The organism is Novosphingobium sp. FG90, from assembly GCF_057808725.1.
On the sequence record NZ_JBMDIO010000013.1, the window covers coordinates 1 to 57,671 of the forward strand.

Genomic DNA, 57,671 nt, shown 5'->3' on the forward strand with positions numbered 1-57,671 from the left:
CCCCCCCCCCCCCCCCCCCCCCCCCCCCCCCCCCACTTTCATTTTCGGCGTGCCGGTATTTTCAGGCGCGATATCTCACGCCGCGATCGCCTTGCGGCCGACTGCGATGGTCAGTGCGCCAAGCAGGATGCCGGCGGCGAGATGGCCGGCGAAGTCCATCGCCGACATTGCGACGGGGTGGCAGAACGCCAGCAGTCCGAACGACAGGAATGCCGTTCCCGCTCCGGCGAGCGTCAGGGAGCGGATCGGGTGGAGCGACCGCGTGCGCCGCAGTGCGAGCACGGTGACCGCGATCATGGGGGCTCCGGCGACCAGCACGAACGTGAAGCAGTAGCTGCCGTGGCCCAACTGCCCGACGGGATGGCGGGCTATGCCGATGCTGTAGGCCGCCAGTGCCAGCCAGATGGTCAGGCAGGTCACGATCCAGCCGTTTACCCGCGCGACCCGGCCCGGCACGCTAATCGACAGGGCGGCCGTGAGCGCGGCGATCCCCAGGCCAAGCGAAAGCAGGATGTTCGCGGCCGCGACCCCGGCGAGGGGGCCGCTCCAGTCCGTCCCGGCGCGATGGAGCAGCTGCGTCATGAGCCAGCCGAAGCCCAGTGCAACCGGGGTCCAGCCGAGCGCCCGGCGCCAGGCCGGAGCCACGCGCCGTACCGGCGCTGCCTCGTCGCAAAGCGTGTCGATAAGGGTGTCATGGTCAACCATGTGTCTGCTTTCCATGTTCGCGCAGTCTGGTGATCGCGCGGTGCAGCAAGGATTTTACGGCGGAGACGGAGAGGCGGCTTTCCTGCGCGGCGGCATCGAGCGTCATCTCCTGCAGCTTCACCAGTTCTATCATCTGGCGCTGGCGTTCGGGCAGGATGTCGAGCATCCCCGCCAGTTCCCGTTCGGCGTCGATGGCGTCGAAAGCCGCCGCAGCGCCGGGATCGACGGTGCCGGACAGGGTTTCGTCCCGGTTGATCTCCCTGCCGCGCGACCGACCCTGCCGCCGCAGCGCATCTACCGCCCTTGCCGAGACGATGGCCGAGACCCACGGCAGCAGCGGCAGCGCCGGATCATAGGTATGGCGCAGGCGATGCAGGGTCATCAGCACGTCCTGCACGACATCCTCGGCCAGCGCTTCGTCGAAGATGCGGCGGCGCACCCTGACCCGGACGACCGGCACTAGCGCGCGCAGGACCAGCCGGTAGGCGCGCTGGTCGCCGTCCTGCGCCCGCCGCATGAGGGTGGGCCATGCATCCTGTGGCGCGGCATTCTCCGGCGCCACATTTTCCGACGACAGTGTATCGTTCACTCGGGGGCCACGCGGCTTCCGGGATGAACGGGCGGGATCGTATGCATCGTCTCGTCAAACCTTCTTGCCGGACGCGGCCTGCAGTGCATCGAGCGTGGTCTTCGTGTCCAGCACTTGCGGCAATATTACCGGATCGCCGCCCCTGGCCGGATAGACAAGGTAGAGCGGCAGCCCTGAGCGGCCCAGTCCCATCATAGCCTGCTCGATCCGCGCATCATAGTTGGTGGAGTCCGCCACCATGTAGGTGGTGCCGGTGCGCGCGATGCCGTCCTTGAAAGCGGCGGTGGAGAGCACGGCCTTTTCGTTGACCTTGCAGGTCAGGCACCATTCGGCCGAGAAATCGACGAAGACCGGGTGACCGGCTGCCCGCGCCTTCGCGACCGCTTCGGGCGACCAGGACACCGGCGCGATGTCGGTCCGTTCGCTGCGGGCGGATGCCTGCATCTGCGCGGCCGGGGGGGAGGCTCGCAGCGCATTGCCCGGCATGGCGCAGAGCACCGCGATCGTCGCCGCGCCCGCGATCGTGACACCGTGCAGGACAGCGGCGGGGCGACCGACCATCGCGCGCCTTTGCGCCATGCCGTAGATCCAGCATGTAAAGGCCAGCAGCAGGGCGCAACCCAGCATCAGCGCCAGGCCCGCGCTTCCGGTCTGCTGTGCCAGCACCCATAACAGCCATGCGGCGGCGGCCAGCATTGGGAAGGCCAGCGCATGCTTGAGCGTCGTCATCCATGCTCCGGGTCGCGGCAGGCGCCTCGCCAGCGCCGGGCTGAAGGACAGCGCCGTGAAGGGCGCGGCCACGCCCAGACCCAGCGCCGCGAAGATGGCGAGCGCGGCCAGCGGCGGCTGGACGAGCGCGAAGCCGATGGCCCCTGCCATGAACGGTCCGGCGCAGGGCGTCGCCACGACCACGGCCAGCGCGCCGGTGAGCGCCGCACCCAGCAGCCCGTCCTTCCCGTCCAGAGTCTGCCCCATGCGCTGCAGGCCCAGGCCGAACTCGAAGAGACCGGCAAGGTTGAGCGCCGAACCCAGCAGTACCAGCACCAGCACGGCGACCACGAGCGGGGACTGGAGCTGGAAGCCCCAGCCCACCGCCTGCCCGCCGGCACGCAGGGCGATCAGCGTGCCGGCGAGGGCCAGCATCGCCAGCACGGTTCCGCCGAGGAATGCCAGCCCCTCATGCCGCATCCGCTGCGGATCGCCACCCTGGCGGGCCAGCCCGAACGCTTTCAGCGAGATGATCGGAAAGACGCAGGGCATCAGGTTGAGGATCAGCCCGCCGAGGAAGGCGGACAACAGGGCAACTGGCATGACGGGGCCTCTTGGCGACGGGAAGGATCGATCGTGGCGGAAAAGGTCAGCCGTGCCTGGCTTTCCATGCGCGCACTGCGGCCATCGTCTTCTCGATGTGGGCCTGCGGGTTCATGTCGGTGTAGCTGAGCAGGATCGTGCCGTTGGGCGCGATCACGAACGAGGTCCGGTTGGAAATCGTCTGCTTGCCCCCCTGCATCGTCGCGTCGAACTTCGCGGCGACCTTGGCGTTCGGGTCGGCGGCGACGGCGAACTGGTTGCGGCATTCCGACTTCGAGAATTCGGCGACACGCTCGACATTGCCCGCGGTCACGCCGATCACGCTGGCGCCCAGCTTCTTGAAATCGCCGGTGGCTTCGGCGAAGAGGTGCGCCTCGACCGTGCAGCCGGACGTGAAGGCGGCGGGGAAGAAGTAAAGCACGACCGGCCCCTTCTTCAGCGCCTTGGCCAGCGAGAGGTCGAAGGGCTTGCCGCCCAGCGCGGCGTGCAAGGTGAAGTCGGGGGCCTTCGCGCCTTGCGGCAGGGCGGCGAAGCTCTGGCTCGGCATGGCGGCCATGAATAGACCAACGGCCAGCGACAAGGCGAAATTCTTCCGGATTTTCATCGGCTCTGCTCCAACAGGGGGCTCCAGGAGGATATGGTGAAGGCGCTTTGATCGGCGCCTGCCCATCGCTGTTCGCTGGCGGGCGGCAAAAAGTTGCGGTGCGAAAATTTTCCCGCCGCATTTTTTTGAAACGGCGAGGTTCTGGGCGCTATTCTCTCTCCGAACGACGCCGCTCGTCCCGGATCGGATGCGGGCGGGCGCAATTCGTCGCAATATTCATTCCGTCATGCATCCGCGGGCGGCACCGGTCGTTAAAGCGGCATGGCCACCACGACCGACCGTTCGCCCCTGGTGGCTTCCGCCTCATGTCAGGCGACCCGTTTCACCAAAGTCCGCAGTCTCACCGAGGCGCTTGTCGCCCCGCTGTCCGATGCCGACGCCACCATCCAGTCCATGCCGGACGCCTCCCCGGCGAAGTGGCATCTGGCGCATACGACGTGGTTCTTCGAAACTTTCGTGCTGCGCGACCACCTGCCCGGCTACAGGCTGTTCGACGAGGCCTGGCCGTTCCTGTTCAATTCCTATTATGAGGCGGAAGGGCCGCGCCACGCGCGCCCGCAGCGCGGGATGCTCTCGCGCCCCGCGCTGGACGAAGTGCTGGCCTACCGCGCCCATGTCGACGCGCATGTGGAACTGCTTCTGGATCGCGCCGACCTTGCCGGACTGATCGCGCTGGGGCTCAACCACGAGCAGCAGCACCAGGAACTGCTGCTAACCGACCTGAAGCACGCGCTTTCGCTGAACCCCCTGGCGCCTGCCTATGCCCGTCCGCTCGCATCGGAGTGCGGGGCGGCGTCCGTCGGACCGATGGGCTGGCATTGGTACGAAGGCGGTCGCCATCGTATCGGACATGGCGGCGGGGAACGCGACTTCGCGTTCGACAACGAAGGCCCGGAACACGAGGTGCTGCTCGAACCTTTCGCCCTCGCCCGTCGTCTCGTGACGAACCGCGAATGGGCGGAGTTCGTCGCCGACGGCGGCTATCGCAACCCGGCGCTGTGGCTGTCGGACGGGTGGGCCTGGATCAATGCAGAGGGGCTGACGGCGCCGCTCTACTGGCGCGATGACATGGCCTTCACGCTGTCCGGTCTCCAGCCGATCCTGCCCGATGCGCCGGTTGCGCATGTCTCGTTCTACGAAGCCGACGCCTTCGCCACCTGGGCGGGGCACCGCCTCCCGACCGAGTTCGAATGGGAAGTCGCGGCGGCGGGGCATGATCCGGCGGGCGGCATACAGCTTGACGAAGCTGTCGGTGCCCACCCCCAGGGGTCGTCCGACCTGTTCGGGGACTGCTGGCAATGGACCCGTTCCGCCTACCTGCCCTATCCGCGCTTCCGCCCGGCGGCAGGTGCGGTGGGTGAATACAACGGCAAGTTCATGTCCGGGCAGTGCGTGCTCAAGGGCGCCAGCTGCGCGACGCCGCGCGGGCACTCGCGCGGCACGTATCGCAACTTCTTTCCCCCCGACAAGCGCTGGCAGTTCACCGGCGTGCGCCTCGCTAAGGACTTGTAGACCATGGCCACCGCCGTCCGCGAACTGATCGATACCTCCCGCGATGCGCTGCGCGCGCAGTTCCGCCGCGACGTGCTGACCGGCCTCTCGCAGCCGCGCAAGGCGATTCCGGCGCGCTGGTTCTACGACCATCGCGGCAGCCAGCTGTTCGAAGAGATCACCCGGCTGCCCGAATACTATCCCACTCGCGTCGAGACCGGTATCCTCATGGCCCACGCCACGCGGATCGGGCGCATGGTCGGATCGCGGCATCACGTCGTCGTGGAGTTCGGCGCGGGCAGCGCGACCAAGACGCCGCTGCTGCTCGATGCGATCTGGACCGCCGCTTACGTGCCGATCGACATTTCGGGCGCATTCCTTTCCGAATCCTGCGAGGCGCTGGCGGCGCGCTATCCCGAACTGCCGATCCACCCGGTCGAGGCGGACTTCAGCATGCCCACCGCGCTGCCCGCCGAAGTGGGCGATCATCCGCGTCTGGGCTTCTTTCCCGGCTCCACGATCGGCAACATGGAGCCGCTGGCGGCCGCCGACCTGCTGCGTTCGATGCGCGAGACGCTGGGCGCGGGCAGCCTGCTGCTGATCGGCTTCGACCGCATCAAGGCGGAGGTGGAACTCGTCCGCGCCTACGACGATGCGCAAGGCGTGACGGCGGCGTTCAACCTCAATCTGGCGGATCGCATCAACCAAGAGCTTGGCGGCACGATTCCGCGTGACGGGGTTGCGCACCGCGCGGTCTGGAACGACGATCGCGCCCGGATCGAGATGCACATCGCAGCGACGCGCGACATCGATTTCGAGGTCTGCGGCCGCTGTTTCACGATGGCGGCGGGCGAGACGATCCACACCGAAAACAGCCACAAGTACGATCCGCGCAGCGCCGACACGCTGCTGCTGGCGGGGGGCTGGGAACCGCTGCAGGGCTTCGGCGATGCGGATGACAAGTTCATGGTCATCCTGGCGCGCGCGATCGGCGATGAATTGACCGCCTGAAAAAGGTTACCGCCCGGCCAGCACCATGATCGTGCGTGCCATGACATAGAGCGAGGACGGCAATGAGCCGAGGTCCGCGGTTTCCTCGCCGAACGTGTGGCCATGCGAACCGCCGATGCCGAAGCTTTCGACCACGCCCGCCTTGCCCGAAGCCGCCGCATAGGCCGCGTCGCTGCCGCCGCCGAATGGCCGGTCCAGAATGGTGATCGGATATCCGAAATCGCGCGCGGCCTCGGCGGCGACACTGGCCATGTTGCGCGCGGTGTCGGTGGGGATCATCGGCGGGCGGTTGCGGTTCAGGGTGAAGCTTACCCGCGTGCCCGGCACTGCCGGCGTGGAGGCCAGTTGCCGCAGGTGGGCCATCGTCGCGGTGACGTCTGCCTCGTCAACGTAGCGGATGTCGGCCGTCACTTCGGCGAGGTCGGGGATAATGTTGTGCTTCGCCCCTGAACTGGCAATCGTCCAGTTGAACTTGAACCCTCTTGCCGGGTCGGAGAGCGCGGCGGTGCGGACGATCATGTCGGCGGCCTCCACCAGCGCGTTGCGTCCGTCCTGCGGGGCGACACCGGCGTGGGCGGCCTTGCCCTCGACCTTCATCGACAGCGTGGCGATGCCGCTGGTCGCGAGGATACGTTGCCCGCCGCCCGGCTCGCAGGACAGCACATAGTCGTGGCGCGCGCCCAGTTGCTCGATCAGGCGGCGCGAGCCGGGGGAGCCGATCTCCTCGTCCGGATTGAATGCCACGGTGATCGTGTCATAGTCGTCGAAGCCCAGTTCCCGGAGCATTTCCAGGGTGCCGAGGATCACGGCGATGCCGCCCTTGTCATCGCTGACGCCGGGGCCGGTGGCCTGGTCGCCGGCGACCCTGAACGGCCACCGCGCGGCAGCGCCGGGCTGGTAGACCGTGTCAATGTGGGCAAGCAGAAGGAAGCGGCGGCCATCCTTTCCCGCGCTTTTCCCGTGCAGCGTGGCGACCAGCATGTCACCGGCGGCGGGTGGCACCGCCTTGCGCTCCACGGTTGCGCCGAGCCCGTTCAGGCGAGCCGCGAGATAGTCCGCCATCGCCTTGAGGCCGGGGGCGTCGGATGAGCCGGAATCGATCGAGACCATCTCCCCAAGTTGCCGGATCGAGGCTGGAACCTGGTGCTCGACCGCCCCCCTGAGGGCCGCTTCGGAAGGCTGCGCGACAGCGGCACTCAACGGCACACAAAGCGTGCACAGCGATACCAGCAGTGCACTTCGCGTCCTCTTGCGATGGCTGCACGAGACGAACGGGGGCGAAGGCGGACGATGTGGCATGAAGCGCGATCCTGAGCATTGGAAGAGACGACCGGCGGGTACTGTGCCGGCTTTGGCCTATTCGATTTTCTGCCTTGTCGGGATTCGCATCCGGGCCTTGCGAGTGGAAAAGGGCGACGCCTTGCAGCGCCGCCCGTTCCCGTTCGCCATGCGGTCGGAGCGGCGGCTTACCAGTTGAAGGTCAGCGACGCGCCGAAGGTCCGGGGCGCCTGGTACTGGTAGCGGTACGACTGGTAGGTCGCGCTCGTCGGCAGGGCGCCGTTGGCGAGGATCAGGCGATCCTCGATGTTGCGCACGTAAGCGGTCAGCGTCCAGTTCGCCGCGCCCGGGGTGTAGGTCACCATCAGGTCGGAGCGGGTATAGCCCTTCTGCCTGTCGGTATCGAAGTTGTAGATCTGGAAGTAGCTCCTGGACTCGATATGCGTCTGCGCGCGCGGGGTCAGGGTGCCGCCAAGCACGTGGAAGTCGTGCTGGTAGCCCAGGTTGATCGACCAGTCGGGCGACTGCGGCGGGCGCTTGCCCGACAGCTGGTAGTTGTAGCCGACGACGGTGCTGCCGTCGCTGCCGTAGACCGGCACGGCGCGGCCGTCGGCCTGCGCGTAGCGCAGCAGCACGCCGCTGGTGCCGGTCGCGAAGTCCACGTAGCGGGCGTGGGAGTAGGCGATGTAGACCGAGAACTGGTCGTCCGGCGTCGGCTGCCAGATGGTGTCGAGTTCGATGCCCTTGTAGCGCGACTTGCCCGCGTTCAGGATCTGCACCGAGACACCGCCCGCCGAGTTGATGATCGACTGGCTGACCTGCTGGTCGGTGTAATTGTACAGGTAGGCCGAAAGGTTCACCTGCAGCGTATTGCCGAAGAAGCGGTTCTTCGCGCCGATCTCGTACGACTGCACGGTTTCGGGATCGTAGATGCCAAGGTCGGTGAAGCCGCCCGCCTTGTAGCCGGTGTCGAACTTGGCATAGACCATGTTCTGCGGCGTGATCTGGTAGTCCAGACCGGCGTGGAACGTCGTCTTGCTCGACTTGGCGACCTGGTAGCCGGTGGTCGTGGTGTAGGCGCAACTGTCCGTCAGGTCGCAGCGGGTGGCGATGTAGGTGTTGAAGTTGGTCGTCAGGATATTGGTGTGACGATCCTTCTTGTCCTTCGAATAGCGCGCGCCCAGCGATGCCGTCAGGCCAGGGACGATCTCATACGAGGCCTGCCCGAACAGCGCCTTGGCCTCTGCGGTGATATCCGGGTACGTGAAGCGCTGGATGAGGAAGTAATCCCCATGCATGTTGTCCTGATCCGGGTAATCGGTGAACAGGCCGACGAAGTCGTTGGTCTCGCGGAAGTAGTAGGCGCCGAACTGCCACTTGAGCGGGCCGGTGGAGTTCGATGACAGCCGTACTTCGTGGTTCCAGGTCCCTACGTCCTCGTACTGCTCGAACGACAGGGTCTGGCGGTTGGTGCCGGGATTTCCGCCGAATGCGTACTTGCGGCCATAGTCGAAGTGGCGATAGCCGCCCTGGTAGGTCAGCGTCGCGAAATCGAGGTCGTAGTCGATCTGCGAGCGCACGTTCCACACGGTGTAGCGCATGAAGCCGCCGTCCGGGCTGTAGAAGCTCTTGGCGCTGCCCTTGTCGGGAGCCTGCAGGATGATGTCGCCGACGTTGAAGCCGCTGGGCACGTTGGCGGCGGTATAGGTCTGCAGCGGGAAGCCGTTGATCACGGTGCCGACGCCGTTGTTGTGCGCGTATTCGCCGGTCAGCAGCACGTTGAGGCGCGAGGTCGGCTTCCACAGCACATGCAGGCGCGCGGCCTTGCTGTGCTCGTCATCGCCGTCCTTGCCCGGCGTGTTGCGATAGCCGTTGCGGTCGCGCGTCTGGAACGAGGCGCGGATGGCGAGGTCGTCGGTGACCGGCAGGTTCACCATGCCCTTGGTCGAGTAGAGATCGTAGTTGCCGATCTCGCCGCCGAGCTGTGCCTTGAAGCCGTCGAGCGAGGGCTTGGCGGTGATCACCTGGATCGCGCCGCCGGTGGCGTTGCGCCCCAGCAGGGTGCCCTGCGGCCCGCGCAGCACTTCGATGCGTTCAAGGTCGAAGAAACCCGCCTGCAGACTGGTCGCGCGCTGCAGGTTGAAGCCGTCGATGCTGATCGACACGGCGGGGTCGCCGATCTCGGTGACGTCACGGCTGGAGACGCCGCGCACGGCGATGATCGGCGCCGCGCCCGAATTGGTGATCGAGACCGAAGGCGCCACGCGGCTGATGTCATCGACATTGCCGACGCTGTTGCGCTGGAGCGTCTCGGCGCTCAGCACGGTGAGCGACAGCGGCGTCTTCTGCTCGGTGCTTGGACGCTTCTCTGCGGTGACGACGATCTCGCTGAGGCCGCCCTCGGTGCTGGCGGCATCCTGCGCGAAAGCAGGCAGGCTGATCGAACAGGCCGCCGCGCAGACCGCGAAGACGGATGTTCTCGACATAAAGGATCCCACGCTCATGTTCATTCCCCGATTGTCGCATCCCTCGCCTGTTCGATTGTCCGTCACCGATGGTGAGGCTGGTCGCGGGGGATGGATATTTTAAATATGAAGTTTCATGGTCTTCTGGCGCGGCGCCCGTTGCGGGCTGCCGGTTCGCTCCTGCCTGCTTGTCTTGTGTCTCCCTCGCCCTCTCGTTTCCTTGCCCGGTGCTCATGCGGCACCTTCGGGCATGTCCTGATCGCTACGGTTTCGCGCTCGCTGCCGAAATGATGGTGGCGAGATCGACCGTGAGGCCCCTGACGCTGGGTTCGAGCGCCACGTCGATCCACTCGTCGGGCGAATGTTCGGCGCCGCCGGTGCCGCCCGAGCCGATGGTTATGGCCGGGATGCCAAGGCTCATCGGGACGTTGGCGTCGGTCGAAACCTCGATGAAGCGGCCTTCGTATCCGAATGCCTCGGCGACGCGGAAGGCGATGGCGGCAAGCCCCTTCGTCTCGTCGGTGTGGCCCGCCGGGCGCTTGCCGATCACCTGGAAATCGACGCTGACCTTGCCGCGCGCGGTCGAGCGCGCGGCGTTCTCCTCATCCACGGCCTTCTGTGCGATGGCGTGGAGTTCGGCGTCCACCCGCGCGACTTCCTCAGGAGAAATCGACCGCATGTCGACGTCGAGGAAGACCTGCGGCGGGATCGTGTTGACCGAGGTGCCACCGCCCACCACGCTTGCCGAATAGGTGACCTTGGGTGCGGCAGGCAGCGCGATGTCGTAGAGCCCGGTCACCGTCTTCGCCAGCGGCACCATTGGATTGACGATGCCGAACTTGTCGTAGCTGTGGCCGCCGGGGCCGGAAAACACGATGTGATAGCGGTTCGACCCGACCCCGCGCGTGACGATGCCGCCGGAGCCCGAACTGTCGATGGAGATGAACCCGGCAGCCGCCCTGGCGCGCGGGTTGTTCTGGAACAGGTGGCGCATTCCGCGCAAGTCGCCCGGACCTTCCTCGCCGACGTTGCCTACGAACAGAATGTCGCGGTCGGTCTGCACGCCGGCCTTGTCCATGGCGCGGGCGATGGCGAGCAGTGTCGCAACGCCGCGGGAATCGTCTCCGATGCCGGGCGCCATCAGCTTCGTGCCGTCCCGCCGGACGGTGACGTCGGTGCCCTTCGGAAACACCGTGTCGAGATGCGCCGCGACGACGAGCGGGGGCAGTTTCGCATTGCGGCCGGGACGCAGGCCGATGACATTGCCGACCTCGTCGATGGTCACCGACCGGAGGCCGCTGTCACGCATCATCTGTGCGACCAGCTTGCCGCGGTCGGCTTCGCCGAAAGGCCAGGAAGCGGTCTGGGTGATCCTGATGATCTCTTCGACGAAGCGCTCGTGGCCAGCACGCAGCGCCTGCGCTGCCGACCTGAACGAACCCGTCGCGAGAACGCGCTCCACCACAGGCGGCTTGGCTGGCTTGACAGGGGCGGCCGAGACGGCGGCGGCAGCCAGAATGGCCAGGGCGAGGGGCATTTTCTGAATTCTCCTGATGAGCAATCAGGTCTCACTGCTTTATCGGGATCATGAGGGTTTTGCGGTCGCCTGAACCATGATCTTCCATGATTCGGTTCGTTTTCTCATGCGATTTTGCTGTGTGACAATTTTTTGTATCTCGTGCTGGATATCATTTCAAGCCAAAAGTGAATTCACAAAATACGATCCGGATTTATGGGGGATGCGGCCGGAATCACGAGGGGGTTCCGACCGCAGCATCGCCACATGCGGATCGCGCCGGGCCGTGGGCGATCAGCGGGCGACGTATTTCTCGACGTATCCGATCGCGCGGCGAAGCTCGTTTTCAGACGAGCCGCCGGCATACTCGTATTCGAGGATGAGGGGGATGTTCCACCGGTTCTCGGTGATCGTGCGCACGACGCCCGCGATGGGCGTGTCGCCTTCGCCGAAGGGCATGTTCATGCCGAAGTCCGCCTTGCGGTCCTTCAGGTGGACGCTGCAGACCTTGTCATGATGCTTGTGGAGGAAGCCCAGGGTGTCGAACCCGGCAGCGGCGAAATGGCCGATGTCGAAGTTCAGGCGATACCAGGGTGACATCGCCAGTCCCTGCTCGAAGCTGCCGGGCGTGGCGAGCTGGTTGGGATCGCGCAAGTTGGAATGGCCGTGCAGGCCCAGCATCGTGCGGTGCTTCGCGGCGAAAGGTACGGTGCGCTTCGCCATCGAAAGCGTCGTCGAGGCAGTCATCAGGTTGATGCCCAGGGCTTTCGTCACGGCGAAACCCCATTCGACTTCGGCGTCGGTGCAATCGTCCTTGAGGCCGAAGTTGAACGCCTGGACCTCGATCCCGGCGGCGCGGAAACGGCGGCCTATCTCACGGAAATGGCTGACCGGGGTGGCCATGCGCCAAGTGCGGATGGCCTCGCGGTTCCGGAGCACTTCGGCCGGGCGCGGTCCTTCGGGCGGGCGCCCGTAGAGCGAGGCTTCGGTCGGCTTGCCGCCGGTGAAGGCCCAGGGTGCATGGGCGGAAAGCGCGGGGGGCTGCACGGTCGGCTCGAACAGTTCGATCATGTCGACGTTCAGGTCCTTGCAGGCATGGATCATCTTGTCGACCATGTCGCCGGGCGTCGGCAGCAGGTCACGCAGGCTGTAGGTCTGGATGCCGATGCGGACCTTGCCGGTGCGTGCACGCGCGATCGCGGGCATCGAAGCGGTGGCCAGACCGGTCGCGGCGGCGGTCAGAAGGGAGCGGCGGGTAAGGTCCATGGCGGTCTCCTGCGGTAGATGGGAAGGGAAATCAGGGTTTCGGGCGCCACAGCAGCAGCGAGGACGCCGACACCAGGCAGATCGCGCCGAGGAACAGCGCCACCGGCGTCGGGCTGCGGTAATGGGCGTAGAGCGCCGTCGCGATCAGCGGCGAGAAGCCGACGATGAGCGAGGACACCTCGTGCGCCATGGCAAGGCCGGAATAGCGCACGCGGGCGCTGAACATCTCGCTGTACATCGCAGGCTGCACGCCGACCATCGCGGCGTGGCATACCCCGTTGCCGATGACGAAAGCCAGCACGATCAGCATCGTCGATCCGGATTCGAGCATCGCGAAGAACGGATAGGCGAAGACCAGCATCGCCAGCGCGCCGAAGATGTAGACGGGGCGCCGCCCGAAGCGGTCCGAAAGCGCACCGAACACCGGCATCATCATGCTGTCCGCCAGCATGCCCAGCGTCACGCCCAGCATCAGCGTGTCCACTTCGGCGCCCACCGCCTTGCCGTAAGCCAGCGCGAAAGTGATGAACAGGTGCGAGCCGCATGTCTCGGCCAGGCGCGCGCCGATGCCCACGATCATCTCGCGCGGGTGCTGGCGCAGCACTTCGGCCAGCGGCGCGTGCTGCGGGCCTTCAGCCTCGGCGGCCTGGAAGTCCTGCGTCTCGGAGACGCGGAAGCGGATGAACAGGCCGACCGCGAAGATCGTGATGCTGACAAGGAAGGGCACGCGCCAGCCCCAGCTGACGAAGTCCTCCTGCGGCAGCAGTCCGGCAAGGTAGAAGGCGAAAGTCGAGAGCACGAAGCCCAGGCCCACGCCGCTCTGGCTGAGGGCGCCGAACATGCCCTCGCGCCCGGCGGGGGCGTTTTCGGTGATGAGCAGCACGCCGCCGCCCCACTCGCCGCCCGCCGCTATGCCCTGCGCGACGCGCAGCGCGACGAGCGCGATCGGTGCCCAGATCCCGATCTGCGTGTACGTGGGCAGCAGGCCGATCAGGAAGGTCGCCAGGCCCATGATGGCCAGTGTCCAGAACAGCGAGGTCTTGCGGCCGTAGCGGTCGCCCACATGCCCGAACACGAGCCCGCCCAGCGGCCTCGCGGCAAAGCCGACGGCATAGCCCGCGAAGGAGACCAGCGTGTTGACCAGCGGGTCTGCCCCGACCGGAAAGAACAGGTCGCCGAACACCAGCGCGGCTGCGGTGGCGTAGAGGAAGAAGTCGTACCATTCGAGCGTGTTGCCCACGATCGATGCGGCGATGGCGCGCCTCAGGGTGCGCTTGCGGTCTGCGGCTTCGGAAACTGAATTCACCGTCATGATCCTTGGACCTGCTGCGCCGGGTGGGCGATGATGGCGCCCGGCCGATCCGGGCAGGGCGAGAGTTCGACGCTCGATCCCGCATGCGCGCCGGGCGCGAGCAGGGCGATCAGGCGGATGCCGAGCGGGCTGGCGACGGCCCCTGTCCGCAGTGGCCCGTCGGCGAGCAGGGCCGGATCGAGCGAGCGGTGGATCGTCGCTTCGCTGATGACGGTGCCGGCGACGGGCACCTCCTGCACCTCCAGTTCGGGCGAAAGGCAGATGCGACAGGCATCGCGCGAAGGATACTGGGCGGCGGCGCAGGCGCGGCAGAACTGCAGCGGCAGGCTCATGCGATCCGCTCCAGCAGCACCGCGCCCGTCGCCAGGCAGCGGTCATACGTGACCATCCCGTAGCCGCTCGCCAGCGCGATCCGGGCACCGGGGACTTGCGCGCCGAGTGGCTGGCCGGTGACCTGTCGCAGCGCCTCGACCACCGGCAGGAAACCGCCCGCCGCCCCGGCCTGCCCGCAAGAGAGCTGGCCTCCGCAGGTATTGTGCGGGAAGTCCCCGGCGACGGTAAGGTCGCGCGCGCGCAGGAAGGCGGGCGCCTCTCCCTTGCCGCAAAAGCCGAGATCCTCGATCTGCATGGCCGAGATCACCGGGTAGTCGTCATAAGTCTGCACGCAGTCGACATCGCCGGGTGCGATGCCGGCCTGCGCCCACAAGGCGTCGGCATCCATCGCCCAGCCGCCCCGGATCGCCACCGGGTCGGCGAAATAGGCGTTGTGTCGCTCGATCGAGCCCATGATGCGCGCGCCCTTGAGGCCGAGATCGCGCGCGCGCTCCTCGGTCATGACGAGGAAGGCTTCGGCGCCGGCGCAAGGCATCACGCAGTCGAACTTGTGGATCGGCTCGACGATCGGCGGCGCGGCGAGGTAGCCCGCCATGTCGAGCGGCCTGTCGCCCAGCAGCGCGTTGGGATTGCCGGCCGCGTTGGCGCGCTGCGAGACAGCGATCCGGCCGAAATCCTCTGCGCTCGCACCGAAGCGGCGCATGTAGTTGTCGGTGATGAGCGCGAAGACGCCGTTCGGCCCCGCCTTCCCCTGCGGCAGGACCGCCTCGTTGGAAAAACGGCTGAAATCGCCGACGAGCCGCGCGAAAGTCTGCGCATTGGCAGTATCCGCCGCGATGCAGGCGACCACCGAGGCATCGCCGCATTGCACCGCGCGCGCGGCCCGGCGCAGTGCCATGACGCCGCTGGCGCCGCCGGTGGGCAGCCACTCGATCCAGCGCGGGGACATGTCGAAATGCTCGGTCAGGGCCACCGTGGTGTCCGATCCGAGAGTGAACGAGGAGCAGGCCAACCCGTCGATCTCGTCCTTGGCGATGCCGCTTTTCGCGACCAGCGCGGCAAGCGCGCGGCCGAAGAACCAGTGCGCCTGCCGCTCGCTGGAACGCTGATAGGGCACCGTCACCGGACAGGCGACGGCGACGCCCTGGTAGCCCTGCGCAGGGGAAGTCGATCGGGCCATCGCGTTCAGGCCTGCTTGCGCTTGAGCGCGCGCAAATCGAAGGCCTCGCCCGCCTCGACGATGGCGCGGCCGAGCTTGCGGATTTCTCCGCGCTGCAGTTTCTGCGAGCTGGTGGTCGGCAACGACTCCACGAAGGCGAGATAGCCTGGAACCTTGAAATACTGCAGCGTCCGCAGGCATGAGCGGGCGATTTCCTCGGCCAGATCCTCGTCGCCGGTGCCTTCCACCAGCGCCAGCACTTCCTCGCCGCGAATCTCGTCGGGAACGGGGGTGACGGCACAATGCGTCACCGCCGGGTGCTGCATCAGCGCGCCCTCGACCTCGACCGAGGCGATGTTCTCGCCGCTGCGACGCACGATGTTCTTGCTGCGATCGACGAAGAACAGGCTGCCTTCCTCGTTGGCCCGCACGATGTCGCCGGTGTGGAACCAGCCGCCTTCCCATGCCGCTTCGGTCGCTGCCGCGTCGTTATGGTAGCGGGTGAAGAACCAGCGGCGCGCATCCTCTCCGCGGGCGCGGACCAGCAGTTCGCCCGGTGTGCCGATGGGTACTTCCCGGCCTTCCTCGTCGACGAGGCGGATTTCGATCCCGGCGCCCGGCTTGCCGAAGCAGCGCTGGCCGACATGGCGCGGCTCATGACTGGCGGTGATCCACGCGCCCGCGCCCGTCTCGCTCATCGCCCAGGCCTCGATCAGCGGAAAGCCGTAGCGCTCCTCGAAAACCGCGTGATGGCGCGGATCGACCCCGGCGCCGAAGGCGAAGCGGATGGCGTGGCCTTTCCAGGCGGCAGGCGCATCGTCGCGCTGCAGCAGGATGGCCGGCATCACACCCAGATAGTGTACGATGGTCGCCTGCGTCTCGCACACCGTGCGCCACCAGGTAGAGGCGTGGAAGCGGTCGAGCTGGATCAGGCAGGCGCCGCTCGCCATCGCTGCCATGAACGAGCAGGCCAGCGCGTTCATGTGCGTGACGGGCAGCGGGGTCAGGATGCGCTCCTCCCCGGGACGGAAGGTGCAACGGCCGCCCAGCTGCGTGTAGAATTCGCCGATGCGGGTGAAGTAGCCGTTGGACAGGATGCAGCCCTTGGGCGTCCCGGTGGTCCCCGAGGTGAAGATCATCGCCGCTTCACTCTCGGCATCCGTCGAGCCGGGGAGGGCGGGGCGTCCGGCCGGGGGCAACGGGGCCTCGTCCGCCTCGGCCACCGGCACCGTTTCGGCGATGAGCGCCGCGATGCGATCCCGGTGGCATGGCCGGCACACGACCATGTCGAGTTCGGCCAGCGTCATGATCTGGGCCAGTTCACCATCGCTCATGCCCGAATTGATCGGTGCGATGCTGGCGCCGCGCGCATTGAGCGCCAGGAAATGCAGGAAGAAATCCGGGTGGTTGTCGAGCGCCAGCCCGATGCGGTGGCCATGACCGATGCCGGCCTGTTCGTAACGACCGCGCAGGACGTCGACCCGCTCGATGGCCTCGGCGTAGGTGAGCGAAACGGCCGCATCGCCGTCCATCGCCTCGGCGGGGGCATGGAGGAAGGGGCGGTCGGCCCAGCGCTTCCCGCTATGCGTGAAGACGGAATGAAGGGTGTCGGAGGTCGTCTCCATCTGCGTGGTCGCAGGTGCTTCGGTCATTGACTGTCTCGTGATCCTGGCGAAGGCGCGGCGACGCTTTTCAGGGTGCCTGGCGTCGGGAAATGATCCCTGTGAACCGTATAATAGAATTCAGTTTATACATAAAATTACTCGGCAGGCAAGCTGGAGATGAGGCGACGTCATCCAGCCAGGGTGCGGGCCTGTGCCGTTTCCATGCTGGTCGCGGCGATGAAGGCGTCGCGTGCGCGCACCACGAACTGAAGGGTGGCGTCCTGAACCAGCAGTGCATCCTTGCGTTCGAACCCGTCCAGCGTCCGGGTCAGCAGGTCAAGCACGACGTGCTGCGTCGCCGCGTCGAAGATGGTCGCCCGGCGCACGATCTGGACATGATCGACGTAGCGGCCGATCGAGGCGGCGAGCCTGCGGTTGGGCACTGCGTCGAGCCAGATCTGGCGGAACCGGTCGTTGGCCACCATCATGTTGCCAAGTTTCACTTCCGCCACTGCGCGGCGGGCTTCGGCAAGGGCTTCGCGCAGGGCGGCGATGGCGTCAGGATCGAGGGTGCGGCACGCCGATGCTGCGGCGCGTGGTTCCAACAGCATCCGGACCTCGAAGATTTCCTCGATGTCGTCGTAAGTCAGTCTGGGCAGGACGAAGCCTCGGGTCGTCCCCACCAGATAGCCTTCGTGGACAAGGCGCAGCAGGGCCTGCCGCACCGGCATGCGAGACAGGTTGAATTCCGTCGCGAGCTTGGAATCGACGATTCGCTCGTCCGGTTCGATCGCACCGCTTTTGATCCGTGCCAGCACTGCGGTGTATACTTCCGAATCTGTGCTGTTCAGCAGCGTACCGGTTTGCGCGGGCGCTTCCTGTTTCATCGGCTTCGCATTCTCCACAAGGTGATTTAGAATACACTTTTGACGCCTTGTGGCAAGGCCCGGCCAGCCTGCTGGTCGCCTCCGGCGTGGCAGGTGCCGACGGATGGTGTTAGAGGCCGCCGCCCCACCAATACAGGAATGCCATTCGATGATTCAGCCCGGCGCGACGTTCAAGGACAATCTGCAGCAGCTTCCGCCGATCGCGGGGCTGGATCGCATCGATCTTATCGGGGCTGACGGCGAGGTTGTCGCCAGCATCGAGAACCAGCCCGGCAAGCAGGGCTCTCTCGCGGTGTACCAGTACCTCAAGCAGTCGTTCGGTGCGCTCGACGCCCGCGCGGCACAGCATGGGCTCGACGTGTTTGCGGAGCACACCGCCGATGCCCGCAACCGCCCCGGCGCGCATCCCAACATCGACCGTCTTCTGGACGTGGCGGCGGGCGGCAGCACGCTTGCCATCGAAGTAATCCCCCAGCCGCTCGGCTGAGGGCACGGCACGCGCCGGGTGCCTCGTCGCGGCCCTGCTTGATTGCGGCGCGCGCACACAAGTTTTCGGCGAACGATCCAACGCCCGGCTACGACCAGGGTGCGGCAGGTCACATGACCCCGCCGTGCTACTGGAAGGAGTATTCGTGGCCTGCAAGCGTGACCGAGTTGGCTGGAAGGGATACCTCCCGGCGATCACGACCCCGTTCGACGATCAGCGCAACCTCGACTTCGACGCCCTCGGCACTATGCTCGAATGGCTTCATGACGAGGGGATGCACGGGCTGGTCGTCGCGGGGACGACGGGTGAGTGGTTCAGCCTCGACGCCGGAGAGCGTCATGCGCTGTTCGCGGCGGCGGGCGCGCAGATGGGCAAGCGCCTGCCGCTGATCGCGGGGTGCAGCGCCTATACGCCTGCGGAAGTGCTGGCGCACATCGAGCAGGCCCATGCCGCCGGCTTCTCCGGCGCGCTGGTGACGCCGCCGCCTTATGCGCGGCCCGGCGACGAGGACATCCTTGCCTTCTACACGACGATCGCGCGGCACAGCCGCCTGCCGATCTGCGTCTACAACTGGCCGCCGGGCACCGGGATCGACATGTCCTTGCCGCTGCTGGAGCGCATCGCCGACCTCGATGCGGTGGTGGCGATCAAGCATTCGACGGGCGACATGGCGCACTTCATGGCGACCTTCTTCGCGCTTCACGGCAAGGTTCGCGTGTTCGGGCTGCCGCTGGACGAAGTGGGCCTCACGATGGTGCGGCTGCACGACGCGGACGGAACGATGGGCGCGGGCGGCGTGCTGGGCCACAACCAGCCGGACTTCTACAACCTGGCATGGCAGGGCGACTTCGATGGGGCGCTCGCCTGCGGGGCGAAGGATCGCGTCATCATGCGCGAATGGTTCACCCCGTCGCTGGTCGGGCGCTTCGGTTCCGCCGCCGCCATCCTCAAGGCGGCGCTCAATGCGCGCGGGGTTCCTGGCGGGCGGGTGCGCTCGCCCTTCCAGGACGTGAGCGCGGGGGACGCTGCACGCATCGCGGCGACGCTTGCCGGGCTCGGCTGTCTGGGCGACAAGCCCGGCGCGCAGCGGACAATGGAGGGCGTGGGCTGATATTTCGCAGCCGTCGCGGGCGCTAATTTGCGTCAGCGACAATGAAACCGGGATGGCGATCGCATTGATCGCACCGGGCTGAAATGGAAGCATCAGGGCCGGCCGCAAGGCCCGCAAGGAAGACAAGAGCACCGCGCCGGAACGAGCGCGGCAGGAATGCAGGAAACCAGGAGGAAGTCAGTTGGCGCGTCATCGCATTTCGTGGTGGCGCCCGGCCTTTCAGCGCATGAGGGTTAGATCCATGAAGACACGATACATGACTGCCATTTCGACCAAGGCGCTGGTTTGTGCCGGACTGGTCTCCGGGGCGTTCGCCGCCTTCTCCGCGCCCGCCATGGCCCAGACGGCCGACGAGGCGAGCGCGCCGAACGAGATCACCGTCACCGCCCGCAAGCGCAACGAGACCGCGCAGACCGTCGCCGACCCGATCAGCGTCGTGACGGCCGCCAAGATCGGCAATGCCGACTTGCGCACGCTGCAGGACGCGGTGCGCCTGACCCCGAACCTCGTGGTGCTCGACGGGCTCTATCCGGGCTACAAGACGGTCTCGTTCCGTGGCTTCACCACGCTCGGCCGTGACGGCGAGTTTCCCTTCGCCACCGTCGTCGACGGCGTCGTCCAGCCGGGCCAGATGTTCTTCCAGCAGGACCTCGTCAACGTTCAGCAGATCGAGATCCTGCGCGGTCCGCAGGGCACGCTCTACGGCGGCGGCGCGATCGCGGGCGCCATCAACATCGTGACCCGCAAGCCGACCAACGAATACACCGGAAACGCCTCGTTCCAGTACCTCAACGGTGACGAGAAGCGCGGCGTGGTCGGCCTGTCCGGTCCGATCATCAAGGACAAGCTGTACTTCTCGACCGGCGCCAGCGCCTACGACACCGATGGTCTTATCAAGAACCTGGCGAATCCCAAGAATGCCGACTTCGGCAAGGGCCTGACCACCCGCAGTTCGCTGCTGTTCACGCCGACCGAAGACATCACCTTCGCGCTCAGCGCATCGACCACTGACAGCAAGACGGGCGGCCTGTGGCTGGCGGCGGTTCCCGACGCGGACTTCAAGGACGTCACGCCGCTGCCCAGCGAGAACCAGGCAGGGATGGTGCGTTCCAAGCTTCGCGCCTATTCGCTCAAGTCCGACTGGGCGATGCCGGGCTTCGCCACGCTGACTTCGGTTACCGCCTATTCGCGCGGTCGGGAAAACACCTCGGCGGACGCGGACTACACCGCAGCCGACCTTGCCAGCCAGACCGTGCGCTTCGTCGATACGACATGGTCGCAGGAACTGCGCCTGACTTCGGACGGCAGCGGCCCGCTCAAGTGGAACGCGGGCGGCTACTACCAGGACGAGAAGCGCGATTACCAGAGCAGCTACGATCCGGTCGGCGGCACCTCGAGCTATAACGACAACCTGCGTCACTACGAGACCTTCGCCCTGTTCGGGCAGGCGTCCTACGAGGTTACGGACAAGCTCGAATTGACCGGCGGCTTCCGCTACGACTGGGAGAACCAGTCCTACTTCGATCGCCTTTCCGGCCAGATCCTGAAGCAGAAGTTCAGCGAACCGCAGGGCAAGGCCTCGGTCTCCTACAAGTGGAGCCCGGACCTGTTCACGTATGCGACCTATTCGCGCGGCTACCGCAAGGGCGGCTTCAACCCGAGCAGCAGCAGCGAATCCCTGCTGACCTACAACCCGGAAACCGCCGACAACTTCGAAGTGGGCTTCAAGAGCAACTTCGGCGGCAGTCTGGTGACGCTGAACGGCGCGGCGTTCTACACCAACTTCAAGGGCCAGCAGTTCTCGACCTCGCGCGTGATCGAGAACGTGGGTATCTTCACCGCCATCTCCAACATCGGCAAGACGCAGGTCATGGGCGCCGAGGCGGAACTGTCGGTGCGGCCGATGCACGGCCTCAGCCTCAGCGGCTCGCTCGGTTACTCGGACGTGAAGATCAAGAACTTCGTGCCCGAGAACCCGGACCAGTACCACGACAACGTCATCCCGCAGATCTACCGCTTCACCGCGCAGGCCGGGATCGACTACGAGGCGGAACTGACCGACGACATGACGCTGACTTTCCACGGCGACATGTCGCATCGCGGCAACGTCTACTGGGACGTGCAGAACGCATTGGAGACCGGCCCGAAGACCTTCTTCAACGCCAAGGTCACGCTGCAGAAGGGCATGTGGTCGCTCTCCGCGATCGGACGCAACCTCAGCAACGAGCGCACGCCGATGGCGGTCGGGCCTCACGCGCTGGGAACCACGACGCTTGCCAGCTACAACAGCCCGCGCCAGTACGGGTTCGAGGTCGGCGTGAAGTTCTGATCGGGCAGGGCCGGTGGGGGGGGATCCTCCACCGGCCCGGTCCGTTCGGGTCACAGTATATAAGGCAAGGCATTGCACCGCAGGGATATTCTCAAGTGGATCGCCGCCGCCGCGTTCAGCACGCCGGCGATGGCGCAGGGCATGGCGGATCATGCGGGTCATATGATGGGCGGCGGCGATGCAGCCCCGTCGGTGCCGCCGCCACCGCCTTACACCCCCTTCGCCCCTGAGCGCCACGCTGCGCTGGAGCGGCTGGTGGACCTCGTCATCCCCGCCGACGACACGCCGGGCGCCAAGGATGCGGGCGTGACCGGCTTCATCGAACTGATGCACCAGCACTGGATGAACGACGAGGAGCGCCGCCGCTGCGACGCCGAACTCGATCTCGTGCTGGCCGCCTTCGCTGCCGGGGGCGATCCGGCGGTCAAGCTCTACGACGGCACGCGCTTCAAGGCGCCGACGCTGCGCAAGCTGACCGTCTACGGCTATTACACCAGCGAGATCGGCGCGAGCCAGGAGCTTGATCTCAACCTCGTGCCCGGCGCTTACGACGCCTGCGCGGCCCTCGGCGCTGACGACAAGGCGCCCTCTCTCTACGTCTGGGGAATTTCGATGAGCCTTGCGAACGGAGCAGGCGCCTGATGGACGCAGACGTCATCGTCGTCGGCTCGGGCATTTCGGGCGGCTGGGCCGCGAAGGAACTGACCGAGCGCGGCTTTTCCGTGCTGTTGCTGGAGCGTGGCCGCAATGTCGACCCCGCCAGGGACTACGTCACCGAGCACCTCGCCCCTTACGAACTGCCCTATCGCGGCTTCGGCGACCGCCAGCGTTATGCGCGCGACTACAAGGTCCAGTCGCGCATGGCCGGGCTCTCGGACGCGAACGCGCACTGGTTCGTCAACGACGCCGAAAACCCCTACGAGACAGTTCCCGAGGCCGATTTCGCGTGGATACGCGGCTATCACCTCGGGGGGCGTTCGATCACCTGGGGCCGGGCCTCGTTCCGGCTGAGCCCGTTGAACTTCTCCGAAGCGGGCAGGGACGGCCACGGCATTCCCTGGCCGATCGGCTACGACGACCTTGCGCCGTGGTATTCGCACGTCGAGCGCTTCATCGGCGTCAATGGCGACCGCGACGGCATCCCCTCGCTGCCCGATGGCGAGTTCATGCCCCCGCACGGCATGAACTGCGTGGAGGAGCACGTGAAGGGCGCGGTTGCCGCGAAGTTCGGCGGGCGCCCGATCATCAACGAACGCAGCGCCGTCCTGACCCAACCGATCGGCGATCGGCAGCCGTGCCACTATTGCGGGCCGTGCATCCGGGGCTGCTCGACCGGCTCCTACTTCAGCAGCGAAAGTTCGACGCTTCCGGCCGCGAAGGCGACCGGGCGGCTCAAGGTGATGACTGACGTGGTGGTGGACTCGCTCATCCACGATCCGGCGACCGGGCGCGTTACCGGGGTGCGGATCATCGATGCGAAAAGCCGCACGCGCAGCACCGTTTCGGCGCGCGTCGTGTTCCTCAATGCCTCGACGCTGGGATCCACGCAGATCCTGCTAAATTCGATCGATGCAGCAAACGGGCGCAGCTTCGCCAACCGTTCGGACGCGCTGGGCCGTTACCTGATGGATCACGTCATGGGACCGTTCGGGCTGGCGACGATCCCCGGCTTCACCGATCGCATGCCGATGGGCAACCGGCCGAGCGGCATCTACATCCCGCGCTTCCAGAACCTAGACGGCAGCGACCGTGCGTTCCGGCGCGGCTACGGCTACCAGGGCAGCGCCTCGCGCCAGATGTGGACGCGGGGCGGGGAGGGCGATGACATCGGCCTGTCGCTCAAGCACCGTCTGCGCAAGCCGGGGCCGTGGCAGATGTTCATCGGCGGCATGGGCGAATGCATGCCCTATGCCGACAACCGCGCCACGCTTTCCAGCCAGACGGACAGCTGGGGCCGTCCGCAGCTGCACGTCGAATTCCACTGGCACGAAAACGAACTGACGATGGCCAAGGACATGGCCGCAGAGGCGAAAGCCATGCTGGAGGCTGCCGGTGCCACCGACGTCATGGTCGGGGACGCGCTCGGTCCGGGTGGCCTCGCCATTCACGAGATGGGCACCGCGCGCATGGGCGACGATCCGGCGCAGGCGGTTCTCAACGCGCGCAACCAGTGCCATGACGCGGCGAACGTGTTCGTGACGGACGGCGCCTGCATGACCGCGTCGGCCGCGCAGAACCCGTCGCTGACCTACATGGCGCTGACCGCGCGCGCTGCCGCCTTCGCGGCCGACCAGATGAAGCAAGGAGTGCTGTGATGACCGACTTCGCCCTTTCCCGCCGTGGCCTGCTGGGCGGTACGGCCCTGCTGGCGACTGGGCTGGCGGCAGGCTCCATGCTGGGTGGCGCGGGCGCCTTTGCCCGCCCGCCGAAGCGGCCGCTGGGCATCCAGCTCTACACCTTGATGACGCTGCTGGATGCCGACTTCGAGGGCACCGTGGCGAAAGTCGCGAAAATGGGATACCGCGAGGTCGAGACGCTCGGCAGCTTCGGCCGTGACCCGGCTTTCGTCCGCGAGGTCTTCGATCGCAACGGCCTCGTTTCGCCCTCTCAGCACATCATGCCGCCGGGGTTGTACGAGGTGTTCGACGACGGCGTGGCGGGCCGCATCGACCGCGCGACCTTCGAGCGCAAGTTTATCGAGGCGTTCGACTTCGACCACGTCGAGGGCCTGATCGACGCCTGTGCGAAGCAGGCGGGGCCGCTCGGCCAGAAGTACATCGTGTGGCAGATCAGCTGGCCCTCGCAGCTGCAGTCGCTGGAGCAGATCAAGCAACTCATCGCCGCGCTGAACCGCGCCGCGCAGGCCGCTCACGATCGCGGGTTCCAGCTGGCGTACCACAACCACGACCAGGAATTCAAAAAGGTCGGCTCCGACGTCCCCTACGACCTGATCATCGAAGGCACCGACCCCGACAAGTTGAAGTTCGAGCTTGACCTTGCGTGGGCGACCAAGGCGGGCGTCGATCCCGTGGCCTACTTCAAGCGCCATCCCGGCCGGTTCCGGATGGTCCACATGAAGGACGTCGCCGCCGATGGCAGCGTGCGTGATCCGGGCACGGGCCTGGTCGACTTCCGCCGCATCATCCCGGCGGCGGAGAAGGCGGGGATCGAGCACTTCTTCGTGGAATACGACGTGCCCACCGACCCGCTGCGCACTGCAGCGGATGCCCAGAAGTATCTCGCTCCGCTGATGTGATCTGCCAGCGGGGAAAATGCATACGAAAAAAGGCCCGGTCGCGTGAAGCGGCCGGGCCTTTTTTGATGCCGATCAGGCGGCTTCGGGGCGTCCGATGACTTCGAAGCGGGCGATCTTGCCGTCGCGGAACCGGGCATGGGCCATGCAGACCTCGGAACCGGACTTGCCTTCGGCCGTGAAGGTGCAGCGGTACTGCACGAAGCCCTGCGTCTCGTCGGCGAGCGTCGCGATAACCGGGGTGACCAGTTCGACTGCATCGCAACGCTCGCGAATTCGGGCGAAGTGGGCGCAGATGGCTTCGGGGCCGGTGCCGCGCACGCCGCCATCGACGATGAACTGGGCGTCGTCGGTATAGTGCGCCGCGAAGGCTTCAGGCGTGAAGGCGTGGTCGCGGAAGGCCCCGTTCCACCAATCGAACATGCGGGTGATGGGGCTGAGGGTATCGATCATGAAAGCTCCGTTCAGGTAAGGGCGGCAGCGGGGCGCGAGCCGGTCACCCGGTCGGCCACGAAGAGGAAGACCATCGCCGCCAGCAGGGCATCGACGGTGGGGGCATGGGTGATCTCGAACAGGCCGAGGCCGACGTTCGCGCGCGGCAGCGTCGCCACGCCGACTGCTATGCCGAACACCCATGCCATCAGCGGCGCGGCGCGAAACGCCGGGATCGGTGCATTGGCGTCGGTGTAGCGGCTCCGCTTCATCAGGAAGTCGGCGACATAGGCACCCGACATCGGCGCGATCAGCAGGCCCATGAAGGTCAGCCAGACGATAAAGTGGCCGAGGATGTCGGCGGCGGCGAGGCAGGTGCCCAGCACGCCCGCGACCACCGCCAGCTGCCAGCGCTCCACTTTGGGGAACAGCGCCGAAAGCGCCAGCGCCGAGGCGTAGAGGTTCTTGTCGTTGCTGGTCCAGGTGGCGAGGATGATGATGAGGGTGCCCGGCAGCGCGATCCCCGCCGCCAGCATCGTCGCGACCAGATCGGCGTTGCCGTAAAGCGTGCCGAGCGCGGCGGCGAGGATCAGCAGCAGCGGGAAGGCAACCGCGTAGTTGATCGTCATCGCCGTCGCATTGTCCCCTGCGGTCTTGAGGAAGCGGCTGAGGTCGGGGTTGATCGAGCAGCCGAACACTTCGGCGCCGACGACCACCGAGACGATCATGCCAAGCCCCATCGGCTCGGTGATCGTGCGGGCAGCGAAGAGGCCCGCCATGCCGTGCCGGTCCAGCCCGATCGCCAGCGGCACCAGCGTCGCCATCAGCAGCAGCGGCACGCTGACCACTGCGACCTTGCCCATCGCCTTGACCCCGATCACCGCCGTCGAGGCGATCAGCGCGCCGACGAGGACGACGCCGATCCGCTCGTCCAGTTGGTAATCCAGCTGGGTGCGCAGGATCGCCGCGAGGCTCTTGACGAGGATCTGCGTCTGCAGCCCGAACCAGCAGAACGAGGTGAGCACCATCATGCCCACGATCGCCATCGACCCGCGCCGCCCGAAAGTGCGCTGGATGATCATCGCGGTGGGCAGGCGGGCGACGAGGCCGACATAGCCGGTCAGCACGCCCCACAGGCCCAGCAGCGCGCTGCCCAGGATCACGCCGATGGCGACGGTGGTGAAGTCCGCATGCTGGCCCAGCTGGCCGCCGAACGCGAAGAACGGGACCGAGATCGACACGCCGATCAACACCATCGTCAGGAACGGCCAGCGGCGCAGTTCCCCCTCTTCGGGCGGGCGTTCGGGATTGCGTTCGACGATCCCGGCGATCTTGCGCAGCAGCTTCATTATCGAAAATGTCTCCAGTGCCCGCCGCCACGGGGAGGCGCGGCGGAAAGGCGGGTATGGGGCAATGGTGTCAGACGGACCGCGCGGGGCAAAGGGGAGAGGGCGGGTCTTGCGCGTGATGCAATGACTTCGCGAAGACTTGTGCCGTTTGCGCAATATCATCGGCGGCGAGTTCAGGGATTCACATCCGGGAAAACAGTGCATGAAGAGATTTCGCGTCGCCGTCGATATCGGCGGGACATTCGTGGATTCGATCCTGTTCGATTCAGAGACGGGAACGACGAGGCTCGCCAAGGCATCGACCACGCCTGACGAGCCGGTACGCGGCGTGCTGGCCGCGCTCGACCGCCTCGGCGTGTCACTGAACGACACCGAACTGTTCGTCCACGGCACCACGCTGGGCCTCAACGCGGTAATCGAGCGGCGCGGGGTAGAGACCGGCATCATCACCAACGCAGGCTTCCGCGACGTGTTCGAGATCGGCCGCGCCGACGTTCCCGCCGCGTCGATGTACGACTACCGCTACCAGCGCGAGGCGAGCATCGTGAAGCGCCGCCACCGCTTCGGCGTCGGCGGCCGCATCGATGCGCACGGCAACGAGGTGGAGCCGCTCGACGAAGCCGCCGTGCTCGATGCGGCGGGCAAGCTGGTGGAGGCGGGCATCCGTTCGGTCGCGATCTGCTTCCTGCACAGCTACCGCAACCCCGCGCATGAGGCGCGCGCCGCAGAAGTCATCCGCGAAGCCTATCCGCAGCTGGCGGTCTCCGCTTCCAGCGCGATCACCCGCGAATACCGCGAGTACGAGCGCACCGCGACCGCGGTGGTCGATGCCTACATCAACCCGATATTCAACGACTACGTCGGCCGTCTTGAGAACGGGCTGGTCGAGAACGGGTTTGGCGGCAAGCTGCTCATCATGCGCTCCGCAGGCGGGGCGATGACCGCGCAGACCGCGCGGCAGGCGCCGATCTATACCGTGCTGTCCGGCCCCGCCGGTGGCCTCATCGGCGCGGGCCAGTTGGCCAAGGCGATCGGCCGAGACCGCGTGCTGACGCTGGATTACGGCGGCACCTCGCTGGACGCCGCCGTCATCGAGGACGGCGAGCCGCTGGTCATGCATGAAGCGCCGCTCGCCGATCTGCCCGCGCTGATCCCGATCTTCGACATCCGCTGCATCGGCGCGGGCGGTGGCTCGATCGCGTGGGTGCAGGAAGGCCTGTTGCAGGTCGGCCCGCAGAGCGCCGGTTCGCAGCCCGGCCCGATCGCCTACGGTCGCGGCGGCAACGAGCCGACCACAACCGACGCGGCGTTGATCCTGGGCTTCCTCGACCCCTCTACCTTCCTGGGCGGCACCGTCGACCTCGACGTTCCCGCCGCGAGGCAGGGCATGCAGGACCGCGTTGCCGGGCCGCTCGGCATCGATATCGACCGCGCGGCGGCGGGCATTTTCGACGTTCTCGTGGCCCGCACCGCCGGTGCCATCCGCGAGATCACTGTCGAGCGCGGCCGCGATCCGCGCGACTTCTCGATGCTCGCCTTCGGCGGCGCCGGGCCGCTGATCGCCCCGCTGATCGCCCGCGAAGTGATGAACGCCGAACTGATCGTGCCGCAGAACCCGGCCGTGTTCTCGGCCTGGGGCATGCTGATGTCCGATATCGTCACCGACGTCGCGCTGACCCAGCTGCGCCTGCTCGAACCCGAGGCGCAGGGCCCGGTGGAAGAGGCGTTCGCGACGCTCATCGAGGACGCGCGCGCGCAGCTTGAAGGGCAGAGCGGCACCCAGACCGAGCGCCGCTTCCTGCGCCTCGTCGAATGCCGCTATGCCGGGCAGGAACACGCGCTGGAGATCGAACTGCCCGAGGGTGAGGATCTCGCCTCGCTGCGCGCCCGCTTCGACGACCTCCACCGCGAGCGCTACGGCCACGCCATCGCCGCGCCGGTGCAGATCGTGACGCTGCGCGTGCGCGCCAGCGCGGTCATGCCCAAGCCCACCCTGCCGATCGTGCCCGAGGCCACCGGCCCGGCGTCGGACGCGCAGATCGGCGCGCGCGAGGCGTTCTGCTTCGCCCGCTGCGAGCGCACCCCGTTTGCGGTCTACGATCGCAAGTTGCTGGGCGCGGGCCACACCTTCGACGGCCCCGCGATCGTCGAGGAAGGCACCACCACCACCGTCATCCATTCCGACCAGACCGTCGCCGTCGATCCGCACGGCCACCTCATCGTCCGCAGGAAGTCCGCATGAGCACCGAAACGAAGCTTGATGGCGCGACCGTAGAGGTCATCCGCAGCTACCTCGTCTCCGCCGCCGAGGAGATGCGTCGCACGCTGATCCGCACCGCGTTCAACCCGGTGATCTACGAGGTGCTGGACTTCGGCATCTCGATCTACGACGCCGATCTGGAACTGATTTCGGACGCGCCGGGCCTCGCGTTCTTCCTCGGCGCCAACGACTACGCCATCCGCAAGGGCGTGGAGTTCGCAGGCGCGGAGACGATGCGCCCCGGCGACATCTTCATCATGAACTACCCCTACTGGAATTCGGCGCACGCGCTGGATGCCACGCTGTTCGCGCCGGTCTTCGCCGACGGCGAGGACAAGCCCTTCGCCTATACCTGCATCCGCGCGCACTGGATGGACCTTGGCGCCAAGGATCCGGGCTACGTGCTCGATTCCACTGACATGCACCAGGAAGGCCTGATCTTCCCCGGCACCCGCATCTACAAGGATGGCGCGCCGGTGAAGGACATCATCGACATCATCAAGTTCAATTCGCGCATGCCCGGGCCGGTGATGGGCGACCTCGACGCGCAGGTGGCGGCTACCCGGACCGGCGTCGAGCGCCTGAACGCGATCCTCGGCAAGTTCGGTCGCGCGGCCTTCGACGAGGCGGTGGGCCGCATCAAGGTGGCGAGCGAAGCTCTGGTGCGCCGCGCGCTGGCCGACCTGCCGCGCGGCACCTGGGAAGCGGGCGATGTGGTCGACGACGACGGCATCAGCGACGATCCGGTGCCGATCCACGTCAAGGTCACGATCGACGACGAGGGCCTGACCTGTGACTTCTCGGGCTCCTCCCCGGCGGTGCTCGGCCCGATCAACATCCCGATCGGCCTGACCGAGACGATCTGCAAGTTCGTGCTGAAATCGCTGACCTCCGCCTCGCAGCGCAACAATGCGGGCTCGTTCCGCGCGCTCAAGGTGATCGCGCCGGAGGGCAACCTGTTCCACGCGGTCTATCCCGCCGCCACCTTCACCCAGTGGCCCGCGCACCTTGCGCTGGAACTGGTCTACAAGGCGCTGGCGCAGGGCATGCCCGAACGCATCGCGGCCTGTTCGGGCGGCGATACGCTGGGCTTCATGATGATCGGCACCGATCCGGTCACCAAGTCGATGTACGCTGTCTCCAACAACGAGCCGGTGGGCTGGGGCGGCAGCGCCGAGTTCGACGGCATCAACGCCACCAACCACATCTCGGGCAGCCTCGTGCGCAACACGCCGATCGAGGTCATCGAGATGAAGACCGGCATGATGATGGAACAGTTCGAGATCAAGCCCGATTCGGGCGGTGCCGGCAAGCGGCGCGGCGGCATGGGCACCGAGCGCCTGATCCGCTTCACGCAGGATGGCGAGTTCCTCTCGATCACCAAGCGCTCCAAGGAAAAGCCGTGGTCGCTGGGCGGCGGCGCGCAGCCCGAGACGAACGAGCTGATCGTGCGTGCGGGCACCGATGCCGAGAAGCGCGTCGGCACCTACCGCATGCCGGTGGCGATCGGCGACCGCGCCATCGCGCGCGGTGCGGGCGGCGCGGGTTACGGCCTTGCGGCGGAGCGCGATCCGGCGGCGGTGCTGGACGACGTGCTTGACGGCTACGTCTCGGTCGAGGCGGCGCGGGAACTGTACAAGGTGGCGATCGTCGGCAGTGCCGTCGATGTGGCTGCGACCGAGGCGCTGCGCGCGGCCTGAGGCTTGACGAGAACAAAGAAAAAGGCCCGTCGGAGCGATCCGGCGGGCCTTTTCGTATGTGCAGGGCGGTGAGGGCGGTTACTTCGACAGCGACGCCAGATAGGCCACTAAGGCTGCGCGCTGCGCCGGATCCTTGACCCCGGCAAAGCCCATCCGGTTGCCCGGCACCATGCCCGAAGGCTTGGTCAGGAAGGTATCGAGCGTCTTGGGGTTCCAGGTCACGCCGGCCTTTGCCATCGCCGGGGAATAGCGGAATCCGGGGATGCTGCCTGCCTTGCGGCCGGAAATGCCGGCGAGGTTAGGGCCAAGCTTGTTGGCGCCGCCGACGTTGGTCGTATGGCACATCGCGCAGCTGCGCGCGAAGACCTGGGCTCCGGCAGCGGGTGGGGCGGCGAATGCGGAAGTGGCGGCAAGCGCACCGGCGGCGGCCAGTGCCGCTGCGGCGATGGAGAGTGTCTTCACTGTTGTATCCTCACGTTTTTCCGGGTCATGGTCCGGGTGGAGGCGGTCACGCAGGGCAGCGTGCCACGGGGTAGAGCATGTGACGTTCGTCGCGATAGGGTGAACGCAGGTAGAACCACTTCAACCGCGCCATCGGGTCGGCGGCGAAAGCATTGTCCGAGGCCAGCTTCGCGTGGAATTCGGCGTTGAGGTCGGGGTCGGTCGCCAGCATCTCGTCGGCCATCGGCGCGATGACGTAGGCTTCGAGGTACTCGACCGGGTCGAGCATGCCCGAGATATAGCCCTGCGCGAACAGGGAATCGGCACAGACCGGCTCGAGCATATGAATGACGAGATCACCAAGCCTTTGATCTGTAGTGACAAAAGCTGATCCAGGCGAGAACCGTTCAACCCGCCGTTCCACGCCCGCGATGCTGGCTTTCAGCACGATCCGGCGTTCGGAGACACCGCCCGCGATGTCCAGATCGGCGAGGCGCAGCATGTCCACTTCCGCCTCGACCCATTCGGTCGCGATCTCCATTTCGATGCCGTGGGCGCGCAGGCGGTCGAGCACTTCGAGCTCGCTGGCGGGCACCCGGTAGCCGAGCGGGCGGGCGATCGTCTGTCCCTGCTTCGAGCCGAGCACCGGCGTTTCGATGGCGGGCAGCGGCGTGCCGAGCCAGCGAACTTCGCGGGCGCCGCTGGCCGGGGAATCGTAGAATTCCGAGGCTATCGGGTGGAACAAAGTGGTGCGCACCGGCTCGGGCGCCATGTCCCATGTCAGCACCGGCTTTGCCACCCGGCGCTCGCGGTCGGCGCGGGAGGCAGCACGCAGTGGCACCGAGCGGCACACAGCGGCACTCAACGATGCCTCAAGCAGCGCATACGTGCCCAGCACGCGCTGACGCACGGGCTTTAGCGAGTGGTTCTCGACCAGCACCGTGGCGATGTGGCGGATATCGCCATAGCCATGCGAAAAACGCGGTGGGAACGCGGGCAGCATCAGGCCGAGTTCCGGCCGGCGATCGTCGGCGGCAAGGATCAGCGGACCGGGCAGGTGCCCCAGCGCGCGCATGTGGGCATCGACCAGCGGGCGGTAGCTGTCCTCCAGCCAGGCGCTCAGTTCGGGCGAGGCGGAGTAGGCGGCTTCCTGGAAACCGTAAGTGATGTCGTACTGGTAATCGAGGCCGTCGGTGACGTGCAGGTCGATGAACAGGTCGGGATCGATGCTCCCCAGCAGCTTGAGGATCGCGCGGATCTCGGGCGAATGGGCCTTCACGAAATCGCGGTTGAGGTTCAGCCCCTGCGCCGAGGCGCGCCAGCCCTGTTCCTCGGGGCCGCGCTGGTTGGGACGCGAGTAGACCGAGCGGCGCTCGTGCCCGTCGGGGTTGAGCACCGGCACGAAGTACCAGTCGCAGCCGTCCAGCAGGCCCGCCTTGCCGCCCACCGCGATGTCGCGCAGCAGCATGAGGCCGGCGTCCTTGCCGTCGATCTCGCCGGGGTGGATGCCGCATTCGGTGAACACGCGGACCGGGCCATCCCCGGCAGGCGGCGCTGCGGCGCGGTCGAGGTCGGTGCTGGCGATGACCAGCGTGAGCGGCTGCCCTTGCGCCGAAGTGCCGTATTCGTGGAGCCGGATCAGCGGCGAGGCCTCCGCCAGCCGGACGAGGAATGCGCGCGTCTCCTCGTAGGTCGGCGTCGTCTGGAGGTCGTCGATCTCGGCGGGAGTGACCCAGGGGTCGGCGGCGTCGCGGATCAGCGCTTCGCTGGCGCCGCTCCACGGCTGCATGGGGGGAAGGGGGGCGCGGCGCTCCGGCGGCCAGTAGGCGGGCTTCATCGTGGTCCTTTCACAGGTCAGCCGCACGCTACCGCCTGTTCGTTGCGTGTGCGGAGCGAAGACGTTGCGCGGAAGCTCAGTGCGTCCAGCTGCGCATCTTGGCTTCGAGCACCGTCAGCAGCTTGGCGGGCGCGCCTTCCAGCTGGCGACCGAGGCGGGTGATGAGGTGGACCGACACCGGCTCCGCTTCCGTCTCGGCAAAGGGGATCGCGATCAGGCGGCGGCTGGCGATCTCGCCGAAGGCGGCGATCTGCGGCAGCACCGTGGCGAAGCGCCCTTCCGAAGCGAGATCGCGCATCATCACGATCGAGGAGGTCGTCTGCGCCGGTTCGAGATAGGCGCCAGCAGCGGCCTCCATGTGGCTGAGTATCTGGCGGATGCGGAACCCCTTGGGCGGCAGGCACAGATCGTGCTGCGCCAGCTCCGTGATCGACACCTGGTTCTTGCGCGTCAGCGGATGCGAGGGATGGACGAGGATCATCAGCGGCTGCGCCACCGACAGACGCACGCGCACCTTCGGCTCCGGCTCGATCTGCAGGACGAGGCCGACGTGGACTTCGTCGTCCTCCACCATCCGCACGATCTCGCTGGTGGAGCCGACGTGGGTGTCGATGTGCAGGCCGGGGTTCTTCTTGTGGAAGGCGTCGATGGTCTGGAAGAAGGCGCTGGTCAGGAACCCTTCGCCCACCGCCAGCCGGATCGAGCCCTTGCGCACCCCGCGCAAGTCCTGAATGCGCGAGCGCAGCGCGTCGAGTTCGGCGATATGCGTGCGGTGGAAATCGTAAGTCAGCTGCCCGGCCTCGGTCAGCTTCACCGAGCGGCGGCCCTTCTCGATCAGGTTGACGCCGAGATAGCCTTCGAGCTGCACGATCTGGCGGCTGATCGAGGACACCGCGACCCCCAGCTTCTCGCTGGCGAGGCGCATCGAGCCCTGGCTCGCCGCCTCGTAGAAATAGCGCATCGCCACGTCCATCAACATCGTCGTGCAGACCCTTACACCACCCTCGGGCAACAGATGGGAGGATAACCGAGGGCTGCGATCTGGCACCTGCGAGAAATGGACAGGATCGTGCAGATTCGGCCAGTCGATCCTGCACTTCGGCGCTGTACGGCGTGCGGCGATGCATTCGCGGGGCTTGCGCGGGCAGGGCCAAAGACGTTAGCCTTTTGCACATGCGAAAGCCTGTGTGCTCCCTCCCATGGCCCGAAACCTCCGGAACGTCAGTCCTCGGAACGGCTTGGTCGTCGTCGTGCGGGACGGCATGACCGCATCGGGGCGCGTCATCCCTCTAACGCCGCCGGATGACGGATCCGCGACAGCGCGTGTCGAAAATCGGGCTTCTTCCCCGGAGCTTTCTTCTCTTCCGGTGCCGCCGACGCCGTTTACCGTGGAAGTACGCCTGGGACGGCTGGCCGATCTGATCGAACCTGCCGGGACGCAGCGGGTGCTGCAGGTCTACGGCCCCACCGGCCTCGGCAAGACGACCCTGATCGCCAACCATGCGCTCGCGCGCGGGTCGGTGCAGCGGCAGTTCCGCTGGCTGGGCCTGCATCCCGCGCATCTGCGGGACGAGGACGCCTTTCGGCAGGCGCTGGCGGAGGCGCTCGGTCATCCGGACGAGACGGCGTTCGATCGCATTCACGCCGTCCTTCGCGGGCGCGGCGATCAGGTGCTGGTGGTCGATGCCGGTGCGCTGGAGCCGGGGCCGCTTGGCAAAGTGCTGGGAGAACTGGTGCACTGGACCGGCACCGAACTGCAGGTCTGGTTGATCTCGCGCCGGCCCAATGCGGCGATGCTTGCCGAACTGCGCTCGCCGCATCTCGTGCGCACGCTCGATCCCGGGGCGCTGCTGTTCGATGCGGATGAGGTGCAGGGCCAGGGCATCGCGCAAGGGTGGCCGCTGGCCGAGGCGGTTCTCGCGGCGTTGTCACCGGGGGAAGCGGACGCCGACCGGCTGCTCGATCACGCGGGCGGATTGCTGGAAGCGGCGATCCGCGACGGCATCTGGCAGGGCCTTTCGGCTGCGACCCGCGATCTGCTGGCCCAGACCGCGATGCTCGAACGGGTGGACGCGCGGCTGCTGTCGCGCATCGCGGCGCCGCTGCCGGCTTATCCGGTGCTCGACGAGATCGCCACGCTGGCGCCGCTCGGGCAGGTCAGGCGCGGCGCGGGCGGCGGTTTCTCGCTCCATCCGCTGCTGCGCGCCTTCGCCTTGCGCCAGCTGGAGCGCGGCGAGCCGGCCCGCAGGGACCGGGCTTACCGGCAGGCGCTGCTCCATCATGCCGAGCGCCGCGCGCCGGAAGCGGCGATCGCGCTGGTGCAGGATACCGGCGACCACGGCCTTGCGCGCATGGCGTTCGAGACGTTCACCAGCACCGAACTGCTGCGCGCCTCGGGCTATAACCGCCTGCGCCTGGCGATGGCGCAGCTGAGCCCCGAGGCCGCCGAGCAATCGGGCCAGATCCGCATCACGCAGGCGATCGTGGCGATGAAGGAAGGACGCTTTCCCGAAGCGCGGCGCCTGCTCGAATCCGCGCGCGAGATGCTGAGCGAGGACATGGCCTACCAGTCGCCGTCGCTTTCGCGCGTCTATGCCGATTTCGTCATCGCCCAGCACGTGCTGGCGTTCCACGCCCATACCGAGCTGACCGAGGCGCAGCTTTCGGAGGGGTATTTCTGGTCGACCTACACCAACGACCTGACCAACGCGGCTTTCGTCTACGCCTTGCGCAGCCTGCACTACCTGCGCCGGGGGGAGATCGCGCTGGCCCAGGACCAGATCGAGATTTCCCGCGCCAAGTATGAACGGGCGACGAGCTATTACGGTCTGGGCTCGGCGCTGCTGGTGGACGGCATGATCGCGCTGGCTGGCGGGCGGCTGGAGCGGGCCACGGCGCTGGCGACCGAGGCGCGGGTGCTGATCACGCGCGCCATGCCGGACGATGCGGGGCTGATGGCGGTTGCCGAATGCGTCCTGTGCGAAGTCGAATTCGAGCGCGGCCATGCCGAGGGCCTGTTCGACCGCGTCGATGCCGCGCTGCGCGATCTGGAGGCCTGCGACGGCTGGCCCGATGCCTTCGTCATCGGCTACCGCGTCGGCACGCGCGCCGCTCTGGCGGCAGGGGAAGAGGACCGCGCGCTGGGCCTGCTCGACCGGGCGATCCGGTTGATGCGCGGGCGCGGCCTCAGCGACATCGAGCGATATTGCCGTATCCTTCGCGCGGGCATCGTCTCGAACGACGCGGCCGGTGCGCAAGGCTGGCGCTCGCGCGACGTGGCGGCCAACCTCGTCACGCCGAACTGGATCGCCTGGCGCGAGAGCGACGAGACGGCCCTCATGGACGGGCGCGAGGCGCTGGAGGCCGGGGACCATGCCCGCCTTGGCGGCATCGTCGCCCGGCTGCAGGAGCAGGCGGACGAATCCGGGCGGCGGATCACGGCGATCCGCGCGCTGCTGCTTTCGGCGGTGAGCGCATTCGGCGACGATCACGTGGCAGAGGCGGTGCAGAGTCTCCGAAAGGCGGTCGCTCTGGCCGAGGCCGAGGAGATCGTACAGCCCTTCGCCGAGCACGGCCCGGTACTGCTGCTGGTGCTTGAGGCGATGAAGGCGGCGCCTGCCTATCGCCTGGCGGGGCGCGGCACGCGGGGTTTCTGCGCCGCCCTCGGGCGTGCGATCGCGGCCCGCACGCAGGACGCGGACGGCGGGGTGGCCTTCGTCCCGCGCGAACTGCAGGTGCTCCACTGCCTGACGCAGCGCCAGTCCACCAAGGCGATCGCGCGCGAGCTGGGGCTGTCGGCCAGCGCGGTCAAGTTCCACCTTGCCAACATCTACCGCAAGCTGGGCGTCAACAAGCGCTCCGAAGCGGTCGTCGAAGCCCAGCGTCGCGGCGTAGCGACGTAAGCGGGCGTCAGGATACGTAGCGCAGGCAGTGCGGGGCCGCCCGGCGCAGGGCGAAGTCGGGGCTGGCCTGCGCGGCGCTGCCGCGGGCGATCCGTCCGCCAATCATGACCATGTCCAGATCGTGCAGTGCCGTCAGGTCCTGCGCCGGGTTGCCCGCCATCGCGATGAGGTCGGCCTTGGCACCCACCCGGATCCGGCCGAGGTCAGGCGCGCGCAGCAGGCGGCTGGCGTTGATCGTGGCGGTCTGCAGCGCCTGCAGCGGGGTCATGCCGACGTCCAGCATGTTCTCCAGTTCGCGCACCACCACCGGCACGCCGTCATCGAGGTCGCCCGGCGGAATGTCGGTGCCGTTGACGATGGTGACGCCCTCCTCGAAGGCGATGCGGATCGCGTCGCGGTGGATGTCGGCCGCGCTGGTGGCCTTGTCGATGGTCCAGTGCTCGAAGCAGTGGTCGCGCATCCATGCGGGAGAACGGGTGACGCACAGGGTCGGCACCACGAAGCCGTCCGCCTCCTTCACTGCGCGCGAGGCCTCGCGGTCGATCTCGTAGGCGTGCTCGAAGCAGGTCACGCCAAGGCTGACGCCATGCGCGATGGCTCCTGCGCCGCCGGCATGGGCGGCGACATAGGTGCCCGCGCGGCGCGCGGCGGCGACGGCGGCGTTGATCTCTGCATCGATCATCTCGGCCTGCGCCAGACTCTCGCCCTGATGCGCGATGCCGCCGGTGAGGAAGATCTTCACGTGGTCCGCGCCTGCCAGCAGGTCGAGACGGCACTTGCGCAGGAAATCGTCGGCACCGTCCGCCTCGGCGGTGAAGCTGTGGCCGTGCCCGCCGGTGGTGGAGACGCCGTAGCCCGCCGAATAGATGCGCGGGCCGACTACCCAGCCGGCCTTGATCGAGTTGCGCAGGGCGATGTCGGCGCGGTTGATCTCGCCCACCGTGCGGATCGTGGTGACGCCGGCGTGAAGTGCATCGCGCGCCCGGGAATAGGCGCGAAAGGCAGTGAGCGCCGGGTCCTCGTCAGGACGTGAATGGCTGAACGGGAAGACGATCGTGAGGTGCGTGTGGCACGAGATCAGCCCCGGCATGACATGCGCGCCGCCCATGTCCACGCTTTCGCAATCCGGAGCCGCCCCACTGGCCGAGACATCGGCGCCGACCGCGACGATGGTATCGCCCTCGACGAGAATCGCGCCCTTCGTGACAGCCCCCGTCTCGACGTCGAGGATGGAGCAATTGTTGAGAAGCAGCTGGGTCATGGCGGTGTCCTTGGGTGCGGGGGGCACATGATGCGGACAGATCGGTGCATGGGCGGGCGAACTCATTGTCGCGGATGCACGAATTGGCGTATCGGGCCGGGAGGAATGGCGGCGCGGCTAAAACCAAGCGATTGCAGCGGGTTTTTGTGCGCGAGGGCAAAACAGCGTTGCGCTCACCGCAACGAACCTCACGGATTGTCTGCATTGAAGCGCAACCGCCCTCGTGTGACGTTTCTGTCATCCGGCGATGCGGGGACACTTGCTGTCGCGCCGGTTAAAGCACAATCGGGTTGAAAGGGGTTCCATGAAGATCGAGACGAGCACTGCGCTGAAGCTTTTCGTAACCGGCATGATGGCCGGCACCGCGCTTTGCGCCGTGCCCGCGCTGGCGCAGGATGCCGCGACGGCCGCTGACAGCTCCGGCGGCGACATCGTCGTCACCGCTTCCAAGCGCACCTCCTCGACCGTTCAGGACACCCCGATCGCCGTGCAGGCGCTGGGCGGCGACGCGCTGAAGGACAAGGGCGCGGTCGACTTCGCCGACTTCTACCACGCGATCCCGGCCCTGTCGGTTCAGGATGAAGGCCCGGGCGACAAGCGCTACGTCATTCGCGGCGTCAACTCGGCGGGCGCGAGCACCGTGGGCATGTACCTCGACGAGACCGTCATCACCGGCGAGAACGCGCAGGACGGCGGCGGCCAGGCTCCCGACATCAAGCTGTTCGACATCGACCGCGTGGAAGTGCTGAAAGGTCCGCAGGGCACCACCTTCGGCGCCAGCTCGATGGCGGGCACGATCCGCTACATCACCAAGAAGGCCGATCCCGACGGCGGCGTGAACGGCTACGTCCAGTCGGCCCTGCGCGCCACCAAGGGCGCATCGCTGGGCATGCAGACCGACGGCGCCGTCAACCTGCCGGTCATCCCCGGCGTCCTCGCCGTGCGCGCGTCGGGCTTCTATGCCGACCTGCCGGGCTGGATCGATAACCGCTTCCAGAAGGGCGCCAACGCCGAAAAGAGCAAGGCCGGCCGCCTGACCGCCCGCCTGCAGGCGACGCCCGACCTGACCGTAGACCTCACCGCGATGTACCAGGACGTCCATCAGGACGCGAAGAACTTCTACAACAAGCTGGATTACGACGGCAACGCGCTGCCCTCGAACTATCAGGCCGATGAAGTGCGCGCGCCCTACAGCGACAAGAGCGAAATCTACAACGCGACCGTCAACTACAAGCAGCCCTTCGGCACGTTCACCGGCACCGTCTCGCGTTTCGTGCGTGACACCAGCTTCGTGCGCGATGCCTCGCTGGCGGCGCAGGCGTTCCTTGGCCTGCCGCACGACACCACCGGCCGCAGCGCTCTGAAGCAGGACAAGCACCGCCGGGTGGACAGCGGCGAACTGCGCTTCGCGTCCGACTTCGACGGTCCGTTCCAGATCCTCGTCGGCGGCTTCTTCCAGAACGAGAACCGCTTCTTCAACAGCTCGTGGCCCAAGGCCGACGTCAACGGCAACCTGCCCGCCGATGCCGACATGCTGCTCGACCGCACCGTCGATACCCGCATTAAGGAACGCGCGCTGTTCGGCGAACTCAGCTACGAGATCGTGCCGGACCTGACCTTCACCGCAGGCGGCCGCCTGTTCGACTTCAAGCTTGAGCAGCAGTCGGTCGCCAACGTCGCCTTCGGCGGCGGCACCGGCGCGGGCGCAGGGCCGAAGCTGCACACCAAGGACAACGGCCTGATCGGCCGCTTCAACCTGGCGTACAAGCTGAGCGATCAGGTCAACACCTACGTTCAGGTCGCGCAGGGCTACCGCTCGGGCGGCACCAACGACCAGACCGCCGCTGCCATCGCCAATGTCGTCATTCCCGACGGCTACGGTTCGGACTCGCTGTGGTCCTACGAGTGGGGCGTGAAGACCACGCTGCTTGATCGCAAGCTGTTCCTGAACGGCGCAGTCTACTACATCGACTGGTCGGACATTCAGGTCTCGCAGCAGGCGACCGATGGCACCGTGTCGTTCGGCTACACCGGCAACGGCGGCAAGGCCGAGGTCAAGGGCATCGAAATGACGCTTGATGCGCGTCCGATCCCGGGCCTGCAGATCAACCTGTCGGGCAACTACAACACCGCCAAGCTGGCGCAGGACAACCCCGTCGCGGGCACCGGCAACAAGGGCGACCGCATCCCCTACGTGCCGGAATTCACCGGAGCGGGCAGTGTCAACTACACGACGTTCGTGGACGCACTGGGCGTGGACGCTTCCTTCGGCGCCGACGTGAGCTATCAGGGTTCGATGGCGACCAAGTTCAACCCGACCATCGACAACTACCAGCCGCTCGACTCCTACTGGCTGGTCGGCATGCACGCCGGCATCAGCAAGGGTCCGTGGCAGGTGAACCTCAACGTCACCAACCTGTTCAACGACCAGACCACGATCAACTACAACGAGATCGTCCCGGGCGTGTACCCGCTGGGCTACTACATGAACCGTCCGCGCACGGTCAGCCTGTCGGGAATGGTGAAGTTCTGATCATGACTGCTGCTGTCTCGAAGTTCGTCCCCAAAAAGCAGACGAACGTGTCGCACCGGATGGCAAACGTATCCCGGAGAGCTTTGCTCTCCGGGATCGCGTTTTGCGCCGTGGCGACCACTCCCGCTTTCGCAGCCGAGGCACAGCAGCCCTGGCTCGACACTGCCCTCAAACCCGAACAGCGGGCCGAGCTGGTGGTCGCGGCGATGACGGACGACGAGAAGCTGAAGCTCCTTCAGGGCGATACCGAGCTTGATGCCAACGGCACCGGCGTCAACGCCTGCGTCGGCCACATCAGCGGCATCGCCCGCCTCGGCCTGCCGCGCCTGTGCATGGGCGATGGCCCGGCGGGCGTCGGCAACGGCATGAAGGGCGTGACGCAGTTCCCCGCGCCCGTGATGGGCGCGGCGACCTTCGACCGCGACCTGATGACCGCTTACGGCAAGGCGCTCGGCGCCGAGCACGCGGGCAAGGGGCGCAACGTGGTGCTCGCTCCCACGATCAACATCATTCGCACGCCCAAGTGGGGCCGCCTTGCCGAGACGCTGAGCGAAGACCCCTACCTGACGGCGCAGCTGGGCACCGCGATCACCGGCGGCATCCAGTCGCTCGGCCTGATCGCCACGCCCAAGCACTTCGCGGCGAACAACCAGGAATGGCTGCGTCTGGGCGACGGTCCCGCCTACGAAGCGGTGGACGCCATCGTGCCCGAACGCGCTTTGCGAGAGATCTACTACCCCGGCTTCGAGGCGGTGGTGAAGCAGGGCAAGGCCGGCTCGATCATGTGCGCGTACAACCGCGTGAACGGCCAGTACGCTTGCGAGAACCCCGGCACGCTGGGCAATCTCAAGCGCTGGGGCTTCGACGGCTTCGTCGTGGCGGATTGGTACTTCGCGCATCGCTCCACCGCGCCCTCGGTGAAGGCGGGGCTGGACATTTCCATGCCCGGCGGCGTCAGCCCCTTCGGGTTCGCCGAGTTCTACGGCGTCAAGGAACTCAAGGCCGCGCGGGCCAGCGGCGCCATCACGCAGGCCGACATCGACGGCATGGTGAAGCGCATAGTCACCCCGATGTTCCGCCTCGGCCTCGTCGACCATCCGATCGCGGCGGCTGACGCCAATGCCAACGTGCGCGATCCGGCGCACCTCGTTCTCTCGGAAAAGATCGCCGAGGAAGGCACCGTGCTGCTGCGCAACGAGCGCGGCGTGCTGCCTCTGAAGGCCGGGACCATCGCCGTGATCGGTGACGATGCGGGCGCGAACGTCCAGACGTCCGAGCGCTACGGCGGCTTCGTGAAGACCGAGGACGTCGGCACGCTCAAGGCCCCGGTCGATGCGATCCGCGCCGCAATGGGCGACAAGGCGAGCGTGACCTATGCACGCGGCACCCTTGGCATCGCGCCGTTGCCCGCCATGCCCGCCTCGGTCTTCGAGGATCTGACGGCGCGCTACTATGCCTCGCCTGACTGGAAGGGCGAACCGCTCGTCACCCGCAAGGAAGCGGCGATCGATTATGCCGAGGCCGGTCCCAAGGCGGGCGTGCAGGGCCTGCCCTCGCTGTGGTCGGCGCGCTGGACGGCGGGCTTCGTGCCGCCGAAGACCGGCACCTACCGCTTCTCGCTCAACGGCGGCGGCGAGATCGCGCTGCTGATCGACGGCAAGCGCGTCGCCTACGTGCCCAAGCAGAGCTTCCGCCTTGCCACTCACGGCACCGTCTGGCTGGAAGCGGGCAAGCACGTGGCGCTGCAGCTCGACTATTCCAACGCGCCTACGCTCTCGGCCAACGAACTGCGCCTCGGCTGGCAGGCCCCGGATTCGACGCTGATCGACGAGGCGGTCGCTGCGGCGAAGAAGGCGGAAGTGGCGGTGGTCTTCGTCGCCGATCACGTTTCCGAAGGCGCGGACCGTACCGATCTCCAGCTGCCCGGCGATCAGGATGCGCTGGTCGAGGCGGTCGCGGCGGCCAATCCCAACACCGTCGTCGTGCTGCACACGGTCGGTCCGGTGCTGATGCCGTGGCGCAACAAGGTCGCGGGCATTCTCGCGGCCTGGTATCCGGGCGAGCAGGCGGCCGATTCCATCGCCGCGCTGCTGACCGGCAAGGCCAACCCCTCGGGCAAGCTGCCCGTCACCTTCCCGGCGGACGAGGTCAACGGCCCCGCCGACCAGCCCGCCCGCTACCCCGGCATCGGCACCACCGCGCGCTACGACGAGGGCATCCTCGTCGGTTACCGCTGGTACGACGCCAAGGGCATCGTGCCGCTCTATCCCTTCGGCCACGGCCTGTCCTACACCCGCTTCGCCTACAGCGGCCTGAAGCTGGCGAAGTCGGGCGAAGGCTGGACGGTCCGCGCCACCGTGCGCAACACCGGCAAGGTCGCCGGTGACGAAGTGGCACAGCTCTACGTCTCGATGCCCGCCGCCGCGAACGAGCCGCCGCGCCAGCTCAAGGGCTTCGCGCGCGTCTCGCTGCAGCCGGGCAAGTCGGCCACCGTCGAGTTCCCGCTGGACCGCCGCGCGTTGTCTTACTGGGACGAAACCGCGCACGACTGGCAACTGGCCAAGGGCAGCTACCGCGTCCAGATCGGCTCCAGTTCGCGCGATCTGCCGCTGGGCAAGGACTTCGATCCGGCGCGGTGACCTGCTAGGGAGGGGTTAAACCCTAGGAGTAGCCTTTGTCCGAAGCCGGAATGCGATACCTGCTGGAAGCGCTCAGCGCCGGGTCCATGCGCGCGGCGGGGGATCGGCTCAACGTCGCGCCGTCCTCGATCAGCCGCCAGATCGCGCAGCTGGAAAGCCAGTACGGCCTCGCCCTGATCGAGAAGGGGCGGCGCGGCGTGCGGCTGACCCACGCGGGCGAGATCGTCATCGCCCACTACCGCAACCAGTTGGCCGACCGCGAGGCGCTGCGTGCCAAGCTGGAGGAACTGCGCTCGGTCCGCACGGGCCAAGTGACCGCAGCCATCGGCGACGGCTTCGCGGGGCAGAGCTTCACCTCGATCGTCAGCCAGTTCTCGCAAGCGAACCCGCTGATCCGGCTGGAGATCCTTACCGGCTCCACCACCGAGATCCTGCGCATGATCGCGGACGACGAGGCGCATTTCGGCCTCGTCTTCTCGACGCCCAACGACATGAAGATCCACGTCCGTTCGGTGATCGCGCAGCCGCTGATGGCGATCATGTTGCCGGACAACCCGCTGGCCGCGCAGCCGAGCGTCACCATTGCGCAGCTGGCACAAGTGCCGCTGGTGCTGCCGCCCGCGCATTTCCGCATCCGCCAGATCCTGAGCGCGGCGGAGGCCAATTCAAAGACCTACTTCCAGCCCGCGATCACCTCCAACTCGATCCACGTCATGCAGGACATGGTTCGCGCGGGGATCGCGGTCGCCATCCTGCCGCAGATTTCGGTGTGGTCGGAACTGACCGAAGGCGCGATGGTCAGCGTGCCCATCGCCGACGACAGCATCGAGGAAACCACCACCAGCCTCGTCCTGCGCTCCGGCCGCCAGCTCGAAGGCGCGCCCTTGCGTCTGCTCAAGCGCATCGAGGCGCAGTTGCGGCAGTGGAACCGCCCGGTGGGGCGGGGTTGACCCTTCGACAAGCTCAGGGTGAGCGGAGGTAGCGTAAATCTTCCAAACCCGCTCAGGCTGAGCTTGTCGAAGCTCCCGGCGGCAGGACACACCATCCGTTTCGTCCAGCGCAACGCAACCGTGTTGATTTAGTCATTGAACGCAACGCACTGCCCGTTCACGCTCTCATCTTCAAAGTCGAAGAGCCACGCATGACCGAACCTGACGACACTTCCCATGATACCGGCCTGTCGCGCGCCGACCTGCTGCTGTTGCTGCCGTTCGTGTGGCAACTGGGCTTCGCACCGTGGGCCAACGGCGTCGAGTGGGCACCGCTGGGCCTGCCGTTCGGGATGGTCTGGCAGATGGCGGGCATCCTCTTCGCCACCGTTGTTCTGGGCCTGCGCTTCATGCTCGATCCGCGCAATAAGGAGGGCGGAGCATGATCCTCTCGCTCATCCTGCTGATCGTGTGCGGCACTGTCGCCGGATCCATGCTCTACGGTCGCCGCAAGCAGAAGCGCGCGCAGACCATGGAGGAATGGGCGCTCGGTGGCCGCAAGCTGGGCACGCTGGTGTTCTGGTTCCTCAATGCCGGCGAGATCTACACGACTTTCGCCGTACTCGGCATTTCGGGCTTTGCCTGGGCTTACGGCGCGCCGGCCTATCTGGCGTTCTGCTCGGTCTCGCTGTCGGCGGCGCTGGGGTACTGGCTGACGCCGATGATCCATGCCTATGGGCGGCGCCATGGTCTCGTCACGCAGGCGGACTTCTTCGCGCACCGTTATCAGGCGCGCTGGCTGGGCGTCTGCGTGGCGGCAGCAGGGCTGATCGCGCTGGTGGTCTACGTGCAGATCCAGGTCACCGCGCTGACGCTGGTGGTGCGCCTTGCCGCAGGGCCGTGGGTGAGCCAGGGCGCGGCGGCGGGCTTCTCGGTCGTGCTGATGCTGCTCTTCGTGTTCCTCGCGGGCCTGCGTTCCGCCGCCTTCGCCGCGGGCGTGAAGGACGTGTTGATGCTGATCGTGGTGATCGTGCTGGCCTGGACCGTCGCGAGCGTGGTGGGCGAGGCTTCGGTGCTCGACGTCTTTCGCACCGTCGGCGAGCGTTTCCCGCAGGCCACCAGCTTCCCCGGCCTCAAGCCCGAACTCGGCCTCGACGTGACCTGGCTGGTGACCTCGGCGATCAACGTTGCGCTGGGGACGTACATCTTCCCGCACATGTTCCAGTTGTGCTACTCGGCGGACAGCGGCACGACGATCCGACGCAACGCGGTGTTCCAGCCGATCTACTCGCTCTCGTATTTCTTCATCATCCTGCTCGGGTTCGCGGCGTTGCTGGCCGGGACCAAGGCGCCCGGCGGCGACCCTAACGCGCTGTTGCTGGCCTTCGTGGAGCAGCGCTATCCGGCGTGGATGCTCGGCGTGCTGGCGGGGACGGCGTCGCTGCTGGCGCTCGTGCCCGGCTCGGTGCTGCTGCTGACCTGCGGGTCGATCTTCGGCCGCAACATCGTGCGCCCGCTGGTTCCGACCATAGACGACCGCACCGAACTGCTCGTCTCGCGCCTCGCGATGGTGGTGTTCGCCGCGATCGCGCTTTACCTGACTTTGGGTGCGAGCGGCTCGCTGGTCGAGATCGGGCTGTCCGCCTATGCAGCGATCGGTATGCTGGCGCCGGGCGTCTACTGCGCCTTCCTGCTGCGCCGCACGAGCGCCGCCGCCGTGCTGTGCGGATTGCTGACGGGTTATGCGGTGCTCTGGGTGCCCGCGCTGTCGAGCCTTGCCGCCGGGTGGTTCCGGCACTGGGAGATCGGCCTCGTCGCGCTGATCGCCAATGCCGCGGTCACCGTGGGCCTTTCTCTGGCAAGCCCGCGCAAGGTGCTCGTAGCGCAACCCGCCTGACGTCACTGAGGCGCAAGACGACGCCGCGTCCGGTTTCGACCGGGCGCGGCGTCTTCGTGTCCGGGCCATGTCCGGCGTTGCGGCCAGCGCAACGTTTTCGCCCGATGCGCGCCATTGTTGGAAAACAACCCCGCTGGCATCGATCGTCCTACGGCAGAGAGCGGGACAAAGATCGCGCCGCTGCAGCAGGAATTTCCGCAGGTCAGGAACAAGGACGAAGCAATGACGGTCAGCAAGCGGTCACGGGTGAACTGGCAGGGCTATATCCCCGCGATCACGACCCCCTTCATCGACGAGGACACCCTCGACGAAAAGGGCCTCGGCTTGCTGCTGGAATGGCTCGTCGATCAGGGCATGCACGGCCTCGTGCTGGCGGGCACCACCGGCGAATGGACCAGCATGCGCCCCGACGAGCGCAAGCGCCTGTTCGAACTGGCGGGTGCCCAGATGGCGAAGAAGGTGCCGCTTATCGCGGGCTGCTCCAGCTTCACCGCGCGCGAGACGATCGCTTATGCGCAGGCCGCCGCCGAGGCCGGTTTCGAGGGCGTGCTCATCACCCCGCCGCCTTACGTGCGCCCGCTGCCCAACGAGATCGTGGCGTTCTACGAGGAAGTCGGCGCCGCCATCGACCTGCCGATCTGCGTCTACAACTGGCCCCCGGGCACCGGCATCGACATGCCGCTGGAGACGCTGCGCCGCCTTGCCGACATCGATGCGATCGTCGCCATCAAGCAGTCCACCCCGCGCTTCACGCACTTCGCCGAGACCGTCTTCGCGCTGGGCGAGCAGGTCCGCGTGTTCGGCTATCCGATGGACGAACTGGGCCTGACGATGCTGCGCGTCCACGGCGGCGACGGCACGATGGGCGCGGGCGGCGTGCTCGGCCGCAACCAGACCGGCTTCTACGACAAGCTCTGGGCCGGCGACATCGAGGGCGCGCGCGAATGCGGGCGCAAGGACCGGGTGCTGATGGAGGAATGGTATACGCCGGACCTCGTCGGCCGCTTCGGTTCCGGCCCCGCGATCCTCAAGGCCGCGCTCGATGCGATGGGCCTGCCCGGCGGTCCGGTGCGCAAGCCGCTGATCGACGTCACCGGCAAGGACCGCGAAAGCATTGCCGAGACGCTGCGAAAGCTCGATATGCTCTGACCATGAGCATGCCGACGACGACCCACTGCGATATCCTGATCGTCGGCGGCGGACTCGTCGGCTGCGCTACGGCCTGGCACCTTTCTCGCTTGGGATTCAAGGTGTTGCTGGCCGAGCGGGGGCACCTCAACGCGGGTGCCTCCGGGCAGAACGCGGGCTCGCTGCACTTCCAGATCGAGCGCCGCTTCCTCGAACAGGGGGAGAAGGCGGCCGCCGACGGCGCGCGCATCGTCTCGCTCAACCGCCTCGCGATCGAGGAGTGGAAGGGTATCGAGGACATGCTCGGCCGCCCCCTCGACGTCGCCATGCACGGCGGGCTGATGGTGGCCGAGACCGAGGCGGAGATGGACCTCCTAGCATTCAAGGTGGCCCGCGAGAACGAACTTGGCTTGCCCACACGGGTACTGAGCGGCACTCAACTGCACCACAAGGCGCCATCGCTGTCCCCCAACCTTGCCGGAGCGGCCTGGCTGGAGGACGAAGGCCATGCCAACCCGCGCATCCTTGTCGATGCCTTCGCCGACGGCGCGCGCGGGCAGGGCGCTGTGGTGCGGACGGGCACCGCGCTCGCCGGACTCTCGATGCAGCGCGATCGGACCTACCGCGCCACGCTGTACGGACCTGACGGCGAGGTCATCGTGAACACGCCGCGCGTGCTGCTGGCAGCGGGGCATTGGGTGCCGCGCCTTGCCGGGCTGCTGGGCCTCAACGTGCCGCTTTACCCTGCGCCGCTGATGATGAGCGTGACCGATCGGACCGAGCCGGTGCTGCCTTACCTCATCCAGCACGTCGGGCGGCGGCTGTCGATGAAGCAGACCGAGGACGGCAACCTGCTGATCGGCGGCGGCTGGCCCTCGCGCCTTGCGAAGCGTCCCGACGGCACCCCCGATCTCGACCGTCCCGCGATCGTCGAGCCCGCTAACCTGCGCGCCAATCTGGAAGTCGCCACGCGGGTCATGCCGGGGCTGGCCGAGCGCTCCTTGCTGCGGACATGGACCGGCACCACCTGCATTTCCGCTGACCAGCTTCCGATCGTCGGTGAAGTTGCCGCCGCGCCGGGGCTGTTCGTGGCGGCGGGGGGATCGCTGTTCACGCTTGGTCCGGTACTGGCGCGGCTGCTCGCGCGCACGATCGCGGAAGGGGCCACGCCTGAGGAACTGACGATGTTCACGCCGCGCCGCTTCGCGCACCTCGATGCCTTTGCGGTGTTGCCGTGAAGCGCGTCGAACAAGGCGTCACCCGGCCCGCGCCGGTCGCGGTGGACCTCGACGGTGCGCCAGTCATGGCGCATCCCGGCGAGACGGTGGCCGTCGCCGTGCTTTCGGCCGCGCCGCGCTTTCGCGACGACCGTTCGGGACGCGCGCGGGGCATGTTCTGCAACATGGGCACGTGCAGCGAATGCACCGTCTGGATCGCCCACGGGGACGCGCCATGGCGCCGCCTGCGCGCTTGCCTCGTGCCCGTAGAGGCGGGCCTGCGCATCCGCACCGAAAGGCCGGAAGCATGAGCACTTACGACGTCGTCATCGTCGGCGGTGGTCCGGCGGGCCTCGCCGCAGCGGAGCGGACGCTGGCGGCGGGCCTCTCGACATGCGTGATCGACGAGCAGCAGCGCCCAGGTGGCCAGATCCTGCGCCAGCCTCCCGCGACGTTCTCGGTCCCAGGCTGGCTCAGCAGCGCGCCTTATCGCAAGGGCCGCGCGCTGCTGGACCGGGTTAGCGGCGACGCGCGGTTGCAGTGGCTCGGCGGCCGCTCGGTGCTGGGCGTCATGCCCGATGGCGAGGACTTCGCGCTGACGCTCTCGGGCACCACAGGCGGCATCGAGCAGGTGCAGGCGCGGCGCGTGCTGGTGGCGGGTGGCTGCTACGACATGCCGGTGGCGCTGCCGGGCTGGACGCTGCCCGGCGTCATGAGCGCGGGCGCGGTGCAGACGCTGATCAAGGCGCAGCAGGTGCTGCCCGGCCAGCGGATCGTCCTGTTCGGCACCCATCCGCTGATGATCGTCCTAGCGCAGCAGATCGTCGAAGCGGGCGGTGAAGTCGCGGCCGTCTGCTTCGCGCAGCCCTTCGCGGCGCTGGCGCGCACGGCGATGGCGCATCTCCCGCGCGCCATGGCGACGCCGGGGCCGCTGCTTGCCGCTGCAGCCGGGATCATGGCGCTGCGCCGGGCCGGGGTTCCTGTTCGCTACGGCGCGCAGGCGTTGCGCTGCGAAGGCACCGACGCGGTGGAGCGCATCGTCTTCAGCAACGGCGAAAGCATCGCCTGCGACGTCGCCGCGATGTGCTACGGCTTCCTGCCGCAAGCCGACTTGATCCGCCAGATTGGCGCCGCAGTGCGCTGGTCCGACCCCGCCGGAGGCTGGGAGGCGATCTACGACGCATCCATGCGCTCTACCGTGCCTGGCCTCTACGTCGCGGGGGAGACCACCGGCGTCGCGGGCAGCGATGCCGCGATGGCCGAGGGTGCGCTGGCGGGGCTGGCCATCGCGCAAGACGCGGGCGCTCTGTCGGCCGGTGAAGCGGCTGCGGTCATGCGGAAGCCTCGGGCCGAACGGCAGGCGATGCAGGGCTTCATCGATCTCCTGCGCGGTGTCGCCGATCCCCGCCCATGGCTGCCGCAGCCCGAGCCGGAAACCCTGCTCTGCCGGTGCGAGGACATTTCCGCCGGGACCGTCGATCGCGCGATTGCCGATGCTCTTGCGGTCGGCCCTTCGTTCGGGGCGAGCGCGATCAAGCTGCGCTGCCGGGCGGGCATGGGACTGTGTCAGGGCCGGACCTGCGAACATGCGCTGGTGCGCCGCATCGCCTCGGCGCGGGGCTGCGCGGAAGCCGAGGTGGCCGGCTTCCGCCCGCGCTTCCCGTTGCGGGCGGTGTCGGTGGCGGACTTGCTGGAAACGATGGAATAACCTCCAATTCCGCTCAGCCTGAGCTTGTCGAAGGCCCCTGCGGCGTGGCGCCTCGTCTCGGGGCCTTCGACAAGCTCAGGCTGAGCGGGGGGGATGGGGAGGCGGCGGGCCTTTACGTTGCGTCCATCGCAACATCTTCGCTCAGTCCACGCCATTGCCGGAACACTCGTGCAGCGTAGGCTGATCGCTTCCCAGCCGGAGATTCCCATGACCGACGCCGCGTCCGACCGCCCCATCTTCATCGAGGCCGACCACGTATCCTGGACCGTGGCCGATGCCGACACCGTCGCGCAGTGGTACAAGGATGTCTTCGGCGCCACCGAACTGTTCCGCATGGGGCCGCTGGACGCCGCGCAGATCCCGGTGGGCGAGGACGGCCGCGACTGGATGGAAAGCCACGTCAACGTGCCGGGCGCCTGCCTCACGCTGATCATGCTCAAGCTGACGGCGAACCTCAACTTCCAGCTCGTCCAGTACGACAAGCCCGCCGATCGCTCCGCGACCCTGCCGCGCAACTGCGATGCGGGCGGCCACCACCTCGGCATCAAGGTGGACGATGTGGAAAAGGCCAAGCGTTATCTCGCCGCTCACGGCTGCACGCCGATGGAGACCATCGACATCACCGAGGGGCCGCTGGCGGGCAAGAAGAACCTCTATATCCTCGACCCCTGGGGTCACCAGCTCGAGATCGTCGACTGACCTTTCCTGACAGGAGCCTGCCATGACCAGCACCCGCATCAATCCCGAGACGCTCTATCCCAGCGTCCAGTACGGTTTCTCGCACGCCACGCTCGACGAGGCGACCGGCACCCTGCACCTCTCGGGCCAGGTGGCCTGGGACAAGGACTACAACGTCGTCGGAGGTTCGGACATCGGCCTGCAGGCGCGTCAGGCACTGGCGAACATCAAGGACGTGCTGGCTTCGCAGGGCGTCGGCCCTGAAGCGGTGCTGCGCCTGCGTACCTTCATCGTGAACTACGACGTCTCGATGCTCGGCGCGATCGGGCCGGAACTGGGCGCGTTCTACGGCGATGTGGTGCCCGCCTCGAACACCGTGGTCGGCGTCTCTGCGCTGGCGATGCCCGAGTTCCTGATCGAGATCGAGGCGATCGCCACGGTGAAGTAAGGCGCACTCGTCGTCCCGGAGCAAATCCGGGACGACGATCATCACGGCACATTATCCCGCAACCGCATCCAGCCCGGCGCCTCGACACAGACCCCCGCCCCCACGGCAAGGTTGTCCGCCGCGAGCCATTGCACCGTCTCGTCCTGCGGCTTGCCTTCGGAGACCACGCGGATGCCGATGCGGGCCAGCGTGATGGCGTTGGCATTGGCGTGCAGGAACCGCCCGAGCCAGCCCCAGATACGGATGCCCTCGTGGAAGCGGCGGTCGTTGCCGGGGGCGAAGTCCAGTTCGTTCTCGTTCACCCGCACCTGCGCGGCATTGCCCACGTAGATGCCGTGACCGCCCCACAAGTACTCGACCGGCAGGCGCAGCGCCATGCGGTTGGCGATGACGGCGACGCCGGCGAAGTCCCGGTGGTCCCCGGGGCCGTCGCCCTCGCGGGCCAGCGCGACATGGACGCCTTCGAGGAAGGCGGCGATGTCGTTGCGGGCGATGCGGGTTGTCCGGCCTTGACCACCGGCGACAACGATCGCCTGTCCGCCGACCACGCCTAGACCTTTGCGCAGCCGCTCGAACCACGCCGCGACGGCGGGGAACTTGGCGCGCAGGTCGGGATCGGTGACGAAGCGGCGGGTCAGGTCGGCGATAGCGTCCCAGGTGCGCTCCTCGGTTTCCGCGGTGATCTCCTGCGCGAATTCGCGGGCGATGCGGATCCAGGTTTCCTGGTCGATCTCGGATTCGAAGGCGACGCGCCATTGCCCGGCGGGAATGGTGATCAGGCCCTTGCCGTCCGTGGCAGCGGGTTTCGGTGCCTCGGCCACGGTCATCTCGCCGCCGCGGATGAGGTCGCCGAGCAGTTCGGGCGATAGCTGGATGCCGGTCTGTCGCCCCATGACCTTGCGCACCCGGTCGGCAGGCGCGCGGAAGGCGGACGTGGCGGAAGTGTCCGCCAGCGCCTTGTCGGTCAGGCGGCGGATATAGGCCTGCACCGCGTCGGTGCTGGCGGTGTCGGCGGCGGCGGGAGGCTCGGCGGCGACCAGCTTGCGCCATTCGGGCGCCTCGACCATCGAGGCCATGCTCACCGCGTATGGTCCGACGAGGACCGCATTGCCCGGCGCCGGCGTGCGCGTTTCGGCCGGGGCGAAGTCGCGGGCAAGGTGCCTTGCCAGCATCCCGTGCCGACGCGGATCGGCGGCGAGTTCCTCCAGCGTGAACCGCTCTGGCAAGGGAGAGACGCGCAGGCGGTTTCCCTCGACAACGGAGTCGATGGCGTCGGTGACCAGCACGCCGTCCTGCCCGAAGCCGCAGGTGAAGGCGCAATCGACGATCCGCACGAAGCTGACCGGAACGGGCTTGCCGTCGCGCTGCGTGCCGGACACGGTCACGCATGTCCGCTCGTTTCCGCGCGCGGTGCCGCACGTGACGGCCAGGTCCTCCAGCGTCACGGTATCGACCCCGATCGCGGTGATCGCGCCCCGGCGGCGGGGCTTGTGGTCGAGGAGGTCGGCGGTCGCGGCGATGGTCAGCTCGCGCATCGAGAGGCTGGCGCAGTCGATGAATTCCAGCGCGCTCTCCCCCTCGCTGCAGAGCACCTGGCTGGCCGCGCCGCCGCCGTGGATGACGACGTGGCCGAGGCCGGTCAGGACCGCCGGTTCCTTCGTCTCGAACCGGCCCTGCCGGAAGCAGATCGTCACGTCCTCGCCCTTGGGCAGTTCGCTGAGGGTCTTCACCCAGTCGGTGCCGGGCGAGAGCGTGACTTCCACGCAGCCGCCGCCGACGCGGTTGGCCAGTTCCTCGATCGCGCGCTGCACGGTGACGATCCCGGCGAGGCTGGGCGTCGCCGCCGGGTCGTAGGACACGCGCGCGGCGGTGGAGAGGCTGGCCCCGAAAGTCACGGCAAGGCCCACCCGCGCATCGGTGGAATCGATGAGTTCGGCGCGGACCTGCTGGGTCGCCGTGGCGGCGTCGAGTGCCCAGGCGACGGTCGCCTCGCCCTTGTCGTCGGTGAGGGCGATGACGCTGGAGAAGCCGCTCGCGGGCGGAATGACGTTGAGCCTCCCGCTGCCCGACAGGACGGTGAAGCGCACACGAGCATTCTGGACCGGCGTGGTCCCGCGAAACACGCCGACGCGCAGCAGGTCGGCGAGGGGACACAGGCGCGTCGGTTGGGTCGGATCGGGCATTGCCTCCTGCCCGTCTCCGCCGAGTAGCGCCAACTGGCGCATCCGGGTGAGCGGCGGGAACAGAGGGCGGCAGTCGCCCACGAAAGTCCATGTCCCGCCGGTGCAGTCGAGCACGGCGAGGCGGGCATAGGCATGTTCGATGCCTTGCGGTGACTGCTGTGCGGGGGCACCGCCGCTCTCGGGCCAGTCAATCCCGCTGCCGCTGCGGGCAGGGATCACCCACCAGTCGCCCGAGCGATAGGCGCCCCCGGCGAGGAAGGCGACCTCCAGCCCGCTTTCCAGCGGCAGGAAACCGTCGTTGGTGCCGGGCACGGTGATGGCAACGGCACCGGGCGAATCCCACGCGCGGACCTTGGGATTGCGACCGAAGGAACTGATCGCGATCGGCCCGTCGGCAGTCGGCGCGTCGAGCCGGACGCGGTTGCCCGTCAGGCTGACGATGCGCACCAGCGTTCCGGGGCGGCCGGCAAGTTCGGCGTCGTCGTCGGTCAGCTCGATCCACTGGCCGGGGCTCAGGCCGTTTACCGCGTCGCGGCCGGTCTCGGCGAGGGTCAGGGTGTCGCCGTTGCTTTCCAGCCAGCGCGTGGCGAAGGCGGCATTGTCGCGCGACCACTTGAAGGTCGCCCCTCCGCCTGCCGTACCCGGCTTGTGGATCTCGACGCGGTAGAGGTGGTTTTCGAGCCGCTGATAGCCTGCGGTCTCGGGAAAAGCGCAAGGGTTGGCCTCGGTGTCGGCGGGCTTGCCGCGCGCGGCCATCGTGCCGTTCGGGCGCTGGATGAAGGAGGTCCACCCCGGCACCGCCGCGTCGCAGGTCACCGCGCCGTCGCCCGCATCGCCCGCCCGAAGGAAACCGACCTGCTCGACCACCTGCAGCCGCGTCGTGGTATCCACGCCCAGCGCTTCCTCGACGAGTTCATCGTCCTCGATCGCGGTGACGTGGCGGTGCCAGACGTCGACGAAGGCGATGTAGCGCCCGTCCGCCGGGCTGGCCGAGCGGCTGCCGTCCGCCGCGACGAAGACCGGCGCTCCTGCAGGCAGGAAGGGCTGCGCGTCGTGAAGGAACTTGCCGAGGTTCACGCAGCGCACGCCATCGACGTAGAGCGTGCCCGCGCCGACCCCCAGCTTGCCTGCCGCCTCGACGGTAATCGCAAACCCGGCATCGCCCTGCGGCGCGCCGGATGGGCCGATCAGGTCTGCGGCGGTGCGCCTGTCGCGGTGGAGCTGGATCGCGCTGGCCTCGTTACTGTCGGCGTCGAGCGCGACGCGGCCCTGTTGCAGCAGGACGGCCTCGTACTGGCGGGCGGGATCGAACCGCAGCCGGGAAAAATCGCCTTTCATTGGTCCTTCTCCTGCATGATCAGCTTGCCGGCAGCAGTCCGGCTTCGAGGCCGAGGCCCAGGTATTCGTCGAGTGCGATGGCAAGGTTGGCGCGGCGCTGCGGCTCCTCGAGGGAGCGCCAGACCCCCATCGGACCGCCGTTCGCCGCGCCTTGCGTCAGCGCGGGATCGCAGCCCCACGAGAGGCGCGCGAAACCTGCAGCGCCCGGCTCCAGCGTCTCGAAGGCGAGGCCCAGACGCGCCGCGATGGCGGCAGGATCGGCGGCTGCACCTGCTTCGCGGATGGCGAGGTCGGGCTGGCAGCGGAACTGGCGCGGGCCGGTGGAGCCGGGCGGGACCAGCGAGTAGCGCAGGCATCCCACCTGCCGCCGCGTCGCCGCGAGCGTGCGGGCGAAGATGCAGTCGCTGGCGGTGATCGAACGCACCTGTGTCTGGCCGAGAACGGTCGCTCCTGCGAGTGCCGCGCGCGCGCCGGGCATCGTCAGGGCGCCGAGCACCACGCTTTCCGTCACGTCCAGCCCCGGCACCGTCGCGGGCGCGGAAAGAGCGGGCAGGACGCTGCGGCGCAGGGTCACGTTCAGCCGGTCGTGGTCCCCGGCGATGGTGAGGCCGTCCGCGCCGAGCACGGTGCTGTTGGATACGACCAGTTCGCCGAGGTTCGCGGACCCGTCTGCCGCCACCCTGAGCGCGCCGCCGACCAGCAGCCCCTCGATCACCAGCGCGCCGGGATCGAGCGCATCGGCCGGAGCGATCCCGGTGACGGCGATGTCGCCGGTCACGCAGGCGCGCCGGTCGCGGGCGGTGAGGGAGCCGGGGCGAAGGTCGCTGCCGCCGCCCTCGCGCGGGGTTTCCGGCCAGTCGGCGCTGGCGAGGAGGAGCAGGCTGCCGCGCGGCAGGGCGATCGTGCGGGGGCCGGTCAGGTCCTCGTCGAAGCGGTCGTTGTCGAGCAGGACGATGGCGCCCACGGTCCCGGCAGGCTGCGCGTTCCACAAGGCGACGGCCTCGGCCACGGTGCCGAGCATGACGCCCGGAACCGGCGTGCGGCGGCGGCTGACGCCGACCTGCCAGGTGATCTCGCGCCCGCCCAGCAGCGTGGCGATTGCGGCGCTGCGATCGTAGGGGCCGCCGCCGAGGTCGCCCGGCGCGGCGAGGGCGTGGCTGACGTGTACGCCCGCAGGCTCCACGCCATCGGGAAAGGCGATGCGGCCGCGCACCGGGTCGAAGGCGGCGGTGATCGGCCGGGTCACGGTGCTTCCCGTGGCATCAAGGTAGTCGAGCGTCGCAGGAGGCCGTCGCCATCCGCGCGCGTCGGCCACGTCATGCAGGTCCGCGCTGGCCAGTTCGGCGGAGGGAACCGCGACGAAGGCATCGCCCGTGCTGGCTTGCACCCAGAGTTGGACCGGCGGGCGATCGTCGAACCACAGCGGCGTGGGCGTGCGTCCCGCCGCCATGTCGGCGCGCATGGCTTCCAGTTCGAGATACAGCCTGCGCCGGTCGAGTAGAGTGGGCAGGTCGGCCTCGCCCGCCGGAACGTCGGCAGCAAGTGGGCTTGGCGGGTTCCACAAGGGCAGTTCTCGCCCCGCAGGATCGCAAAGGAAGCGCCCCGGTCCGGCGGGTGCGGCTTCCACGGCGGCGAGCGGATAGACCTGCTGGCGCCACGCGAAGATGCCGATGTTCGGCACGTTGTAGCGGCCCCGGCCGCGCGCGATGGGGCGAATGTCGAGCGTGTGCGGCAGCGCGTCGAAGGCGGTGTCGTGGCGCCGCATCCGCTCCGGTTCGCGCACCGTGGCGGTAGCGGGCGCGTCGAGGCGCAAGTGGCGCAGCGCCTGCGTGGTGGCGAGGCGGCGGAACATCTCGGCCGGCACGGCGGGCCAGCCCGTCGTCGCGCGGGTCAGGGTGCCGATGATCCCAAGCGTGCCCTTGCGCCGCCGCAGGCCGACGGTCTGCGCCACCCATGCACGCTCGGAGAAGTTCTCGGTCGGGGTCAGCGCCCGCACGGCGAGGAGGTCGGCGATGTAGGGCACCGCCCATTCCGGGCAGGTCTCGATGAACCAGCTCTCGCTCAGTTCCTCGATGGCGCGGGCGACGCGGTCGGCCTCCCCGCCCATGATGTCGAACAGCGCGGCGACGGCTCCCCCGGCATCGAGGTCGGCCTCGCGCAGATAGGCGGGCAAGGCGGTGTATAGGCGATCTGCATCCATGCGCATCATTGCACCTGCGTCAGCTGGAGGGCGGCGGGATCGATCGTCAGCAGCTCCGCGCCCTGCCACCCGTTGCCGAGGCGCGCGGCGATGGCAGCGGGAAGGACGGGGGCAACCGAGGCGGACTGGTCCTGCCGGTGGAAGCTGGTGAACCGCGCGGCGGTCACGCCGTCGACCGCGTGCAGCACGGCGGAGACTTCGGCGAGGCTGGCGGGATGGGCGAAGGCGCGCGCCGCAAACCCGAAGGCGGCCAGCAGCGCCTCGCGCGCGGCGGCCATGACCACGGCGGCGACCGCGTCGGCGGCAAGTACCAGCCCGGCGTGCAGGGCAAATCGGCGCGATCGATAGGGGGCGAGCGCGATCGGCAGGCCGTGGCGTTGCCCGGCATAGTCCCCGCCGCTGCGCACGGCGGCGATCGACTGCTCCAGATTGTCGAACAGCGCGTCGCCGGGCAGGGGGGCGCCACCGCGCGTGTCGGCGATTGTCAGGACGACGGCGCGCAGCGTCCGGTCGCGTACCAGCGCGGCGTCCGCCTTGCCGATCCCGGCGAACGTGCGCGCATAGTCCGCCGCGTCGGCGAGGCTGACTATGCGGGCCATCGTGCGCACGGTGCTCGGCGCATTGGCGCGTGCGGTGGCGAGGGTCTCGGGGTCTTCGGCGCCCGATGCAGGGAGCGGGTTGATCACGCCCGAGAGTCCGGCGGGCCGCTGCAGCGGCTGGCTCAGCTGCCCGGCCCTGAGCATCCCGACAAGGCCGGTGCCGATGCGGTAGCGGGCGATCAGGTTGCCCTTGCCGCTCGGCGGGCGCGCGCCGGTCACGCCGTCGCCGAACTGGATGGTGACGGTGCCGTCGTCGGCGGTGCGGGTGGTGAACACCCGGT

General features: G+C 67.6%; 45 protein-coding genes (1 of these 45 running past the window's edge). 23 read left to right on the forward strand and 22 right to left on the reverse strand.

Annotation, left to right across the window (positions count from 1 at the left end):
• Nucleotides 1-75 precede the first annotated feature (75 nt).
• From ACODRZ_RS13245 to ACODRZ_RS13260, 4 genes are read right to left on the reverse strand one after another with little or no spacing between them, the layout of a single operon-like run.
• Nucleotides 76-705 carry a DUF1109 domain-containing protein gene (locus tag ACODRZ_RS13245; RefSeq protein ID WP_488971291.1) on the reverse strand — a complete coding sequence of 210 codons (630 nt, stop codon included), beginning with the start codon at nt 703-705 and terminating at the stop codon, nt 76-78.
• Nucleotides 698-1,294 (reverse strand): RNA polymerase sigma factor, encoded by a 597-nt coding sequence (locus tag ACODRZ_RS13250; RefSeq protein WP_488971292.1) that lies wholly within the window; start codon nt 1,292-1,294, stop codon nt 698-700. The genes ACODRZ_RS13245 and ACODRZ_RS13250 overlap by 8 nt, the downstream gene beginning before the upstream one ends.
• A gap of 54 nt (nt 1,295-1,348) precedes the next feature.
• Nucleotides 1,349-2,605: a protein-disulfide reductase DsbD family protein gene (locus tag ACODRZ_RS13255; RefSeq protein WP_488971293.1), complete on the reverse strand. Its 1,257-nt coding sequence runs from the start codon at nt 2,603-2,605 to the stop codon at nt 1,349-1,351.
• 46 nt (nt 2,606-2,651) lie between these two features.
• The gene (locus ACODRZ_RS13260; protein WP_488971294.1) at nt 2,652-3,209 is read right to left on the reverse strand and encodes a peroxiredoxin; all 558 of its coding nucleotides are present in this window, start codon (nt 3,207-3,209) and stop codon (nt 2,652-2,654) included.
• A 261-nt stretch (nt 3,210-3,470) separates the two neighbouring features.
• On the opposite strand from ACODRZ_RS13260, the gene egtB reads away from it, so the two are divergent.
• Together egtB and egtD are read left to right on the forward strand one after the other, a co-directional pair.
• Nucleotides 3,471-4,721, forward strand: coding sequence for an ergothioneine biosynthesis protein EgtB (gene egtB / locus ACODRZ_RS13265; protein WP_488971295.1), 1,251 nt, complete (start codon nt 3,471-3,473; stop codon nt 4,719-4,721).
• 3 nt (nt 4,722-4,724) lie between these two features.
• The gene (gene egtD / locus ACODRZ_RS13270; protein ID WP_488971296.1) at nt 4,725-5,711 is read left to right on the forward strand and encodes an L-histidine N(alpha)-methyltransferase; all 987 of its coding nucleotides are present in this window, start codon (nt 4,725-4,727) and stop codon (nt 5,709-5,711) included.
• Between the two features lie 6 nt (nt 5,712-5,717).
• Here egtD and ACODRZ_RS13275 read toward each other — a convergent pair whose 3' ends face one another.
• Nucleotides 5,718-7,010, reverse strand: a complete 1,293-nt coding sequence (locus tag ACODRZ_RS13275; RefSeq protein WP_488971297.1) for a glutamate carboxypeptidase — start codon at nt 7,008-7,010, stop codon at nt 5,718-5,720.
• On the opposite strand from ACODRZ_RS13275, the gene ACODRZ_RS13280 reads away from it, so the two are divergent.
• Nucleotides 7,009-7,188, forward strand: a complete 180-nt coding sequence (locus tag ACODRZ_RS13280; RefSeq protein WP_488971298.1) for a hypothetical protein — start codon at nt 7,009-7,011, stop codon at nt 7,186-7,188. The two genes, ACODRZ_RS13275 and ACODRZ_RS13280, sit on opposite strands and share 2 nt — an antisense overlap.
• Here the strand turns inward: ACODRZ_RS13280 and ACODRZ_RS13285 are convergent.
• The 8 genes from ACODRZ_RS13285 to ACODRZ_RS13320 form a co-directional block, all read right to left on the reverse strand.
• Complete coding sequence (locus ACODRZ_RS13285) at nt 7,178-9,475, reverse strand: TonB-dependent receptor (protein WP_488971299.1); 2,298 nt, start codon at nt 9,473-9,475, stop codon at nt 7,178-7,180. The genes ACODRZ_RS13280 and ACODRZ_RS13285 overlap by 11 nt on opposite strands.
• Before the next feature lie 241 nt (nt 9,476-9,716).
• Nucleotides 9,717-10,991: a M20/M25/M40 family metallo-hydrolase gene (locus tag ACODRZ_RS13290; RefSeq protein WP_488971300.1), complete on the reverse strand. Its 1,275-nt coding sequence runs from the start codon at nt 10,989-10,991 to the stop codon at nt 9,717-9,719.
• A gap of 273 nt (nt 10,992-11,264) precedes the next feature.
• Nucleotides 11,265-12,236: a sugar phosphate isomerase/epimerase family protein gene (locus ACODRZ_RS13295; protein WP_488971301.1), complete on the reverse strand. Its 972-nt coding sequence runs from the start codon at nt 12,234-12,236 to the stop codon at nt 11,265-11,267.
• Between the two features lie 31 nt (nt 12,237-12,267).
• Entirely contained in the window at nt 12,268-13,548 is a 1,281-nt protein-coding gene (locus ACODRZ_RS13300) for an MFS transporter (protein WP_488971302.1), read from the reverse strand.
• Complete coding sequence (locus ACODRZ_RS13305; protein ID WP_488971303.1) at nt 13,545-13,880, reverse strand: Zn-ribbon domain-containing OB-fold protein; 336 nt, start codon at nt 13,878-13,880, stop codon at nt 13,545-13,547. The genes ACODRZ_RS13300 and ACODRZ_RS13305 overlap by 4 nt, the downstream gene beginning before the upstream one ends.
• A complete protein-coding gene (locus ACODRZ_RS13310; protein WP_488971304.1) occupies nt 13,877-15,061 on the reverse strand; it encodes a thiolase family protein in 1,185 nt (394 codons plus the stop codon). Before ACODRZ_RS13310 ends, ACODRZ_RS13305 begins: the two co-directional genes overlap by 4 nt.
• Nucleotides 15,062-15,066: 5 nt before the next feature.
• Entirely contained in the window at nt 15,067-16,692 is a 1,626-nt protein-coding gene (locus ACODRZ_RS13315; RefSeq protein ID WP_488971305.1) for an AMP-binding protein, read from the reverse strand.
• Between the two features lie 140 nt (nt 16,693-16,832).
• Complete coding sequence (locus tag ACODRZ_RS13320) at nt 16,833-17,531, reverse strand: GntR family transcriptional regulator (RefSeq protein ID WP_488971306.1); 699 nt, start codon at nt 17,529-17,531, stop codon at nt 16,833-16,835.
• Between the two features lie 148 nt (nt 17,532-17,679).
• Between ACODRZ_RS13320 and ACODRZ_RS13325 the strand changes: the two genes are divergently transcribed.
• The 6 genes from ACODRZ_RS13325 (at nt 17,680) to ACODRZ_RS13350 (ending at nt 24,714) form a co-directional block, all read left to right on the forward strand.
• A complete protein-coding gene (locus tag ACODRZ_RS13325) occupies nt 17,680-18,018 on the forward strand; it encodes a DUF2322 family protein (RefSeq protein ID WP_488971307.1) in 339 nt (112 codons plus the stop codon).
• Nucleotides 18,019-18,163: 145 nt separating this feature from the next.
• Nucleotides 18,164-19,129: a dihydrodipicolinate synthase family protein gene (locus ACODRZ_RS13330; protein ID WP_488971308.1), complete on the forward strand. Its 966-nt coding sequence runs from the start codon at nt 18,164-18,166 to the stop codon at nt 19,127-19,129.
• 256 nt (nt 19,130-19,385) lie between these two features.
• Nucleotides 19,386-21,458 (forward strand): TonB-dependent receptor, encoded by a 2,073-nt coding sequence (locus ACODRZ_RS13335; RefSeq protein WP_488971309.1) that lies wholly within the window; start codon nt 19,386-19,388, stop codon nt 21,456-21,458.
• Between the two features lie 72 nt (nt 21,459-21,530).
• The gene (locus ACODRZ_RS13340; RefSeq protein ID WP_488971310.1) at nt 21,531-22,100 is read left to right on the forward strand and encodes a gluconate 2-dehydrogenase subunit 3 family protein; all 570 of its coding nucleotides are present in this window, start codon (nt 21,531-21,533) and stop codon (nt 22,098-22,100) included.
• Nucleotides 22,100-23,773, forward strand: a complete 1,674-nt coding sequence (locus ACODRZ_RS13345) for a GMC oxidoreductase (RefSeq protein WP_488971311.1) — start codon at nt 22,100-22,102, stop codon at nt 23,771-23,773. Before ACODRZ_RS13340 ends, ACODRZ_RS13345 begins: the two co-directional genes overlap by 1 nt.
• A complete protein-coding gene (locus ACODRZ_RS13350) occupies nt 23,773-24,714 on the forward strand; it encodes a sugar phosphate isomerase/epimerase family protein (protein ID WP_488971312.1) in 942 nt (313 codons plus the stop codon). Before ACODRZ_RS13345 ends, ACODRZ_RS13350 begins: the two co-directional genes overlap by 1 nt.
• A 72-nt stretch (nt 24,715-24,786) precedes the next feature.
• On the opposite strand, the gene ACODRZ_RS13355 is transcribed toward ACODRZ_RS13350, so the two are convergent.
• Nucleotides 24,787-25,164 carry a nuclear transport factor 2 family protein gene (locus tag ACODRZ_RS13355; protein WP_488971313.1) on the reverse strand — a complete coding sequence of 126 codons (378 nt, stop codon included), beginning with the start codon at nt 25,162-25,164 and terminating at the stop codon, nt 24,787-24,789.
• Between the two features lie 11 nt (nt 25,165-25,175).
• Nucleotides 25,176-26,492 carry a purine-cytosine permease family protein gene (locus ACODRZ_RS13360; RefSeq protein ID WP_488971314.1) on the reverse strand — a complete coding sequence of 439 codons (1,317 nt, stop codon included), beginning with the start codon at nt 26,490-26,492 and terminating at the stop codon, nt 25,176-25,178.
• A gap of 202 nt (nt 26,493-26,694) precedes the next feature.
• Here ACODRZ_RS13360 and ACODRZ_RS13365 point away from each other — a divergent pair, with 202 nt between their 5' ends.
• Entirely contained in the window at nt 26,695-28,734 is a 2,040-nt protein-coding gene (locus ACODRZ_RS13365) for a hydantoinase/oxoprolinase family protein (protein ID WP_488971315.1), read from the forward strand.
• Nucleotides 28,731-30,452, forward strand: a complete 1,722-nt coding sequence (locus ACODRZ_RS13370; protein WP_488971316.1) for a hydantoinase B/oxoprolinase family protein — start codon at nt 28,731-28,733, stop codon at nt 30,450-30,452. Before ACODRZ_RS13365 ends, ACODRZ_RS13370 begins: the two co-directional genes overlap by 4 nt.
• Nucleotides 30,453-30,530: 78 nt before the next feature.
• On the opposite strand, the gene ACODRZ_RS13375 is transcribed toward ACODRZ_RS13370, so the two are convergent.
• From ACODRZ_RS13375 to ACODRZ_RS13385, 3 genes are all read right to left on the reverse strand, one after another.
• Nucleotides 30,531-30,914 (reverse strand): c-type cytochrome, encoded by a 384-nt coding sequence (locus ACODRZ_RS13375; RefSeq protein WP_488971317.1) that lies wholly within the window; start codon nt 30,912-30,914, stop codon nt 30,531-30,533.
• 46 nt (nt 30,915-30,960) lie between these two features.
• Nucleotides 30,961-32,730, reverse strand: a complete 1,770-nt coding sequence (locus ACODRZ_RS13380) for a M14 family metallopeptidase (protein ID WP_488971318.1) — start codon at nt 32,728-32,730, stop codon at nt 30,961-30,963.
• A gap of 76 nt (nt 32,731-32,806) precedes the next feature.
• Nucleotides 32,807-33,709, reverse strand: coding sequence for a LysR family transcriptional regulator (locus ACODRZ_RS13385; protein ID WP_488971319.1), 903 nt, complete (start codon nt 33,707-33,709; stop codon nt 32,807-32,809).
• Between the two features lie 409 nt (nt 33,710-34,118).
• On the opposite strand from ACODRZ_RS13385, the gene ACODRZ_RS13390 reads away from it, so the two are divergent.
• Nucleotides 34,119-36,632 (forward strand): LuxR C-terminal-related transcriptional regulator, encoded by a 2,514-nt coding sequence (locus ACODRZ_RS13390; RefSeq protein ID WP_488971320.1) that lies wholly within the window; start codon nt 34,119-34,121, stop codon nt 36,630-36,632.
• Between the two features lie 7 nt (nt 36,633-36,639).
• On the opposite strand, the gene ACODRZ_RS13395 is transcribed toward ACODRZ_RS13390, so the two are convergent.
• Nucleotides 36,640-37,893 (reverse strand): amidohydrolase family protein, encoded by a 1,254-nt coding sequence (locus ACODRZ_RS13395; protein ID WP_488971321.1) that lies wholly within the window; start codon nt 37,891-37,893, stop codon nt 36,640-36,642.
• A 304-nt stretch (nt 37,894-38,197) separates the two neighbouring features.
• On the opposite strand from ACODRZ_RS13395, the gene ACODRZ_RS13400 reads away from it, so the two are divergent.
• The 11 genes from ACODRZ_RS13400 (at nt 38,198) to ACODRZ_RS13450 (ending at nt 51,070) form a co-directional block, all read left to right on the forward strand.
• Nucleotides 38,198-40,426 carry a TonB-dependent receptor gene (locus ACODRZ_RS13400; RefSeq protein ID WP_488971322.1) on the forward strand — a complete coding sequence of 743 codons (2,229 nt, stop codon included), beginning with the start codon at nt 38,198-38,200 and terminating at the stop codon, nt 40,424-40,426.
• Between the two features lie 110 nt (nt 40,427-40,536).
• Entirely contained in the window at nt 40,537-43,065 is a 2,529-nt protein-coding gene (locus ACODRZ_RS13405; RefSeq protein WP_488971323.1) for a glycoside hydrolase family 3 protein, read from the forward strand.
• Nucleotides 43,066-43,100: 35 nt separating this feature from the next.
• On the forward strand, nt 43,101-44,015 hold the full coding sequence (locus tag ACODRZ_RS13410) for a LysR family transcriptional regulator (RefSeq protein WP_488971324.1): 915 nt from the start codon (nt 43,101-43,103) through the stop codon (nt 44,013-44,015).
• Nucleotides 44,016-44,206: 191 nt separating this feature from the next.
• Entirely contained in the window at nt 44,207-44,440 is a 234-nt protein-coding gene (locus ACODRZ_RS13415) for a DUF3311 domain-containing protein (protein WP_488971325.1), read from the forward strand.
• Nucleotides 44,437-45,891, forward strand: a complete 1,455-nt coding sequence (locus ACODRZ_RS13420; protein ID WP_488971326.1) for a sodium:solute symporter family protein — start codon at nt 44,437-44,439, stop codon at nt 45,889-45,891. The genes ACODRZ_RS13415 and ACODRZ_RS13420 overlap by 4 nt, the downstream gene beginning before the upstream one ends.
• 222 nt (nt 45,892-46,113) lie before the next feature.
• On the forward strand, nt 46,114-47,040 hold the full coding sequence (locus ACODRZ_RS13425) for a dihydrodipicolinate synthase family protein (protein WP_488971327.1): 927 nt from the start codon (nt 46,114-46,116) through the stop codon (nt 47,038-47,040).
• Nucleotides 47,041-47,042: 2 nt separating this feature from the next.
• Nucleotides 47,043-48,257, forward strand: coding sequence for an NAD(P)/FAD-dependent oxidoreductase (locus ACODRZ_RS13430; RefSeq protein ID WP_488971328.1), 1,215 nt, complete (start codon nt 47,043-47,045; stop codon nt 48,255-48,257).
• On the forward strand, nt 48,254-48,547 hold the full coding sequence (locus tag ACODRZ_RS13435; protein ID WP_488971329.1) for a (2Fe-2S)-binding protein: 294 nt from the start codon (nt 48,254-48,256) through the stop codon (nt 48,545-48,547). The genes ACODRZ_RS13430 and ACODRZ_RS13435 overlap by 4 nt, the downstream gene beginning before the upstream one ends.
• Nucleotides 48,544-49,944 (forward strand): FAD/NAD(P)-dependent oxidoreductase, encoded by a 1,401-nt coding sequence (locus ACODRZ_RS13440; protein WP_488971330.1) that lies wholly within the window; start codon nt 48,544-48,546, stop codon nt 49,942-49,944. The genes ACODRZ_RS13435 and ACODRZ_RS13440 overlap by 4 nt, the downstream gene beginning before the upstream one ends.
• Before the next feature lie 207 nt (nt 49,945-50,151).
• Nucleotides 50,152-50,643, forward strand: coding sequence for a VOC family protein (locus ACODRZ_RS13445; protein ID WP_488971331.1), 492 nt, complete (start codon nt 50,152-50,154; stop codon nt 50,641-50,643).
• Nucleotides 50,644-50,665: 22 nt separating this feature from the next.
• Complete coding sequence (locus tag ACODRZ_RS13450) at nt 50,666-51,070, forward strand: RidA family protein (protein ID WP_488971332.1); 405 nt, start codon at nt 50,666-50,668, stop codon at nt 51,068-51,070.
• A 41-nt stretch (nt 51,071-51,111) separates the two neighbouring features.
• Here ACODRZ_RS13450 and ACODRZ_RS13455 read toward each other — a convergent pair whose 3' ends face one another.
• The 3 genes in view from ACODRZ_RS13455 to ACODRZ_RS13465 are tightly spaced (at most 19 nt apart) and all read right to left on the reverse strand, a layout consistent with a single transcriptional unit that may run on beyond the window.
• Nucleotides 51,112-54,591, reverse strand: coding sequence for a DUF6519 domain-containing protein (locus ACODRZ_RS13455; protein ID WP_488971333.1), 3,480 nt, complete (start codon nt 54,589-54,591; stop codon nt 51,112-51,114).
• Nucleotides 54,592-54,610: 19 nt separating this feature from the next.
• Entirely contained in the window at nt 54,611-56,791 is a 2,181-nt protein-coding gene (locus tag ACODRZ_RS13460) for a hypothetical protein (protein WP_488971334.1), read from the reverse strand.
• A 5-nt stretch (nt 56,792-56,796) separates the two neighbouring features.
• Nucleotides 56,797-57,671 carry the final stretch of a baseplate J/gp47 family protein gene (locus ACODRZ_RS13465; RefSeq protein WP_488971335.1) on the reverse strand. 1,801 nt of this gene lie beyond the right edge of the window, so the window shows 875 of its 2,676 coding nt (coding positions 1,802-2,676); the start codon falls outside the window, past its right edge; its stop codon occupies nt 56,797-56,799.

Bases quoted from the DNA above. Each gene is read 5' to 3' on its own strand.
- ACODRZ_RS13245 (WP_488971291.1), bottom strand. From the start codon at position 705: ATGGTTGACCATGACACCCTTATCGACACGCTTTGCGACGAGGCAGCG.
- ACODRZ_RS13255 (WP_488971293.1), bottom strand. From the start codon at position 2,605: ATGCCAGTTGCCCTGTTGTCCGCCTTCCTCGGCGGGCTGATCCTCAAC.
- ACODRZ_RS13260 (WP_488971294.1), bottom strand. From the start codon at position 3,209: ATGAAAATCCGGAAGAATTTCGCCTTGTCGCTGGCCGTTGGTCTATTC.
- egtB (WP_488971295.1), top strand. From the start codon at position 3,471: ATGGCCACCACGACCGACCGTTCGCCCCTGGTGGCTTCCGCCTCATGT.
- egtD (WP_488971296.1), top strand. From the start codon at position 4,725: ATGGCCACCGCCGTCCGCGAACTGATCGATACCTCCCGCGATGCGCTG.
- ACODRZ_RS13280 (WP_488971298.1), top strand. From the start codon at position 7,009: ATGAAGCGCGATCCTGAGCATTGGAAGAGACGACCGGCGGGTACTGTG.
- ACODRZ_RS13275 (WP_488971297.1), bottom strand. From the start codon at position 7,010: ATGCCACATCGTCCGCCTTCGCCCCCGTTCGTCTCGTGCAGCCATCGC.
- ACODRZ_RS13285 (WP_488971299.1), bottom strand. From the start codon at position 9,475: ATGTCGAGAACATCCGTCTTCGCGGTCTGCGCGGCGGCCTGTTCGATC.
- ACODRZ_RS13290 (WP_488971300.1), bottom strand. From the start codon at position 10,991: ATGCCCCTCGCCCTGGCCATTCTGGCTGCCGCCGCCGTCTCGGCCGCC.
- ACODRZ_RS13295 (WP_488971301.1), bottom strand. From the start codon at position 12,236: ATGGACCTTACCCGCCGCTCCCTTCTGACCGCCGCCGCGACCGGTCTG.
- ACODRZ_RS13300 (WP_488971302.1), bottom strand. From the start codon at position 13,548: ATGACGGTGAATTCAGTTTCCGAAGCCGCAGACCGCAAGCGCACCCTG.
- ACODRZ_RS13305 (WP_488971303.1), bottom strand. From the start codon at position 13,880: ATGAGCCTGCCGCTGCAGTTCTGCCGCGCCTGCGCCGCCGCCCAGTAT.
- ACODRZ_RS13310 (WP_488971304.1), bottom strand. From the start codon at position 15,061: ATGGCCCGATCGACTTCCCCTGCGCAGGGCTACCAGGGCGTCGCCGTC.
- ACODRZ_RS13315 (WP_488971305.1), bottom strand. From the start codon at position 16,692: ATGACCGAAGCACCTGCGACCACGCAGATGGAGACGACCTCCGACACC.
- ACODRZ_RS13320 (WP_488971306.1), bottom strand. From the start codon at position 17,531: ATGAAACAGGAAGCGCCCGCGCAAACCGGTACGCTGCTGAACAGCACA.
- ACODRZ_RS13325 (WP_488971307.1), top strand. From the start codon at position 17,680: ATGATTCAGCCCGGCGCGACGTTCAAGGACAATCTGCAGCAGCTTCCG.
- ACODRZ_RS13335 (WP_488971309.1), top strand. From the start codon at position 19,386: ATGACTGCCATTTCGACCAAGGCGCTGGTTTGTGCCGGACTGGTCTCC.
- ACODRZ_RS13345 (WP_488971311.1), top strand. From the start codon at position 22,100: ATGGACGCAGACGTCATCGTCGTCGGCTCGGGCATTTCGGGCGGCTGG.
- ACODRZ_RS13350 (WP_488971312.1), top strand. From the start codon at position 23,773: ATGACCGACTTCGCCCTTTCCCGCCGTGGCCTGCTGGGCGGTACGGCC.
- ACODRZ_RS13355 (WP_488971313.1), bottom strand. From the start codon at position 25,164: ATGATCGATACCCTCAGCCCCATCACCCGCATGTTCGATTGGTGGAAC.
- ACODRZ_RS13360 (WP_488971314.1), bottom strand. From the start codon at position 26,492: ATGAAGCTGCTGCGCAAGATCGCCGGGATCGTCGAACGCAATCCCGAA.
- ACODRZ_RS13365 (WP_488971315.1), top strand. From the start codon at position 26,695: ATGAAGAGATTTCGCGTCGCCGTCGATATCGGCGGGACATTCGTGGAT.
- ACODRZ_RS13370 (WP_488971316.1), top strand. From the start codon at position 28,731: ATGAGCACCGAAACGAAGCTTGATGGCGCGACCGTAGAGGTCATCCGC.
- ACODRZ_RS13380 (WP_488971318.1), bottom strand. From the start codon at position 32,730: ATGAAGCCCGCCTACTGGCCGCCGGAGCGCCGCGCCCCCCTTCCCCCC.
- ACODRZ_RS13385 (WP_488971319.1), bottom strand. From the start codon at position 33,709: ATGTTGATGGACGTGGCGATGCGCTATTTCTACGAGGCGGCGAGCCAG.
- ACODRZ_RS13395 (WP_488971321.1), bottom strand. From the start codon at position 37,893: ATGACCCAGCTGCTTCTCAACAATTGCTCCATCCTCGACGTCGAGACG.
- ACODRZ_RS13400 (WP_488971322.1), top strand. From the start codon at position 38,198: ATGAAGATCGAGACGAGCACTGCGCTGAAGCTTTTCGTAACCGGCATG.
- ACODRZ_RS13415 (WP_488971325.1), top strand. From the start codon at position 44,207: ATGACCGAACCTGACGACACTTCCCATGATACCGGCCTGTCGCGCGCC.
- ACODRZ_RS13420 (WP_488971326.1), top strand. From the start codon at position 44,437: ATGATCCTCTCGCTCATCCTGCTGATCGTGTGCGGCACTGTCGCCGGA.
- ACODRZ_RS13425 (WP_488971327.1), top strand. From the start codon at position 46,114: ATGACGGTCAGCAAGCGGTCACGGGTGAACTGGCAGGGCTATATCCCC.
- ACODRZ_RS13430 (WP_488971328.1), top strand. From the start codon at position 47,043: ATGAGCATGCCGACGACGACCCACTGCGATATCCTGATCGTCGGCGGC.
- ACODRZ_RS13440 (WP_488971330.1), top strand. From the start codon at position 48,544: ATGAGCACTTACGACGTCGTCATCGTCGGCGGTGGTCCGGCGGGCCTC.
- ACODRZ_RS13445 (WP_488971331.1), top strand. From the start codon at position 50,152: ATGACCGACGCCGCGTCCGACCGCCCCATCTTCATCGAGGCCGACCAC.
- ACODRZ_RS13450 (WP_488971332.1), top strand. From the start codon at position 50,666: ATGACCAGCACCCGCATCAATCCCGAGACGCTCTATCCCAGCGTCCAG.
- ACODRZ_RS13455 (WP_488971333.1), bottom strand. From the start codon at position 54,591: ATGAAAGGCGATTTTTCCCGGCTGCGGTTCGATCCCGCCCGCCAGTAC.
- ACODRZ_RS13460 (WP_488971334.1), bottom strand. From the start codon at position 56,791: ATGGATGCAGATCGCCTATACACCGCCTTGCCCGCCTATCTGCGCGAG.